At 72.4% G+C, this 55,663-nt stretch carries 54 protein-coding genes and 1 pseudogene (2 of these 55 cut by a window edge); 29 read left to right on the top strand and 26 right to left on the bottom strand.

What is annotated here, in order from left to right:
- Positions 1 to 1,185: the 5' portion of an FAD-binding dehydrogenase gene (locus IE318_RS04160; RefSeq protein WP_189896383.1), read on the bottom strand. The gene continues 489 nt to the left of window position 1, outside the view; only the first 1,185 of its 1,674 coding nucleotides appear in the window; it begins with the start codon at positions 1,183 to 1,185; the stop codon falls past the left edge of the window.
- Between the two features lie 151 nt (positions 1,186 to 1,336).
- Here IE318_RS04160 and IE318_RS04155 point away from each other — a divergent pair, with 151 nt between their 5' ends.
- The 3 genes from IE318_RS04155 (at position 1,337) to IE318_RS04145 (ending at position 4,249) form a co-directional block, all read left to right on the top strand.
- Complete coding sequence (locus IE318_RS04155) at positions 1,337 to 1,969, top strand: alpha-ketoglutarate-dependent dioxygenase AlkB (protein WP_189896380.1); 633 nt, start codon at positions 1,337 to 1,339, stop codon at positions 1,967 to 1,969.
- A 287-nt stretch (positions 1,970 to 2,256) separates the two neighbouring features.
- A complete protein-coding gene (locus IE318_RS04150) occupies positions 2,257 to 3,003 on the top strand; it encodes an MBL fold metallo-hydrolase (protein ID WP_189896376.1) in 747 nt (248 codons plus the stop codon).
- Positions 3,004 to 3,013: 10 nt separating this feature from the next.
- Complete coding sequence (locus tag IE318_RS04145; protein ID WP_189896374.1) at positions 3,014 to 4,249, top strand: DUF4032 domain-containing protein; 1,236 nt, start codon at positions 3,014 to 3,016, stop codon at positions 4,247 to 4,249.
- 4 nt (positions 4,250 to 4,253) lie between these two features.
- Here the strand turns inward: IE318_RS04145 and IE318_RS04140 are convergent, their stop codons facing one another.
- On the bottom strand, positions 4,254 to 5,126 hold the full coding sequence (locus tag IE318_RS04140) for a universal stress protein (protein ID WP_189896372.1): 873 nt from the start codon (positions 5,124 to 5,126) through the stop codon (positions 4,254 to 4,256).
- Between the two features lie 215 nt (positions 5,127 to 5,341).
- Here IE318_RS04140 and IE318_RS04135 point away from each other — a divergent pair, with 215 nt between their 5' ends.
- From IE318_RS04135 to IE318_RS04100, 8 genes are all read left to right on the top strand, one after another.
- Positions 5,342 to 7,018, top strand: a complete 1,677-nt coding sequence (locus IE318_RS04135; protein WP_189896370.1) for an NAD(P)/FAD-dependent oxidoreductase — start codon at positions 5,342 to 5,344, stop codon at positions 7,016 to 7,018.
- A complete protein-coding gene (locus IE318_RS04130) occupies positions 7,015 to 8,487 on the top strand; it encodes an ATP-binding protein (RefSeq protein WP_189896368.1) in 1,473 nt (490 codons plus the stop codon). The genes IE318_RS04135 and IE318_RS04130 overlap by 4 nt, the downstream gene beginning before the upstream one ends.
- On the top strand, positions 8,484 to 8,834 hold the full coding sequence (locus tag IE318_RS04125; RefSeq protein ID WP_030181192.1) for a UBP-type zinc finger domain-containing protein: 351 nt from the start codon (positions 8,484 to 8,486) through the stop codon (positions 8,832 to 8,834). The genes IE318_RS04130 and IE318_RS04125 overlap by 4 nt, the downstream gene beginning before the upstream one ends.
- Before the next feature lie 317 nt (positions 8,835 to 9,151).
- Positions 9,152 to 10,348 (top strand): serine hydrolase domain-containing protein, encoded by a 1,197-nt coding sequence (locus tag IE318_RS04120; RefSeq protein WP_189896461.1) that lies wholly within the window; start codon positions 9,152 to 9,154, stop codon positions 10,346 to 10,348.
- 38 nt (positions 10,349 to 10,386) lie between these two features.
- Positions 10,387 to 11,064, top strand: a complete 678-nt coding sequence (locus IE318_RS04115; RefSeq protein ID WP_030181186.1) for an AIM24 family protein — start codon at positions 10,387 to 10,389, stop codon at positions 11,062 to 11,064.
- 120 nt (positions 11,065 to 11,184) lie between these two features.
- A complete protein-coding gene (locus tag IE318_RS04110) occupies positions 11,185 to 12,144 on the top strand; it encodes a threonine/serine dehydratase family protein (RefSeq protein ID WP_189896366.1) in 960 nt (319 codons plus the stop codon).
- 126 nt (positions 12,145 to 12,270) lie between these two features.
- Positions 12,271 to 13,854: a serine/threonine protein kinase gene (locus IE318_RS04105; protein WP_189896364.1), complete on the top strand. Its 1,584-nt coding sequence runs from the start codon at positions 12,271 to 12,273 to the stop codon at positions 13,852 to 13,854.
- A 75-nt stretch (positions 13,855 to 13,929) separates the two neighbouring features.
- Positions 13,930 to 14,901, top strand: coding sequence for an LLM class F420-dependent oxidoreductase (locus tag IE318_RS04100; RefSeq protein WP_189896361.1), 972 nt, complete (start codon positions 13,930 to 13,932; stop codon positions 14,899 to 14,901).
- Between the two features lie 19 nt (positions 14,902 to 14,920).
- Here the strand turns inward: IE318_RS04100 and IE318_RS04095 are convergent, their stop codons facing one another.
- The 5 genes from IE318_RS04095 to IE318_RS04075 form a co-directional block, all read right to left on the bottom strand.
- Positions 14,921 to 15,346, bottom strand: a complete 426-nt coding sequence (locus IE318_RS04095; protein ID WP_229903326.1) for a DUF6328 family protein — start codon at positions 15,344 to 15,346, stop codon at positions 14,921 to 14,923.
- Positions 15,347 to 15,525: 179 nt separating this feature from the next.
- Complete coding sequence (locus IE318_RS04090; RefSeq protein WP_189896359.1) at positions 15,526 to 16,509, bottom strand: aldo/keto reductase; 984 nt, start codon at positions 16,507 to 16,509, stop codon at positions 15,526 to 15,528.
- A 169-nt stretch (positions 16,510 to 16,678) separates the two neighbouring features.
- Entirely contained in the window at positions 16,679 to 17,416 is a 738-nt protein-coding gene (locus tag IE318_RS04085; protein WP_189896357.1) for a ribonuclease H family protein, read from the bottom strand.
- 77 nt (positions 17,417 to 17,493) lie between these two features.
- Positions 17,494 to 18,291 (bottom strand): VOC family protein, encoded by a 798-nt coding sequence (locus tag IE318_RS04080; RefSeq protein ID WP_189896355.1) that lies wholly within the window; start codon positions 18,289 to 18,291, stop codon positions 17,494 to 17,496.
- 199 nt (positions 18,292 to 18,490) lie between these two features.
- On the bottom strand, positions 18,491 to 18,973 hold the full coding sequence (locus IE318_RS04075; protein ID WP_189896352.1) for a VOC family protein: 483 nt from the start codon (positions 18,971 to 18,973) through the stop codon (positions 18,491 to 18,493).
- Between the two features lie 143 nt (positions 18,974 to 19,116).
- Between IE318_RS04075 and IE318_RS04070 the strand changes: the two genes are divergently transcribed.
- The 4 genes from IE318_RS04070 (at position 19,117) to IE318_RS04055 (ending at position 23,065) form a co-directional block, all read left to right on the top strand.
- The gene (locus tag IE318_RS04070) at positions 19,117 to 20,325 is read left to right on the top strand and encodes an epoxide hydrolase family protein (protein WP_189896350.1); all 1,209 of its coding nucleotides are present in this window, start codon (positions 19,117 to 19,119) and stop codon (positions 20,323 to 20,325) included.
- A gap of 155 nt (positions 20,326 to 20,480) precedes the next feature.
- Entirely contained in the window at positions 20,481 to 21,122 is a 642-nt protein-coding gene (locus IE318_RS04065) for a ClpP family protease (RefSeq protein ID WP_030166240.1), read from the top strand.
- A 1-nt stretch (position 21,123) separates the two neighbouring features.
- On the top strand, positions 21,124 to 21,729 hold the full coding sequence (locus IE318_RS04060; RefSeq protein WP_189896348.1) for a ClpP family protease: 606 nt from the start codon (positions 21,124 to 21,126) through the stop codon (positions 21,727 to 21,729).
- A 154-nt stretch (positions 21,730 to 21,883) separates the two neighbouring features.
- A complete protein-coding gene (locus tag IE318_RS04055; RefSeq protein ID WP_189896345.1) occupies positions 21,884 to 23,065 on the top strand; it encodes a serine/threonine-protein kinase in 1,182 nt (393 codons plus the stop codon).
- Positions 23,066 to 23,152: 87 nt separating this feature from the next.
- Here IE318_RS04055 and IE318_RS04050 read toward each other — a convergent pair whose 3' ends face one another.
- Positions 23,153 to 23,548: a helix-turn-helix domain-containing protein gene (locus tag IE318_RS04050; RefSeq protein WP_189896343.1), complete on the bottom strand. Its 396-nt coding sequence runs from the start codon at positions 23,546 to 23,548 to the stop codon at positions 23,153 to 23,155.
- Positions 23,549 to 23,714: 166 nt separating this feature from the next.
- Here IE318_RS04050 and IE318_RS04045 point away from each other — a divergent pair, with 166 nt between their 5' ends.
- Complete coding sequence (locus IE318_RS04045) at positions 23,715 to 24,593, top strand: RNA polymerase sigma factor SigF (protein WP_189896341.1); 879 nt, start codon at positions 23,715 to 23,717, stop codon at positions 24,591 to 24,593.
- A 16-nt stretch (positions 24,594 to 24,609) separates the two neighbouring features.
- On the opposite strand, the gene IE318_RS04040 is transcribed toward IE318_RS04045, so the two are convergent.
- Positions 24,610 to 25,065 (bottom strand): ATP-binding protein, encoded by a 456-nt coding sequence (locus tag IE318_RS04040; RefSeq protein ID WP_189896339.1) that lies wholly within the window; start codon positions 25,063 to 25,065, stop codon positions 24,610 to 24,612.
- A gap of 165 nt (positions 25,066 to 25,230) precedes the next feature.
- Between IE318_RS04040 and IE318_RS04035 the strand changes: the two genes are divergently transcribed.
- Positions 25,231 to 26,613, top strand: coding sequence for a streptophobe family protein (locus tag IE318_RS04035; protein ID WP_373311054.1), 1,383 nt, complete (start codon positions 25,231 to 25,233; stop codon positions 26,611 to 26,613).
- Positions 26,614 to 26,625: 12 nt separating this feature from the next.
- On the opposite strand, the gene IE318_RS04030 is transcribed toward IE318_RS04035, so the two are convergent.
- Positions 26,626 to 27,036 (bottom strand): hypothetical protein, encoded by a 411-nt coding sequence (locus IE318_RS04030; RefSeq protein ID WP_030166221.1) that lies wholly within the window; start codon positions 27,034 to 27,036, stop codon positions 26,626 to 26,628.
- Positions 27,037 to 27,365: 329 nt separating this feature from the next.
- Here IE318_RS04030 and IE318_RS04025 point away from each other — a divergent pair, with 329 nt between their 5' ends.
- Positions 27,366 to 27,749 (top strand): nuclear transport factor 2 family protein, encoded by a 384-nt coding sequence (locus IE318_RS04025; protein WP_189896337.1) that lies wholly within the window; start codon positions 27,366 to 27,368, stop codon positions 27,747 to 27,749.
- A 106-nt stretch (positions 27,750 to 27,855) separates the two neighbouring features.
- Here IE318_RS04025 and mgrA read toward each other — a convergent pair whose 3' ends face one another.
- Complete coding sequence (gene mgrA / locus IE318_RS04020) at positions 27,856 to 28,848, bottom strand: L-glyceraldehyde 3-phosphate reductase (protein ID WP_030166218.1); 993 nt, start codon at positions 28,846 to 28,848, stop codon at positions 27,856 to 27,858.
- A 138-nt stretch (positions 28,849 to 28,986) separates the two neighbouring features.
- Between mgrA and IE318_RS04015 the strand changes: the two genes are divergently transcribed.
- Together IE318_RS04015 and IE318_RS04010 are read left to right on the top strand one after the other, a co-directional pair.
- Positions 28,987 to 29,913 (top strand): LysR family transcriptional regulator, encoded by a 927-nt coding sequence (locus IE318_RS04015; protein ID WP_189896334.1) that lies wholly within the window; start codon positions 28,987 to 28,989, stop codon positions 29,911 to 29,913.
- Positions 29,914 to 29,992: 79 nt separating this feature from the next.
- Positions 29,993 to 30,508, top strand: coding sequence for a mycothiol transferase (locus tag IE318_RS04010; RefSeq protein WP_030166212.1), 516 nt, complete (start codon positions 29,993 to 29,995; stop codon positions 30,506 to 30,508).
- Here the strand turns inward: IE318_RS04010 and IE318_RS04005 are convergent.
- The 4 genes from IE318_RS04005 to IE318_RS03990 all read right to left on the bottom strand — a co-directional run bounded on the left by IE318_RS04005 (position 30,490) and on the right by IE318_RS03990 (position 33,445).
- Positions 30,490 to 31,560 carry an adenosine deaminase gene (locus IE318_RS04005; RefSeq protein ID WP_189896331.1) on the bottom strand — a complete coding sequence of 357 codons (1,071 nt, stop codon included), beginning with the start codon at positions 31,558 to 31,560 and terminating at the stop codon, positions 30,490 to 30,492. The two genes, IE318_RS04010 and IE318_RS04005, sit on opposite strands and share 19 nt — an antisense overlap.
- A 46-nt stretch (positions 31,561 to 31,606) precedes the next feature.
- On the bottom strand, positions 31,607 to 31,999 hold the full coding sequence (locus IE318_RS04000; protein WP_189896329.1) for a VOC family protein: 393 nt from the start codon (positions 31,997 to 31,999) through the stop codon (positions 31,607 to 31,609).
- A gap of 148 nt (positions 32,000 to 32,147) precedes the next feature.
- Positions 32,148 to 33,077, bottom strand: a complete 930-nt coding sequence (locus IE318_RS03995) for a M48 family metalloprotease (protein ID WP_189896327.1) — start codon at positions 33,075 to 33,077, stop codon at positions 32,148 to 32,150.
- Positions 33,074 to 33,445 (bottom strand): BlaI/MecI/CopY family transcriptional regulator, encoded by a 372-nt coding sequence (locus IE318_RS03990; RefSeq protein ID WP_030166199.1) that lies wholly within the window; start codon positions 33,443 to 33,445, stop codon positions 33,074 to 33,076. Before IE318_RS03990 ends, IE318_RS03995 begins: the two co-directional genes overlap by 4 nt.
- A 232-nt stretch (positions 33,446 to 33,677) precedes the next feature.
- On the opposite strand from IE318_RS03990, the gene IE318_RS03985 reads away from it, so the two are divergent.
- Positions 33,678 to 34,385, top strand: a complete 708-nt coding sequence (locus tag IE318_RS03985; protein ID WP_229903314.1) for a dienelactone hydrolase family protein — start codon at positions 33,678 to 33,680, stop codon at positions 34,383 to 34,385.
- Between the two features lie 63 nt (positions 34,386 to 34,448).
- On the opposite strand, the gene IE318_RS03980 is transcribed toward IE318_RS03985, so the two are convergent.
- The 5 genes from IE318_RS03980 to IE318_RS03965 form a co-directional block, all read right to left on the bottom strand.
- Positions 34,449 to 34,808 (bottom strand): YciI family protein, encoded by a 360-nt coding sequence (locus IE318_RS03980; RefSeq protein ID WP_030166193.1) that lies wholly within the window; start codon positions 34,806 to 34,808, stop codon positions 34,449 to 34,451.
- Between the two features lie 102 nt (positions 34,809 to 34,910).
- Positions 34,911 to 35,465: an NADPH-dependent FMN reductase gene (ssuE, locus tag IE318_RS03975; protein WP_030166189.1), complete on the bottom strand. Its 555-nt coding sequence runs from the start codon at positions 35,463 to 35,465 to the stop codon at positions 34,911 to 34,913.
- A gap of 61 nt (positions 35,466 to 35,526) precedes the next feature.
- The gene (locus IE318_RS46475; protein ID WP_362040793.1) at positions 35,527 to 35,601 is read right to left on the bottom strand and encodes a putative leader peptide; all 75 of its coding nucleotides are present in this window, start codon (positions 35,599 to 35,601) and stop codon (positions 35,527 to 35,529) included.
- Between the two features lie 149 nt (positions 35,602 to 35,750).
- On the bottom strand, positions 35,751 to 36,539 hold the full coding sequence (locus IE318_RS03970; protein ID WP_189896322.1) for an ArsR/SmtB family transcription factor: 789 nt from the start codon (positions 36,537 to 36,539) through the stop codon (positions 35,751 to 35,753).
- A 148-nt stretch (positions 36,540 to 36,687) separates the two neighbouring features.
- The gene (locus IE318_RS03965; protein WP_189896319.1) at positions 36,688 to 38,142 is read right to left on the bottom strand and encodes a hydrolase; all 1,455 of its coding nucleotides are present in this window, start codon (positions 38,140 to 38,142) and stop codon (positions 36,688 to 36,690) included.
- Positions 38,143 to 38,387: 245 nt separating this feature from the next.
- Between IE318_RS03965 and IE318_RS03960 the strand changes: the two genes are divergently transcribed.
- Complete coding sequence (locus IE318_RS03960; RefSeq protein WP_189896317.1) at positions 38,388 to 38,654, top strand: GlsB/YeaQ/YmgE family stress response membrane protein; 267 nt, start codon at positions 38,388 to 38,390, stop codon at positions 38,652 to 38,654.
- Positions 38,655 to 38,700: 46 nt separating this feature from the next.
- Here IE318_RS03960 and IE318_RS03955 read toward each other — a convergent pair.
- Positions 38,701 to 39,481 (bottom strand): annotated as a pseudogene (locus IE318_RS03955) (NAD-dependent epimerase/dehydratase family protein).
- Between the two features lie 120 nt (positions 39,482 to 39,601).
- Positions 39,602 to 40,456, bottom strand: coding sequence for a GNAT family N-acetyltransferase (locus IE318_RS03950; protein WP_189896315.1), 855 nt, complete (start codon positions 40,454 to 40,456; stop codon positions 39,602 to 39,604).
- A 155-nt stretch (positions 40,457 to 40,611) separates the two neighbouring features.
- On the opposite strand from IE318_RS03950, the gene IE318_RS03945 reads away from it, so the two are divergent.
- The gene (locus IE318_RS03945) at positions 40,612 to 41,130 is read left to right on the top strand and encodes a GNAT family N-acetyltransferase (protein ID WP_030166174.1); all 519 of its coding nucleotides are present in this window, start codon (positions 40,612 to 40,614) and stop codon (positions 41,128 to 41,130) included.
- A 112-nt stretch (positions 41,131 to 41,242) separates the two neighbouring features.
- Here IE318_RS03945 and IE318_RS46290 read toward each other — a convergent pair whose 3' ends face one another.
- Positions 41,243 to 41,908, bottom strand: coding sequence for a chaplin (locus IE318_RS46290; RefSeq protein WP_189896312.1), 666 nt, complete (start codon positions 41,906 to 41,908; stop codon positions 41,243 to 41,245).
- Between the two features lie 270 nt (positions 41,909 to 42,178).
- Here IE318_RS46290 and IE318_RS03935 point away from each other — a divergent pair, with 270 nt between their 5' ends.
- Complete coding sequence (locus IE318_RS03935) at positions 42,179 to 43,840, top strand: alpha/beta hydrolase (protein ID WP_189896310.1); 1,662 nt, start codon at positions 42,179 to 42,181, stop codon at positions 43,838 to 43,840.
- Between the two features lie 88 nt (positions 43,841 to 43,928).
- Here the strand turns inward: IE318_RS03935 and asnB are convergent, their stop codons facing one another.
- A complete protein-coding gene (gene asnB, locus IE318_RS03930; protein WP_189896308.1) occupies positions 43,929 to 45,770 on the bottom strand; it encodes an asparagine synthase (glutamine-hydrolyzing) in 1,842 nt (613 codons plus the stop codon).
- A gap of 381 nt (positions 45,771 to 46,151) precedes the next feature.
- On the opposite strand from asnB, the gene IE318_RS03925 reads away from it, so the two are divergent.
- Both IE318_RS03925 and IE318_RS03920 read left to right on the top strand, forming a co-directional pair.
- Positions 46,152 to 47,252 carry a baeRF3 domain-containing protein gene (locus IE318_RS03925; protein ID WP_189896306.1) on the top strand — a complete coding sequence of 367 codons (1,101 nt, stop codon included), beginning with the start codon at positions 46,152 to 46,154 and terminating at the stop codon, positions 47,250 to 47,252.
- Positions 47,253 to 47,353: 101 nt separating this feature from the next.
- Positions 47,354 to 48,379 (top strand): Gfo/Idh/MocA family protein, encoded by a 1,026-nt coding sequence (locus IE318_RS03920; protein ID WP_189896304.1) that lies wholly within the window; start codon positions 47,354 to 47,356, stop codon positions 48,377 to 48,379.
- A gap of 83 nt (positions 48,380 to 48,462) precedes the next feature.
- On the opposite strand, the gene IE318_RS03915 is transcribed toward IE318_RS03920, so the two are convergent.
- Positions 48,463 to 48,876: an SsgA family sporulation/cell division regulator gene (locus tag IE318_RS03915; protein WP_189896302.1), complete on the bottom strand. Its 414-nt coding sequence runs from the start codon at positions 48,874 to 48,876 to the stop codon at positions 48,463 to 48,465.
- Between the two features lie 436 nt (positions 48,877 to 49,312).
- Between IE318_RS03915 and IE318_RS03910 the strand changes: the two genes are divergently transcribed.
- Positions 49,313 to 50,743: a PP2C family protein-serine/threonine phosphatase gene (locus IE318_RS03910; protein WP_189896299.1), complete on the top strand. Its 1,431-nt coding sequence runs from the start codon at positions 49,313 to 49,315 to the stop codon at positions 50,741 to 50,743.
- Between the two features lie 55 nt (positions 50,744 to 50,798).
- Here IE318_RS03910 and IE318_RS03905 read toward each other — a convergent pair whose 3' ends face one another.
- Positions 50,799 to 52,292 carry a DNA-binding protein NsdB gene (locus tag IE318_RS03905; RefSeq protein WP_189896296.1) on the bottom strand — a complete coding sequence of 498 codons (1,494 nt, stop codon included), beginning with the start codon at positions 52,290 to 52,292 and terminating at the stop codon, positions 50,799 to 50,801.
- A 246-nt stretch (positions 52,293 to 52,538) separates the two neighbouring features.
- Between IE318_RS03905 and IE318_RS03900 the strand changes: the two genes are divergently transcribed.
- Positions 52,539 to 53,678, top strand: coding sequence for an aminoglycoside phosphotransferase family protein (locus IE318_RS03900; protein WP_189896293.1), 1,140 nt, complete (start codon positions 52,539 to 52,541; stop codon positions 53,676 to 53,678).
- Positions 53,679 to 54,032: 354 nt separating this feature from the next.
- Positions 54,033 to 55,663, top strand: partial view of an N-acetylmuramoyl-L-alanine amidase gene (locus tag IE318_RS03895; protein ID WP_189896291.1) — the 5' portion only. Its footprint extends 370 nt past the window's final position; only the first 1,631 of its 2,001 coding nucleotides appear in the window; the start codon lies at positions 54,033 to 54,035; its stop codon lies off the right edge, out of view.

Raw genomic sequence — 55,663 nt, 5'->3', positions numbered from 1 at the left:
GTGCCGCAGGAAGTCCTGCACCGGCCCGGGCGCGCCCTTGCCGAGCAGCCGATCGCGCAGTACGGCTCTGCGGTCCTTGGCGGTGATGTCGGGGTTCTGCTCGGAGCCCGACAGGGCGAACTCCTTCTCGACGATCTTCCGGGTCAGCACGAACCAGGAGTGGTCGTGGCCGGCGATGTCCTCGGTGGTGCGCAGGTGCCTGAGGGTGCTCAGGGTGTCGTAGCCGGGCAGGCACGGGTCGGGCAGCCGGCGGCCGAGGGCGTCGAGCCAGATCGAGGACGGGCCGGGCAGGATGCGGATGCCGTGGCCGGGCCAGATCGGGTTCCAGTTCCGCACGCCCTCGGTGTAGTGCCACATGCGGTCGCGGTTGACCAGCCGGGCGCCGGCCGCCGAGCTGATGTCGAGCATCCGGCCGTCGACGTAGGCCGGGACGCCGGTGACCATGTCGGACGGTGGCGTGCCGAGCCGCTGCGGCCAGTAGCGGCGGACGATGTCGTGGTCGGCGCCGATGCCGCCGGACGTGACGATCACGGCCTGCGCGGTGAGTTCGAACGCGCCGACCGCGTCCCGGTTGGAGGCGACGCCTCTGGGCGAGTCGTCCTCGGCGAGCACCGTGCCGCGCACTCCGCGCGCCGCGCCGCCCTCGACGACGAGTTCGTCCACCCGGTGCCGGTGGTGGAAGGTGAGCAGGCCGTCGCGCGCGGCCTGCCGGGCGTGGTCGGCGAACGGCTCGACGACACCCGTGCCGGTGCCCCAGGCGATGTGGAAGCGGGGTACGGAGTTGCCGTGGCCGTCGGCCCTCAGGTCACCGCGCTCGGCCCAGCCCACCGTGGGCAGCAGGCTGATGCCGTGGCCGGCCAGCCAGGACCGCTTCTCCCCCGCCGCGAACTCGACGTAGGCGCGCGCCCAGCGCACCGCCCAGGAGTCCTCGTCGTCGAGCCGGTCGAACTGCGCGCTGCCCTGCCAGTCGTTCCAGGCGAGCTCGAAGGAGTCCTTGACGCCGAGGCGCCGCTGCTCGGGGGAGTCGACGAGGAACAGCCCGCCGAAGGACCAGTACGCCTGCCCGCCGAGGTTGGCGGCGTTCTCCTGGTCGACGAGGGCGACCCTGCGGCCCCGGCTGGTCAGCTCGTGCGCGGCGACCAGCCCCGCGAGGCCGGCTCCGACGACGATGACGTCCGCGTCCATGGCGTCCGATCCCTTTCTCCGGTCCAACGTGTCCGACCCGTTTTCGATACGCGAATGTATCCGATACAGCGCTGTATCAAACAGGGGTCGACCGCCCGCCTTCGGACCAGCCAATAGGAACAGATTTTCGATTACGTTGTACGCTGGAGCCATGACCGGGCACCACCTCCAGGGCTCCCTCTTCGACCAGGCCGACGATCTCCGGCTCGGCCCGCTCGACGGACTGCGCCGCACCGATCTCGGCCGCGGCGCCTGGATCGACCTGCTGCCCGGGTGGCTCGAAGGCGCCGACGACCTCTTCGAACAGCTCGCCGCCGAGGTGCCCTGGCGCGCGGAGCGCCGCACGATGTACGACAACGTCGTGGCCGTACCCCGTCTGCTCGCCTTCTACGGCGCGGACGATCCGCTCCCCCACCCGGTGCTCACCGAGGCCCGCGACGCCCTCTCCGGGCACTACGGCCACGAGCTGGGCGAGCCGTTCACCACGGCCGGGCTCTGCTACTACCGCGACGGCCGGGACAGCGTCGCCTGGCACGGCGACCGGATCGGGCGCGGCGCGCGCGAGGACACGATGGTCGCGATCCTCTCCGTCGGCGCGCCCCGGGACCTGCTGCTGCGTCCTGCGGGAGGCGGCGGCGCCACCGTCCGGCGCCCGCTCGGCCACGGCGACCTGATCGTCATGGGCGGCTCCTGCCAGCGCACCTGGGAGCACTGCGTGCCCAAGAGCACCCGGGCCACGGAACCCCGCATCAGCATCCAGTTCCGCCCGGCGGGGGTGCGCTGAGAGGTGCTGAGGCCGGCCCACGGCAGGACGACCAGCCCGTGTCAGATCCGGCCGCCGCGGCCGCGCGACCTTCCGACGAGGAACGTGGTCATGGACGCCGGCACCGTACGGCGTGGTGGGCACCCACCGAGAGCTCGTCACCGCCGACCCCTTGTACGCGGCACTGGCCGTCACCCAGTTCCTCGCCACCGCCGACTGAGGCTCGGCACTCCCCGCCGTGCCGAGTCCCCGTCCGGTCTGGTTTGCTGTCCCCGTCGGGCAGCCAACAGAGGATGTCGGGGAGATCGATGCGGGCGGACGTGCAGCAGGTCGCCGACGGCACCTATCTGGTGCACGGCAGCAACACCAACTGGGTGATCCTCACCGAGGGCGACGCGGTCACACTGATCGACACCGGCTACCCCGGCGACCGGGAGCAGCTCCTCGACTCGCTCGCCGCGGTGGGCAGTTCACCGCAGGCGGTGGCCGCCGTGCTGATCACGCACGCGCACAACGACCACCTGGGCTCCGCCGAGTTCCTGCGCGCCACCTACGGCACCCCCGTCCAGCTGCACGAGGCCGAAGTGCCGCACGCCCGGCGGGACTTCCTGCACCAGGTGACCGTCGGCACGGTGCTGCGCAACGGCTGGCGGCCGGGCGTGCTGCCGTGGGCGGTGCACTCGCTCCGCGTCGGCGGCACCGCGCATCTGCCGGTGGCCGCGCCGGAGCCGTTCCCGGCGGCGGGCGCGCTGGACCTGCCGGGGCGGCCCGTGCCCGTGCACACACCGGGCCACACCCGCGGCCACACCTCCTTCCACCTGCCGGACGCGGGCGTGCTGATCTCCGGCGACGCCCTGGTGAGCGGCCACCCCACCTCCCGGATCCGGGGCCCGCAGCTGCTGCCCGACATGTTCCACCACGAACGCGCCCGGGCACTGGCCTCGCTGGACATCCTCGAGGACCTCCCCGCGGACGTGCTGCTGCCCGGCCACGGGCCCGTGCACCGCGGACCGGTCGGGCAGGCCGCGCGGCGGGCACGGGAACACGCGCTCTAAGCTCTCCGCCATGGCCTTGCAGATCAGCGCCACCAACCCGGAGCATCCCGCGCTCCTGCTCGAACTGCCGTGGGACACACCACTCGAGGAGTGGCCCGAGGAGTACCTCGTGCCGCTGCCGCGCGGCATCTCCCGGCACGTGGTGCGCTACGCCCGGGCCGGCGACGAGGTGATCGCCGTCAAGGAGCTGGCCGAACGGCCCGCCCTGCGCGAGTACGAGCTGCTGCGCGACCTGGACCGGCTGTCCATCCCCGCGGTGGACCCGCTCGCCGTGGTCACCGGCCGCACCGACCGGGCGGGCGCCTCGCTGGAGCCGGTGCTGGTCACCCGGCACCTGGGCGGCTCGATGCCGTACCGGTCGATGTTCGAGACGACGCTGCGCCCGGCCACCATGCACCGGCTGATGGACGCCCTGGCCGTGCTGCTGGTGCGGCTGCACCTGGCCGGTTTCGCCTGGGGCGACTGCTCGCTGTCCAACACGCTCTTCCGGCGCGACGCGGGCGCGTACGCCGCCTATCTCGTCGACGCCGAGACCGGCGAGCTGCACCCGCGGCTGAGCACCGGGCAGCGGGAGTACGACGTGGATCTCGCCCGGGTGAACATCAGCGGCGAGCTGCTCGATCTGGAGGCCTCCGGCGCGCTGCACCCCTCGGTGGACCCGGTGGAGTTCGGCACGGAGATCTGCGACCGCTACCGCGGGCTGTGGGAGGAGCTGACCCGCACCTCGGTCTACCCGGCGGGCAAGTACCACTACATCGAGCGCCGGATACGACGGCTCAACGACCTCGGTTTCGACGTCGCCGAGATGCAGATCGAGCACGCCTCGAACGGCTCCACGGTCACCTTCGTGCCCAAGGTCGTCGACGCCGGCCACCACCAGCGGCAGCTGCTGCGCCTGACCGGCCTGGACACCGAGGAGAACCAGGCCCGGCGGCTGCTGACCGACCTGGAGAGCTGGATGGCCACCCAGGACGACTACGCCCCGGGCGACCCCCTGGCGGCCCGCCCGGAGGTGCTGGCGCACCGCTGGGTGCGGGAGGTGTTCCGGCCCACCGTGCGGGCGGTGCCGCGCGAGCTGCGCGCCACCATGGACCCGGCCGAGCTGTACCACCAGCTGCTGGAGCACCGCTGGTACCTGTCCGAGCGGGCCCAGCACGACATCGGCCTGGACACGGCCGTCGCCGACTACGTCAGGAACATCCTGCCGAAGGCGCGCGCGACGCTGGAGCCGGCGCCGCCGGAGTGAGGGCTCAGGCGGGCGGGACGACCGCGACCGGGCAGTCTGCGTGGTGCAGCACGCCGTGCGCGACGGAGCCGATCCGCGCGCCGACCGCGGTCCGGCGGGCGCGGCGGCCCACGACCACCAGCTGGGCGCGTCCGGCCACGGACAGCAGCACCTGCCCCGCGCTGCCCATCTCCACCTGCTCGACGACGGGGACGTCCGGGAAGCGCTCCCGCCACGGCCGCAGCGCGTCGGCCAGCCCCTTCGCCTCGTACGGTTCCAGGCCGCCGGCCTCGTCGAGCAGCTTCAGCGAGCCGGGGCTGTAGCCGAACACCGGCGGCAGGGTCCAGGCACGTACCGCGCGGACGGTGGCGCCCCGCGCGACGGCCGTCTCGAAGGCGAACCGCAGGGCCTCGGCGCTGTCCTCGGGGGTGCCGTGCTGGCCGACCACGACCTCCCGTCCGGCGGCCTCGGCGGCGGGTTCGTCCCCCGCGCGCACCAGGACGACGGGCCGTACGGCCTCGGCGATCACCTGCCGGCCCACGGATCCGAGGAGGAACCCGATCAGGGCGCCGCGTCCGCGCGAGCCGAGCACGAGCATCTCGGCGTCCGCCGCCGCGGCGGCCAGTGCCCGGGCGGCGCTGTCCTCCACGACGTCCGTGGTCACCTTGAGGTCCGGGTGGCGCTCGGTGAGGTCGCGGAGCGCCTCGGCCGCGGCGTCGCGCACCAACTGCTGCTGCGCGTCCCGGTCCCCCAGGTCGAAGGCGTCGTGCACCTCGAAACGCCAGGCGTGCACCACCCGCAGCGGCAGCCGGCGGCGCTCGGCCTCCCGGCCCGCCCACGCCAGCGCGGCGAGGCTCTCCTCCGAACCGTCCACCCCTGCCGTGATCGGCCGCGTCATGCCGCCCACCTTCCTGTGTCGGTGCCAGTCCGTGAGCCCCAGTCTTCCCCACTGCGCGCACACCATCCCGCGGCGGGCCGACGGCCGTCCCCCCGCCGTCTCCCTCATACCCGAGCGAAGCGGGACGATCGAACATACGATGGGCGGGAGTCGGCGCGGTGACGCACCCGGAGCCACACCGTGCCGCCGATCCGACCGCCCGGGGTGGGAGACACATGGCACAGGCCGCGGAGGCTGCGCGGACCGTCATCATGACCGTTGACGACGATCCGGGGGTCTCCCGTGCCGTCGCCCGTGACCTCAGGCGGCGCTACGGCGAGTCGTACCGGATCGTGCGCGCGGAGTCCGGCGAGTCCGCGCTCGACGCGCTGCGCGAACTGAAACTGCGCGGCGACCTCGTCGCGGTGATCCTCGCCGACTACCGCATGCCGCGGATGAACGGCATCGAGTTCCTGGAACAGGCCCTGGACGTGTACCCGGGGGCGCGCCGGGTGCTGCTGACCGCCTACGCCGACACCAACGCGGCGATCGACGCGATCAACGTGGTCGACCTGGACCACTACCTGCTCAAGCCGTGGGATCCGCCCGAGGAGAAGCTGTACCCGGTCCTGGACGACCTGCTCCGGGCGTGGCGCACCAGCGACCACCGGCCCGTGCCCAGCACGAAGGTGGTCGGGCACCGCTGGTCGGCGCGGTCGTCGGAGGTCAGGGAGTTCCTGGCGCGCAACCAGGTGCCCTACCGCTGGTACTCCTCCGACGAGCCCGAGGGGCAGCGGCTGCTGAGGGCGGCCGGGCAGGACGGACGGCGGCTGCCGCTGGTGGTCACCCCGGACGGCACGCCGCTGGTGGAGCCGGAGGCGCCCGAGCTCGCGGCCCGGGTGGGACTGGCCACGACACCGGCGGCCGACTTCTACGACCTCGTCGTGATCGGCGGCGGCCCGGCCGGGCTCGGCGCGGCGGTGTACGGGGCGTCGGAGGGGCTGCGCACGGTGCTGGTGGAGCGGTCGGCGACCGGCGGGCAGGCCGGGCAGAGCTCCCGGATCGAGAACTACCTGGGTTTCCCCGACGGTGTCTCCGGTGCCCAGCTCACCGGCCGGGCGCGGCGGCAGGCCGCCCGGTTCGGCGCCGAGATCCTGACCGCGCGAGAGGTGACCGGACTCGAGGTCAACGGCGCCGCCCGGATCGTCCGGTTCGCCGACGGGTCGGCGATCGCCGCGCACAGCGTGATCCTGGCGACCGGGGTGCAGTACCGGCAGCTGGACGCCCAGGGCTGCACGGATCTCACCGGCTGCGGCGTGTTCTACGGCTCGGCGCTGACGGAGGCGGCCTCCTGCCAGGGGCAGGACGTGTACATCGTCGGCGGCGCCAACTCGGCGGGGCAGGCCGCGATGTACCTGTCCCGGAGCGCGAAGTCGGTGACGCTGCTGGTGCGGGGTCCCGACCTGGCGGCGTCGATGTCGTACTACCTGATCCAGCAGATCGACGAGGCGCCGAACATCTCCGTGCGCAGCCACACGGTCGTGGACGCGGCCCATGGCTCGGAGCATCTGGAGCGGCTGACGCTGCGGCACACGGTGACCGGGGACACCCACCAGGTCGACGCCCAGTGGATGTTCGTGTTCATCGGCGCCGCCCCGCTGACCGACTGGCTCGGCGACGCCGTGCTGCGCGACGAGCGCGGTTTCATCCTGGCCGGGCCTGACCTGACCGCCGACGGGCGACCGCCGGCGGGCTGGGAGCTGGACCGGCCGCCGTACCACCTGGAGACCAACGTGCCCGGTGTGTTCGTGGCGGGCGACGCGCGGGCGGAGTCCGCCAAGCGTGTCGCGTCCGCCGTCGGGGAGGGAGCCATGGCCGTGATGCTGGTCCACCGCTACCTGGAGCAGTCATGAGCGGGCAGCCGGTGCCGTGCAGCCCCAGGGAGATCGGTTCGCTGTTCCTGTTCGAGAAGCTGTCGCCGGAGCAGCTCGGCCGGCTGTGCGCCGCGGGACGGGTGGAGCGGTTCGAGCCCGGCCCGGTCTACACCGAGGGCGAGCCGGCCACCTGCTTCTTCGTGATGATCGAGGGCACGGTGGTGCTCTCCCGCCGGATCGGCGGCGACGACGTGGAGGTCACCCGGACCTCGCAGCCCGGGGTGTACGCGGGCGCCACGCAGGCGTACGTCGGCGACCGGGTGCGCCAGGTGTACAAGAACTCGATGCGCGTCACGGAGCCGACGCGGTTCTTCGTGCTGCCCGCGGACACGTTCGCGAGCGTCATGCGGGAGTGGTTCCCGATGGCGGTGCATCTGCTGGAGGGGCTCTTCTTCGGGTACAAGAGCAGCCAGGCGGTGACCGAGCAGCACGAGCGGCTGCTGGCGCTCGGCTCGCTGTCCGCCGGTCTCACGCACGAGCTCAACAACCCCGCGGCGGCGGCCGTGCGGGCCACGGAGACGCTGCGGGAGCGGGTGGCCAAGATGCGGCGCAAGCTCGCCGTGATCAGCGAAGGCCCTTTCTCCCGCGAGCAGTTGGCGAATCTCATCGACATCCAGGAGCGCACCGCCGAGCGGGTCGCCAAGGCGCCGTCGCTCAGCCCCCTGGAGGCCTCCGACCGGGAGGACGCCCTCACCGACTGGCTGGAGGACCACGGCATCGGCCAGGCCTGGCAGCTCGCGCCCACCTTCGTGCAGGCCGGGCTCGACGTCGACTGGCTGGAGGAGGTCGCGGTGGCGGTCGACGAGGAGATCCTGCCGGGCGCCGTGGGGTGGCTCAACTACACGGTGGAGACCGAGCTGCTGATGGACGAGATCGCGGACTCCACCACCCGCATCTCCCACCTGGTGGACGCCGCCAAGCAGTACTCCCAGCTGGACCGCGCCCCCTACCAGGTCGCCGACGTGCACGAACTCCTCGACAGCACCCTGCTGATGCTGTCCGCGAAGATCGGCCCGCACATCGAGGTGGTCAAGGACTACGACCGTACGCTGCCGAGGATCCCCGCGTATCCGGCCGAGCTCAACCAGGTGTGGACCAACCTGATCGACAACGCGGTCTCCGCCGTCAAGGATGTGGGCGGTGAGGGCACGTTGACGGTGCGGACGGCGCGCGACGGCGACCGGCTCCTGGTCGAGTTCCGGGACACCGGGCCCGGTATCCCGCCGGAGATCCGCGGGCGCATCTTCGATCCGTTCTTCACCACGAAACCGGTCGGTGAGGGCACCGGGCTGGGGCTGGACATCTCCTGGCGGATCGTGGTCAACAAGCACCACGGCACCCTGCGGGTGGAGTCGGTGCCGGGCGACACGCGTTTCCAGGTGCTGTTGCCGCTGACCGCCGCCGACGACGACACATCATCGAGTCTGATCCCCGAGGAGCCGGCATGAGCAGCGACAGCGGAATCGACCCCGGCGTGGCGCCGAGCGGCAGCGGCTGCGCGGAGTGCGACGCGGCCGGCGGCTGGTGGTTCCATCTGCGGCGCTGCGCCGCCTGCGGCCACATCGGCTGCTGCGACGACTCGCCCGCCCGGCACGCCACCGCCCACTACCGGGCCACCGGTCATCCGGTGATCCGCAGCTACGAGCCGGGCGAGGGCTGGTTCTGGAACTACGCCACGCAGGAGCTGTACGACTCAGGACCCGAACTCGCTCCCCCGCAGGCCCATCCCGTCGACCAGCCGGTGCCGGGCCCGGCCGGACGCGTCCCGGCGAACTGGGCGGACACGCTCCGCTGAGCCGCACGGGGGGATGCCCCGCCGAGAAGCGGGGCCTCCCCTCGCAGGTCCGGCCCTCGCGCGACTGGTCGCGCCCCGGAGCGGAACATTTGTCGATCTGAATTTGTCATGGACACGCAAAGCGCGCACGAGTCGTTCCGCACAGTCCATGAGGGCCCTTTGCCCATCCGCCCCACTCGGTGATCGGCGGATGCCCAACTGTGTGTCGCCTGTGGAGATGTGACGCGGTGCGAGAAGGTTGCGCTGGCCAAATGTGATCGATCTCGTACGAACCAGGCATGGACACAGACGGAAGGACACGCATGGGCCCACGAACGATGTGCAGGGGCGCGGTGCTCGGATCGCTGGTGCTGGGCCTCCTCGCGGGCCCGGCGTACGCGGTGGACCGCGGGCGGCCGGACACCGGGCCGAACGCCCCCGCGCCCACCGCACCGGCGGCCCCCGACCTGGCGGCGCTCAGCGGCCTGCTGCGCACCGCGCTCTCGCACGGCGCGCCCGGCGCGATGGCGCGGATCGACGACCACCGCACGTCCTGGGACGACCACGCCACGGTCCACAAGGCCGTCGAGGGAGTCGCCGACCGGGGCTCCGGGGAGGCGATGGACACCGCCGACCGGTTCCGCATCGGCAGCGTCACCAAGACCTTCTCCGCGGTCGTGCTGCTGCAACTGGCGGCCGAGGGCAGGCTCGACCTGGACACGTCCGTCGACCACTACCTCCCGGGACTGCTGCCGGACGACCGGATCACGGTGCGGCACCTGCTCAGCCATCGCAGCGGGCTGTACGACTACACCAACGACCTTTTCGAGCGGACCGTCTCCGGCTTCGAGGCGGTGCGCACCAAGGTCTTCACCTACCGCGAACTGGTGGCCAAGTCGCTGGAACACCCGCTCACCCACGCGCCCGGAGCCGCCTACGACTACTCCAACACCAACTTCGTGGTCGCCGGCCTGCTCATCGAGAAGCTGACCGGCCACCCGGTGCGCACCGAGTACGAGAACCGGATCATCAAGCCCCTGAAGCTGGCCGACACCGTCTACGTCCACCCCGACACGAAGATCCCCGGCAGACACGCGCGCGGCTACCTCACCCCGGACGACGCGAAGGCCGCCCTGGTGGACGCCACCGACCAGACGATGTCCTGGGCCCAGAGCGCCGGCGCCCTCATCTCCTCCACCCGCGACCTGAACACCTTCTTCTCGGCGCTGCTGGGCGGAGCGCTGCTGCCCACCAGACAGTTGGACGAGATGGAGCGGTGGGTCCCCGCGGGCACCGGCCAGGCCTACGGGCTCGGACTGCGCCGCCGCGACCTGTCCTGCGGGGTCTCGGTGTACGGGCACACCGGCACCGTCCAGGGCTACTACTCCTACGCGTTCACCAGCAAGGACGGCCTGCGCAGCCTCACCGCGGTCGCCAACACCTCCAACAACGACGCGGTGTACGGGACGATGCTGGGCACGCTGGAGTCGGCCTTCTGCGGCAAGCTCGCGAAGACACCGGGCACGGCAGGGTGATCTTGGCGGAACGCTCCCTTCCGGGCCAGGATGCCCGCATGAAGGGTGATCTCTTTTCCAGCGAGCACATGGTGGGCCCCGCGATCGCGCCGGGCATGTCCGTCGAGAACGCCAAGTGCATCCGGTACACGGTGAACGGCGAGATGCTCGCCCGGCAGGGCGCGATGGTGGCCTACCGGGGCAGTCTGCAATTCGAACGCAAGGGGCAGGGCGTGGGCGGCATGCTCAAGCGCGCGGTCACCGGAGAGGGGCTGCCGCTGATGGCGGTGCGCGGACAGGGCGAGGCCTGGTTCGCGCACGAGGCCCAGAACTGCTTCATCGTCGAGGTCGACCCGGGTGACGAGTTCACCGTCAACGGCCGCAACGTGCTCTGCTTCGACGCCTCGCTGTCGTACCAGATCAAGACGGTGAAGGGGTCCGGCATCGCGGGCGGCGGGCTGTTCAACAGCGTCTTCACCGGGCAGGGCCGGCTGGGCCTGGTGTGCGAGGGCAATCCGCTCGTCATACCCGTCACGCCCGAGCAGCCGGTGTACGTCGACACGGACGCCGTCGTCGGCTGGACCGCCCGGCTCCAGACGTCCCTGCACCGCTCGCAGTCCATCGGCTCGATGCTGCGCGGCGGCTCCGGCGAGGCCGTACAGCTGATGCTCCAGGGCCAGGGACACGTCGTCGTCCGCCCGAGCGAGGCGACCCCGCAGAAACCCCAGCAGCACTGACCGACCCGGGCGGGACATGGCCCTCTAGCCGGCCCGGCGAACGTGTTGACCTGCGGTGCCTCGTGGGGTGAGGGTCGAGGCGGTGCGGACCCTCACCCCGCGCCGGAAGGGTGAACTGCCTTGATCGGCATCTCGCAGATCGAAACCGCGGCCGAGCGGATCGCCGGACACGTCGTGCGAACCCCCACCGTGCCGAGCCCCGGCCTGTCCGAGCTGCTCGGCGTCCCGGTGACCGCGAAGCTGGAGCTGCTGCAGCGCACCGGCTCGTTCAAGGCGCGCGGCGCGACGGCGAAGCTGCTGGCGCTCAGCGAGGCGGAACGGGCCGCGGGCGTGGTCGCGGTCAGCGGCGGCAACCACGGCATCGCGCTGGCGGTGATGGCCGCCGCCCTCGACGTGAAGGCCACCGTGGTCATGCCCAGGACGGCGCCGGCCCGGTCCGTCGAGATCGCGGAGGCGGCCGGGGCGTCGGTGCGGCTGACCGACGGCATGGCCGAGGCGTTCGCGACGGCGACACGCCTGCGCGACGAGGGACTCACCCTCGTCCACCCCTTCGACGACCCGGTGGTGGTCGCCGGGCAGGGCACCGTCGGCCTTGAGCTGGCCCAGGACGCCGACGACCTCACCGATGTGCTCGTCAGCGTCGGAGGCGGCGGACTGATCGCCGGCATCGCCGTCGCTCTGAGCGCGCTGCGCCCCGGAGTGCGGGTCTGGGGTGTGGAGACCGAGGGGGCCGAGGCCATGTCGGCGGCGCTGAAGGCCGGTGGTCCCGTGCCGGTGACGGTGTCCTCGATCAGCACCACGCTGAGCGCCCCGGCGGTGTCGCAGCTGACGTACGACCATGTCTCCGCCCTGGTGGAGGAGGTGCTCGTGGTCCCGGACCGGGATGCCGTCCAGGGGTGTCTCGACCTCGCCGAGCACGCCAAGGTGTGGACGGAGCCCGCCGCGGGCTGTCTGCTGCCGGCGGCCCGGCTGGTGCGCGAGCGGGTCGGCGACGGCGCCCGGCTCGGCCTGGTGGTCTGCGGTGGCAACGCGACCACGGCCGACATCGTCTCCTGGGCGGAGCGGTTCGGGCTGCGGTGAACTCCCGTCCGCGCGGGAGACTTTGACCGAAAGACAGGAATCGTGCGAGGCCGTGGTCCCTTTGAACGGACCCCGTCCCGGCCCCCGTACCACTGGGAAAGGTGAGAGCCGGGGGTACGACGAGGGATGACCATGGCCGAGGCACAGCCGTCCGCACACGAGTTGGTCGCCGGACGGTACCGGCTGCTTCAGGTCGTCCACCGCGGAACCAACCACGTCTGCTGGTACGGCGAGGACGTCACCGCGGAGCGCCCCCGGCTGCTGACGCGGATCGGGCTGCCGGAGGGCACCGACGCGGAGACCGCCCGCCGCATCACCGCCCGCGTGATGCGCACCTCCGAGAGGATGGTGCTGCTGCGGCCGGGCCGGGTCCCCGCGGTCGTCGACGCCGTCGCGCAGTCCGGCGCGCTGTGGACGGTCACCGAGTGGATCGACGGCACTCCCCTGGACGAACTCCTCGTGGAACAGGGCCCGTTCACCTACGTGCGGGCGGCCCGGATCGGCCTGGAGGTCCTCGACGTACTGGAGGCCGCCCACGCGGAGGGCTTCACCCACGGGGAACTCGGCCCCGGGCAGGTGTTCGTGCGGGACCGGGGCGGGGTCGTGGTGACGGGTTTCGGTCTCGCGGGCGCCACCCTGGCCCCGCGGATCACCGCACCGTCGTACGCCTCCCCGGAACAGGCCCGTGACGAGCGCATCGGGCCGGCCGCCGACCTGTGGGCGCTCGGCGCGCTGCTGTACAGCATGGTCGAGGGGCGCCCGCCGTACCGCGACCGGGGCCGGCCCGAGGCCACGCTGAGGGGCGTGGACCGGCTCCCGCTGCGCACCCCGCTGCGGGCCGGGCCGCTCACCCGGGCCGTGCAGGGGCTGCTGCGCAAGGACTCCCGGGAGCGGCTCACCCGTCCCGTGGTCCGCGAGGCGCTCACCCGGGTCCTGAACGAGGATCCCGACACCGTCGTGGCGGAGGTCCCCCGCCCCCGGCTGCGCGGCGCGTACACGGTGGCCTGGCGGGCGGGCCGGGCCTGGGGCAGCCGGGCCGTGGTCACCGGCACCGCCCTCGCCGTCGTCACCGTCGCCGTCGCCGTGCTGGCCGTCACCCACCACCTCCCCGGCGCCGGGGGCGGAGGCTCCACGGCCGCGTCCGGGACCTCCGGGCCGCCGCCCGCCACCGCGCCCGGCGGCCCGGCCGAGGGCTCCACCCCGCCACGCGCCACCGTGTCCCCGTCGGCCACGGCGGCCGTCCCGCCGTCCGGCTTCCGCGTCTACCACGCCCCCGAGGGCTTCTCGGTCGCCCTGCCCAGCGGGTGGCAGCGGCTGAGCACCACCCGCGCGCCCGACCGGGCGTACCGCGTGGTCTTCGGGGCGGCCGGCGACACCCGGACCCTCGCGGTCACGCACAGTGAGGACGTCGGCCCCGACCCGGTCACGGTGTGGCGGGACGACGTCGAGCCCGGCCTGGAGCGGCAGCAGGGCTACCGGCGGATCGGCGGCATCCGGTCGACGACCTACCAGGGGCGCCGGGCCGCCGACATGGAGTGGCTGTCCGGGACCCCGGACCGGCGCGTGCACACCTTCGGCCGCGGTGTCCTCCTGGGCGGCCGGCGCGGCTTCTCGCTGCGCTGGACGACGCCCGCCGACGCCTACGGCACGTCCGCGAACCGGCGGGCACTCGAGGTGCTCCTCAGCAGCTTCCGGCCCGCCACCGGCTGACGCCTCCGGCTGATTTCCCACCCAGCCCCAGCGGATCTCCCGTTTTCGCGCAGGTGAGCCGGGGACTCGGCCGTCATGGTGCAAATCGGATACACGATGATGACCGAGCAGGCCGGTCCGCGGGAGCTGGTCGAGCATGTGGTGCGCGCCGAGGAGGTGGGCTTCGACTTCTCGGTGATCTCGGACCACTACTTCCCGTGGCTGCGCGCGCAGGGTCACTCGCCGTACGCGTGGAGCGTCCTCGGGGCGGCCGCGCAGGCCACCTCGCGCATCCCGCTGATGACGTACGTGACGTGTCCGACCTTCCGCTACCACCCGGCGATCGTGGCGCAGAAGGCGGCGACGGTGCAGCTGCTGTCGCAGGGCAGGTTCCGGCTGGGCCTGGGCTCCGGCGAGAACCTCAACGAGCATGTGGTGGGCGGTGGCTGGCCGTCCGTCGACATACGTCACGAGCGGCTCGAGGAGGCCGTCGAGATCATCCGCGCGCTGTTCGCGGGCGGCCATGTCACCCGGCACGGCGCGCACTTCGACGTGGAGTCGGCCCGGCTGTGGGACGTGCCGGACACCCCGCCGCCCATCGGCGTCGCCGTCTCCGGCGAGCAGTCCTGCAGGATCGCCGGCCACCTCGCCGACCTGGTCATCGCCACCGAGCCGAAGGCCGGCCTGCTCCAGGCCTTCGACCGGCACGGCGGCGAGGGCAAGCCGCGGGTGGGCCAGCTTCCGGTGTGCTACGACACCGACCGGGACGCGGCGGTCAAGCGCGCGCACGCGCAGTTCCGCTGGTTCGGCGGCGGCTGGAAGGTCAACTCCGAGCTGCCGCACCCGGACTCGTTCGAGTCTGCCACCCAGTTCGTCACCCCGGACGACGTCGCCGAGTCGATCCCGTGCGGCGAGGACCCGGAGGCGTTCGTCGCGGCCGTACGCCCCTACGTCGACGCCGGGTTCACGGAGGTGGCGCTGGTGCAGATCGGCGGCGAGGAGCAGGAGCCGTTCCTGGACTGGTCGGCGAAGACCCTGCTGCCCGCGCTGCGCGACGCCTTCGGCTGAGCGCACCGCGGGCACCCCTTCATCGGGAGGTGTACCGGCGCCGGGCCCACAGCGGCAGCACGAACCAGCACAGCAGGTACCAGGCGACGACGAGAACGACCAGCCAGGACACGAGACCGCCGTGCGTCGCCACCCGGAGGATCAGCAGCAGCGCGGCGGTCATCGTGGCGAGCAGCAGGACCAGTCCGACGAACGTCATCCGGGACGCCCACCGCACCGCCTGGGGTTTCACCCGGCGTCCGGAGACGAGGCGGTGCAGGGAGACCGGCCCGATGAGCGCGCCGGTCGCGGAGGCACCGAGGAAGACCGTGACGATGTAGATGACCTGGTTGGTGTGGGTCAGCGAGTCGTACTTGGGCTGGAACACCACGGTGAGCAGGAAGCCGAAGAGGATCTGCACACCGGTCTGGGCCACCCGCACCTCCTGGATGAGCTCCCCCCACATGCGGTCGGCCCGCTCGTCCTCGGTCTCGTCACGCCCCCGGCGTTTCGCCGCGCCGCCTTCCGTCGCCGTCACGTCGCCTCCCGCCTCCCGCGGCCTTCTTCCCGGACGATCCCCGGACTTCCCTGTCCTCACGGGTGCCCCGGGAAGCGGGAATCCTGCCCCCTACGCGTGGGCGGGACTCACCAGCGACCCTCCACCTGGTCCTTGATCCGGCGCTCGTACAGGTCCCGGATCGCCGCCAGGGTCTCGTCGGTCAGCGCAGGCAGCTTGCCCGCGGCCGCGTTGGCGCGGGCCTGCTCCGGGGAGCGGGCGCCGGGGATGACGGTGGTGACGCCGGGCTGCTGGATGATCCAGCGCAGCGCCAGCTGGGCCGGGGTGTATCCCTCGGGGGCGAGGGCGGCGAACTCGGCGGCGGCCTGGACGCCCGTCGCGTAGTCCACGCCGGAGAAGGTCTCACCCTGGTCGAAGGCCTCGCCGTGCCGGTTGTAGGTGCGGTGGTCGTTGGCGGGGAACACCGTGTCCTTGGTGTACTTGCCCGACAGCAGCCCGGAGGCGAGCGGCACGCGGGCGATGATGCCGACGCCCGCCTCGCGCGCGGCCGGGAGCACCTCGCGCAGGGGCTTCATCCGGAACGGGTTGAGGATGATCTGCACGCTCGCCACGTTCGGCCGGGCGATCGCGGTCAGGGCCTCGGCGCAGGTCTCGACGCTGACGCCGTACGCGGCGATCCGCTCCTCCTCGACGAGGGTGTCCAGCGCGTCGAACACGGCGTCGGTGGAGTACACGGGGGTCGGCGGGCAGTGCAGCTGCACCAGGTCGATGCGGTCGACGCCGAGGTTGCGGCGCGAACGGTCGTTCCAGGCGCGGAAGTTGTCCAGGACGTAGTTCTCCGGGATCTGCTCGACGCGCCGGCCCATCTTGGTGGCGACCAGCACGTGCTGGTCCGGCCGGGAGCCGAGGAAGGTGGCGATGGTCGACTCGCTGCGCCCGTCGCCGTAGACGTCGGCCGTGTCGAAGAAGGTCACGCCCGACTCGGCGGCGGCCTCCAGCACGGCGAGCGCTTCCTTGTCGTCGACGTCGCCCCAGTCGGCGCCCAGTTGCCAGGTGCCGAGTCCGATGACCGAGGCGTGCTGCTGCGACCTGCCGAATTCACGTTCGTCCATGCGGTCAGTCTGGCACCCGTGGCGGGCACCCGCGGCACCGGCCACCCGGCCGCCCCTGTCCCCTCACCCGGGCAGGGGCTAGGGGGTGTCTCGTCGATCAGGGCGGATCAGGGTGCGGTGCCAGGCGCCGCGAGCCCGGCATGATCGGCGAGACACCCCCTGGGGGGTGTCAGGCCCCCTGCCCGGCGGCCGCCGTGCGGCACTCCGGGTGGCCCCAGCCCTGGTCGTTCTTGGCGATGGACTCGCCGGCCGCGTAGGACCTGCCGCACACGCACCGGCCGGGGAACTTCGCCTTGATCGTGCGGGAGGAGGAGCCCGCGGCACCGCCGCGCGCTCGCGTCGTCCCGGTTCCGTTCCTGGTCCCGTTCGTGCGGCGACGCGGCCCGGCGGACGCCGGGGCGGAAGGCGTGGCCGGCGGCTCGGGGGAGCCGAGCGCGCTGCCCGCGGGCTGCTGCGCGGTCGCGGCCTGGCTGGCGGCACGGTCGGCGAAGTCGTTCAGGGGGTCGCCGTCGACCTGGTGGGCGGGTACGTAACGGAAGTCGACGGCACGGCCGTCGAGCAGCTCGTCGATCCGCACGACCAGCTCCTGGTTGGCGACCGGCTTTCCGGCGGCGGTCTTCCAGCCGTTGCGCTTCCAGCCGGGCAGCCAGGTGGTGACGGCCTTCATCGCGTACTGCGAGTCCATCCGGACCTCGAGCGGCACGGCCGGGTCGGTCGCGGTGAGCAGCCGCTCCAGCGCGGTGAGCTCGGCGACGTTGTTGGTCGCGGTGCCGAGGGGGCCCGCCTCCCAGCGGGCCGCGGTCTCGGCGTCCTCGGAGACCACCCACGCCCAGCCCGCGGGTCCCGGATTCCCCTTCGAGGCCCCGTCGCACGCGGCCACCACTCGTTCACGCATGCCCCAGATCATGCCACGCCCACCCACAGCCCCCCGCAACGCCCGAGAGCCCCCCTGCGGCAGGAGCGGTCCGGGGCCGGGGCACGCCCCTACGGGATCTCCTTGGACCCGGGCTTCTCTCCCTGGGTCGTGGTGGCGTCGATCACGGTGAAGTGCGCGCCCTGGGGGTCGGTGAGGGACGCGAACCGGCCGAAGGGGCTGTCCATCGGTCCGAAGCGGAGGACGCCGCCGTGCTCGGTGGCGGCGGCCACCGCGGTGTCGCAGTCGGGGACCATGAAGTACACGTTGACGTACGACGGCACCTCGGGCGGGAAGTCGTCCGTCATCTTCATGCGGCCGAGCACCGCTTCGCCGCCGACGTGGAACTCGCGGAAGTCGATCGCGTCGTCCTGGAGCTGCTTCGCCGTGTACCCGAAGACCGAGGTGAGGAAGGGGTCCGTCCGCTCGGGCTCGCGGGTGACGAGTTCGGCCCAGCAGTAGGCGCCCGGCACCCCGGTCGCCTCGAAACCCTCGTGGGCGTCGGCCTGCCACACCCCGAACACGGCACCGCTGGGCTCGCGGGCCAGGCACATGGTGCCGAAGTCGCCGACCCGCATCGGCTCCATCAGGACCTCGCCGCCCTGCTCGCCGATCCTGCGAGCGGTGGCTGCCGCGTCGGGCGAGGCCAGGTACAGGCACCACTGCGACTGGCCCTCCTGCCCGGGCATCGGCGGCACCACCGCGGCCACCGCCTTGCCGTCCGCGTAGGCCTGTGTGTAGCGGCCGTACTCCGAGGACGACTCGCCGAAGGTCCAGCCGAGGACCTCGCCGTAGAAGATCTTGGCAGCCTCGAGGTCGGTGAACATCGCGTCGGCCCAGCAGGGGGTTCCCTCAGGTCGTACCGCCATGGCCGGGGTCCTCTCCCGTTCGCTGACTCGGTGGTTCCCCGTTTCTCACGCTAGCCACCCGCTGAGCGGGTCGCGCGCCGAGGCCGGCGCCACCACTGCCGTCGCGGGTGTCCGCCGTCACGGGCGTCCGGCCGGACGTCCGACGGCCGGGTGGCCGGCCCACTCCCCCGGTCGGGTGGGCCGGCCGCACGGCCGCCCGCTACTCGCCCGCGTGGGCCTTCTTCAGGGCGGCGATGTCGAGCTTGCCCATCGCGAGCATCGCCCGGGTGGCGCGGGCCGCCTTCTCCGAGTCGGGGTCCGAGACCATGTCGATCAGCCCGTCCGGGATGACCTGCCACGACACGCCGTACTTGTCCTTGACCCAGCCACACGGGCCGGGCTCTCCGCCGTTCTCCGTGAGCCGGGCCCAGTAGTGGTCGACCTCCTCCTGGTCCGCGCAGAAGATCTGGAAGGAGATCGCCTCGCTGAACCTGAACTCCGGGCCGCCGTTCAGCGCGACGAACCTCTGGCCGTTGGCCGTGAACTCGACGGTGATCACGGAGCCGGCCGGCCCCGGCCCCGCCTCGGTGTAGCGGGCGATCCGGTCGATGCTGGAGTTCTTGAAGACCGAGACGTAGTACTCGGCGGCCTCCTCGGCCCGGCCGTCGAACCAGAGACAGGTGGTGAATCCTTCGGTGGCCACGGGTTCCTCCTGGGTGTGGGGCACGGTCATCTGTATCGACCGGTCCCGGCGGCGGAACTCATCGCTCGCACGGAAATCGACGCCAAAGAAGTGGCGAAGAAATCCGGATGGCCCCCCGGCCTGCCCGAACTAACATCCCGGCCATGACGACGCCACCGCCGCCCACCGACGGCATCCGTCCCTTCCGGCTCGCGATCCCGCAGAGCGACCTCGACGACCTGCACGACCGCCTCGACCGCGCCCGCCTGCCGGAGCAGCCGCCCGGCACCGGATGGGACCACGGCGTGCCCGTCGACTACCTGCGCGACCTCGTGCGGCACTGGCGGCACGGCTACGACTGGCGGGCGGCCGAGGCGCGGCTGAACGAGTGGCCCCAGTTCACGACCACCATCGACGGCGCCAACGTCCACTTCGCGCACATCCGCTCCCCCGAGCCCGACGCCACCCCGCTGATCATCACCCATGGCTGGCCGGGGTCGATCGTGGAGTTCCGCGACGTCGTGGGACCGCTCACCGACCCGGCCGCGCACGGCGGCGATCCCGCCGACGCGTTCCACGTCGTGGTACCGAGCATCCCGGGCTTCGGACTTTCCGGACCGACCACCGACCGGGGCTGGGAGGCGGGCCGGGTCGCGGACGCGTGGGCCGAGCTGATGCGGCGGCTCGGCTACGAGCGGTTCGGCGCCCAGGGCGGCGACTGGGGCGCGGCGATCTCCCGGGAGCTGGGCCGCGCCCACCCGGACCGGGTGATCGGCGTCCACCTCAACCTGCTGCCGGGGGCACAGCAGACCGCCGAGCCGACCGACGCGGAGCTGGCCGCGCTCGGCCCCGAGGAACGGGCGCGCACGCTGACCTCGTGGCGCCGCTGGGAGGCGTGGCAGCGGGAGGGCGCGGGGTACGCGATCCTGAACTCGACCCGCCCGCAGACCCTGGCGTACGCGCTCACCGACTCGCCCGTCGGTCAACTCGCCTGGATCGTCGAGAAGTTCCGCGAGTGGACCGACTCCGAGGAGCTGCCCGAGGAGGCCGTCGACCGGGACCTGCTGCTCACCGACGTGATGCTGTACTGGCTGACCGGGACCGCCGGTTCCGCCGCCCGGATCTACTACGAGCGGGCCCACGCCGGTTCGGGACGGGCCGCCGCGCCGGCGGAGCCGTCGACCGCGCCGACCGCGCTCGCCGTCTTCCCGGCCGAGATCCAGGTGCCGCTACGGCACAAGGCGGAGCGCACGGAGAACCTGGTGCGGTGGACCGAGTTCGACCGGGGCGGGCACTTCGCGGCGATGGAGGAGCCCGACCTGCTGGTCGGGGACGTACGGGCGTTCTTCCGCCAGCTGCGCGCGAAGGGCTGAGTCCGCGGCCCGGGGCCGCCTCGGCGGGCTCCCCGGGGGCTCCTCCGGGGCGCTCTGCCCGTGGCGAATCTGCCACGGGCAGAGAAACGGCTTCGGCCGCCTCTCCGCGGCCGACAGTGGAGTCGACGGCATTCACGCCACGACGAGGAGACCCGATGACTCCACTGACCACCGCGTCGCAGCCACGTGCGGAGGAGGGCGACACACCGCCCAGCCGCTTCGACGACCATCTGGCGGCCCAACTGCTCACCCAGCGGATCGTGTTCCTGGGCACCCAGGTCGACGAGGTGTCGGCGAACCGGGTGTGCGCGCAGTTGCTGCTGCTGTCGGCCGAGGACCCGCGCACCGACATCAGCCTGTACATCAACAGCCCCGGCGGTTCCGTCACCGCGGGCCTGGCCATCTACGACACGATGCGGCTCATCCCGAACGACGTCTCGACGCTGGCGATGGGATTCGCGGCGAGCATGGGCCAGTTCCTGCTGACCGTGGGGACCCACGGCAAGCGGTTCGCGCTGCCGCACGCGCGGATCATGATGCACCAGCCGTCGGCCGGGATCGGCGGCACCACCGCGGACATCGAGATCCAGGCGGAGAACCTGGAGCACACCAAGCGGACCATCGAGCGGCTCACCGCCGAGCACACCGGTCAGAGCGAGGAGACGATCGCACGGGACGGCGACCGGGACCGCTGGTTCACCGCCGAGCAGGCCAGGGAGTACGGGATGGTGGACCGGGTGGTGGAGTCGCTGGCCGACGTCCGCCCGGCCACGTCGCGCCGACGGATGGGGTTGTGACATGGGGTCGTACACGGTTCCGTACGTGATCGAGCGGACCGCGCAGGGCGAGCGGTCGTACGACGTGTTCAGCCGGCTGCTGAACGAGCGAATCATCTTTCTCGGCACCGAGATCGACGACGGCGTCGCCAACGTCGTCATCGCGCAACTCCTCCATCTGGAGTCGGCGAACCCGGAGCACGAGATCTCGCTCTACCTCAACTCGCCGGGCGGCTCGTTCACTTCGCTCATGGCCATCTACGACGCGATGACGTTCGTGCAGTCGCCGATCTCCACGTTCTGCGTGGGGCAGGCGGCCTCCACGGCGGCGGTGCTGCTGGCCGGCGGGGACCCCGGGCGGCGGTTCGTGCTGGAGCACGCGCGGGTGCTGCTGGGGCAGCCGGCCAGCGGTGGCCGGCAGGGCACGGTCTCCGATCTCACGCTCCAGGCCAAGGAGATGGTCCGGATCCGCTCCCAGGTCGAGGAGGTGCTCTCCCGGCACACCGGACACGCCGCCGAGGCCCTGCGCGCCGACATGGACCGCGAGAAGGTCTTCACCGCCCACGAGGCGGTGGCCTACGGCCTGGCCGACGAGGTGCTGAGCCGACGCCTGACCCCGGTGCCCTGAGACACGCCCCCGCCGGCCCCACCCCACCCCGCCCTCGCTGAGCGACGGTCAGGAGCAGTTCGACGCCGATGACTCCTCCGTCGAGGACGGGGTCGGTGGCGGTGATCAGGGGCAGGCGGTGTGACCGGTGCGGTGGCACCGTCATACTTGGCGCATGCATCACATCGGGGGGTACGCCGTCGAGCGCAGGCTCGGCGAAGGCGGGATGGGCACGGTCTTCCTGGCGCGCACGCGCGGCGGACGCGCTGTCGCGCTGAAAGTCGCCAAGCCGGAACTGGCCGTGGACCCCGTCTTCCGTGAGCGCTTCCGCGCGGAGGTGGCAGCGGCACGCACGGTGGGCGGGTTCCACACGGCACCTGTGGTCGACGCCGACGTCGACGGCAACCCGCCGTGGCTGGCGACGGCTTACATCCCGGGCCCGACGCTCGCCGAGCAACTGGCCGCGAACGGGCCCATGAGCGAGCCGCACCTGCGCGCGCTCGCCGCGGCCCTCGCCGAGGCGCTGGCCTCGATCCATGCCTGCGGGCTCGTCCACCGCGATCTCAAGCCGGGCAACATCATCATGGCCGCCGACGGCCCTCGCGTGCTCGACTTCGGCATCGCCCGAGCGCTGGAGTCGTCACGGCTGACCGCGACCGGCACGGCCTTCGGCACCCCGGGCTACCTCTCCCCCGAGCAGGCCCTGGGCCAGGACGTGACCGGGGCCAGCGACGTGTTCGCGCTCGGCGCCGTGCTGGTCGCCGCCGCCGGGGGCAGCGCGTGGGGAGAGGGCACGTCCATGGCCCTGATGTACCGCTCGGTCCATGAACCCCCGGACCTGTCCGAGGTTCCCGCCGGTCTGCGCGAGGCGGTGGCGGCCTGCCTGCACAAGGATCCGAGCGCCCGTCCGACACCCGGTGCGCTGCTGGACCTGGTGACAGGACCCCCGCACAGCACACCCGCGGCCTACACACCGACGCTCGCGGTCCCACCACCCGCGTTCCCCCCGCCGGCCTCGGCACCGACGCAGCCGGCGACCCCACCACGCTTCCCGCCCGCGGCCATGGCCCCGCCCCCGGAGCATCAGCAGCCCCTCGTCATCGGGGACCGGTCGGCGAGCATCACCGCGGACACCACCGGGGTCACCCTGCAAGTGGACACGGTCGAGGCGGACTTCGACTGGCCGGAGATCTCCGCGGTCATCTGCACGCCCGGCCGACGAGGACGCTTCACCGTCACCGTCCGGCTGCACGACGGCATGTCCTACCCGTGCGAACTCGACGCCCGGCGCGCGGACCAGCGCGACGCATGGATCGGTCGACTCCGCGACCTGGTCGGCCGGCACCTCGGACGCTGACATCCGCGGGGCCGTGCCTCGGCCAGGGGCATGCCCGTCGACGACAGGCCCGTCGGCCGTCGGCCGGCGGGCACCGTCACCGGGTCGTCAGGCGGCCAGGCACAGGCCGTCGATGCGGGAGGTCGACGTTCGACGGCTGGGCGCCGCGGTGCGGCTGGTGAGGCGGAGCAGTTCGCCCTGGGCCAGTGACAGCAGGTCGGCCAGGCCGAGGCCGAGGGCCTGGGCCGCGGCCGCGAGGACCTCCGAGCTGGCCTCCTTGCGGCCGCGCTCGATCTCCGAGAGATACGGCATGGAGATGCGGGCCGCGTCGGCGACGTGCTTGAGCGTGCGCTCCTGGGCGAGCCGCTCACGGCGCAGCACGTCGCCGACGAGGTCGCGCCACAGGGGTTCGCGAGGAGCCGCCGGCCGGCGGGTGTTCGCCGGGCGCACGGCCGGAGGACGCAGCGGGATGACGCGGGCTGGGTTCGGCGCTTGGTTGCTCACCACCTCAGACTATGAGTCAGGGACGTCCGTGGAAGGGGGCGGCATTCCGCCCTGGGTGAATCACCGGCACGGAAGGCACGCAAAGGGGCGAAAGGGCGGGGCGCATGGGTTGCGCTGCCCTGGGTACCCGCCCTTCACCGAACCGTGACTTTTCGTGGGAGGGGCAATGGACACCGCCGTGATCCGGTCCGAGGCAGCGGTCGAGGAGACCCCGGAGAACCGGACGGGCGGCACACCGCTCCCGGCGGTCGCGGATCCCCGGTCCGTCGCACCCCGCGACGCACGCGAGCTGTCCCGCCTCTTCTTCCGTCGCCTGGCCGAGCTCGAAGAGGGCACGCACGAACACCAGTACGCGCGTAACGCCCTCATCGAGATGAACATGTCGCTGGTGCGTTTCGCGGCCGGCCGGTTCCGGGGCCGCGGCGACGAGATGGAGGACGTCGTCCAGACCGGGATGATCGGCCTGATCAAGGCCATCGACCGGTTCGAGCTGTCGCGCGAGGTGGAGTTCACGTCGTTCGCGCTGCCCTACATCGTCGGCGAGATCAAGCGGTTCTTCCGGGACACGACCTGGTCGGTGCATGTGCCGCGGCGACTTCAGGAGCTGCGCGTGGAGCTGGCCAAGGCACGCGAGGAGCTCTGCAGCCGTCTGGACCGCGAGCCGACCGTCGCAGAGCTCGCGACGCTGATGAACCTCACCGAGAAACAAGTGATCGAGGGCCAGATCGCGTCCAACGGCTACCACTCCGCCTCGCTGGACGCGGCGCTCACCGGTGACGGTTCCGAGGACGGCGAAGCGGTGCTCGCCGACTTCCTCGGCGTGGAGGAGGACGGGATCAGGCTCGTCGAGGACTTCCACTCGCTGGCCCCGCTGGTGGCCGAACTCGGCGAGAGAGACCGGCAGATCATCCACCTGCGGTTCGTGGAGGAGGCCACCCAGGCGGAGATCGGCGAACGGCTCGGCTGCTCGCAGATGCACGTCTCCCGGCTGATCAAGCGGATCCTCACGCAACTGCGGGAGGGCATGCTGGGCGAGCCCTGCTGAACTCTCCGGCGCGGGCTCAGTCGGGTCCGAGGTGGACCAGGGCCCGGACCCGCTTGCCCACCGGGACGCGTTCCGCGGTCACCTCGGCCGCCAGCGCGTGCACGATCTCCAGGCCGTGCCGGCCGATGCGCCGGGGGTCGCGGGGGAAGCGCAGCGGCAGGGCGGCGCTGCTGTCGTAGACGCACACGCTCACGGCGGCGTCCGTCCCCTCCAACTCCAGGATGTACGGCCCGTCGCTGTGCCGGTCGGCGTTGGTGACCAGCTCGCTCACCACCAGGAGCAGGGCCTCTCCGGAGCGGCGGCCGATCACGGCGCACCACTCGGTCCTGAGCTGGTCGATGAAGTGCGCGGCGAAGGAACGCGCGTCGGCGATGCAACCGGGTTCACCGGTGTAGTGCGTGGCCCGCCGAAGCGGTTCCACGGGTACGTCGTATCCAGCGGGTATCACTGCCCCGTCCGACTGCTCGATCATGCGTTTCTCTCTTGAGGCCGGTCCGACCGGACGCTGCTGCACCTGTCCTGATACCCACGGCGCCGCCCGCCAGTCCCCGCCGGGCGGCGCCGTGCGGGGCGGGCAGGCGGTCGCGGACGGACCTCCCGACGGGCGTACCGCCCTCGTACTGCTTAGCGTGACAGCGTGAGCCCACCGAGCCCCTCCGCTCCACCGGCCGCCCGTCACGGCCGGTCCCGCCACGGCTGGGCGCAGGCCCTCGCCACGGTGCTGGCCGGGCTGCTCGCCATGTGTGTGGTCGCCGCTCTGGGCCTGTGGGCGGCCGGGGCGGCGGACCTGCCCGACAACGCCTTCCCACGGGTCGTCGCGGCGACCGTGGTGACGTCGGTCGGGGGCAGCATGGAACTCTCGGGCAACGCGGGCACGCTGGCCGAGACGCACGCCGGGGTCACGGTGATGCCGCTGTCGGTCACCCTCGTCGGCGCGCTGGTCGTCGGCGCCGGCTTCCTCCGCCCGCTGCGGCAGCCACGGACGACGGGGGCACGGGAGACGAGCGGGGAACGGGACACGGCAGGCTCGCGGGGCCCGGTGCGGGCGAGGGAGGTGGGCTGGTGGGCCGCCAGGATCACCGTTCTGTGGCTGGCGGCACTGGTCGGCCTCGCGTTCGCCGCCCGCCAGACCTTCGCCATCGACCTCGGCAACGGAGTGCTCGGCGCCATCGGCGAACTCTTCGGTGCGGAGCCCGAGGTCGGCTTCACCACCCACGTGCCGCTGACCGTCGGATTCGGGCTGCTGTGGCTGCTGGGCGTGTTGGCGCTCGCGCTGCTCGTGGCCCGCGAAGTCCCGCTGCCGGCGCGGGCGGCGCGGCTTCGCGCGTCGGCCCGTCCGGTGGCGTACGCCATGGTCGCCCTGCTGCTCGCGTGCGTGGCCGTGGGGCTGGTCGTCGCGCTGGTGACGGCGGGGACGCGCGGGCACCCGGCGCAGACGTTCGCGCTGATCCTGCTCGGGCTGCCGAACCTGACCTGGCTCGCCTTCACGATCGGCCTGGGTGCCGCCTGGAACGGCCGGGTGGACGGCCCCTTCGGACTGCCGGTACCGCATCTGCTCGACGAGGTGCTGCGCACCCCGGACGTGTCCACGCTCGACCTGGGTTCGCTGGCCGAACACGACGGCCGGGTGTGGTGGCTGGTGGTCGTCGACGCGGTGCTGGTGCTCGGCGCCGCCCGTCTCGCGGCGGCCCGTACCCCCGTCCCGGTGCGTCCGTGGCAGCACGCGCTGCGGATGGCGGCCGGTCTGGTGCTGACGGTGCTGACGGTCTGCCTCGCGGGCCGGATCTCCGCCCACTACGGGCTGTCGCTGCTCGGCGTCGGGGACGTGGGCGGCGGCCTGAGCGGGGAGCTGCTGCTGCGGCCCCGGCTGTGGGGCGCCCTCGGCCTCGCCGCGCTGTGGGGGCTGGTCACCGGCTTCCTGGGCGCCCTCCCGACCCGCCCCGTCGCCCACCCAGCCGAGGGCCTGCCCGCCCCACCGCCGCCGGGCCCCGCCGACCACAGCGGCGCACCGCACGTCTAGGGCCTGCCCTGGTCAGGCCATCGGCAGGACCAGCGCCGGGATGGTTCGCTGCATGCGGAGGGCGTCCACGGACTCCGCGAGGAGTTCGTACTCGGTGGTGTCGTCGCCCGCCGCGATCCGCACCAGCCGTCCGCCGGCCAGCTCGTCGGCCACCAGTTCCTGACGGACCGGGTCGGCGCACCAGGCCCGGAGGACGCCGGGCACGTCGGGCACGTCCTCCGGCACCGGGACGAGCGCGCCCGAGGGCACGTACGGGGTCTCGGGGCCGGGGTCGAGCCGGTCGGCGATCCAGGAGGCGCGGTCGCGCAGCCACCACAGGGCCAGGGCCAGGGTGGGTGCCCGGTAGGTGCCGAGCGGTACACCGATACGACGGCCGTCGCACACGCCGTACGCGGTGACATGGCACAGGAATTCGTCGTGCACAGCTCCTCCCCCGTGGCGGCGTCCGCCTGCTGGTCGTGCCTCTTTCCCCGATGCGGCTCCTGTGCGGTGATGCGTCCCTGGCCTTCGAGTATGTTCACTCCTGAAACAGAGTCACCACGACATTCCGGCCAGTCTCCTGGCATATTCAGCGCGCGCTGTGGCCGAAACAGCGCGGAACGTCACCGCGGCGGTACGCGGACCATTACCCCGGCGGTAATCGCGCCCTCCCCCGCGCCCCGGGCATGGTTGTCGCATCGGGTCGCCGACCACGGAGATCCGGGTTCCGACCAGTACCCCGTACCGACGCCCTCGATGGAGGCTGATTCCCCATGTCCGCACAGACCGACCGTTACGAGAGCGCCGCCGCCCGCTACCTGGGGGCCTGGAACGCCAAGGGCGCGGAGGCCCTCGGCAAGGCGGTGGCGGCCGCCTGGGCCCCCGACGGCAGCTACACCGACCCGCTCGCCGACGTCAGCGGCCACGAGCAGATCACGGGCCTGATCACCGCGGCGCAGCAGCAGTTCCCCGGGTTCGTCTTCCGGCTCACCGGCACCGTGGACGGTCACCACGACACCGCCCGCTTCGCCTGGGAGCTGGTGAGCGAGGTGGACGGTTCGGCCCCGGTCGCCGGTTTCGACGTGATCACCCTGGACGGCGAGGACCGTATCCGTACCGTGCTCGGCTTCCTGGACCGGGTGCCGGCCGGCGCCTGAGGACGTGCCGCCCGCACGAGGGGACGGGCGAAACGGCGAGGCGGCCGCCCACCGGTGCACCGGTGGGCGGCCGCCTCACGGACGCGACGCCTACGACCTCACGAGCTCACGGCCTGACGACCGCGTCGATGCGGGCCAGTTCCTCCGCGTCGAAGTCCAGGTTGCGGATCGCGGCGACGCTGTCCTCCAGCTGCTGCGGGCTGCTCGCGCCGACGAGGGCGGAGGTCACCCGGCCGCCGCGCAGCACCCAGGCCAGGGCCAGCTGCGCCAGCGACTGGCCCCGGGACTTGGCGATCTCGTCCAGGGTGCGCAGCCTGCCCACGAGCTCCCCGGTCACCGCGTCGGAGCTGAGGAAGGGGCTGTCGCTCGCCGCCCGGGAGTCCTCGGGGATGCCGTCGAGGTAGCGGGCGGTGAGCAGGCCCTGCTCCAGCGGGGAGTAGGCGATGGACCCGACCTGGAGCTCGTCGAGCGCGTCGAGGAGACCCTCCTCCTCGGGGCGGCGGTCGAGCATCGAGTAGCGCGGCTGGTGGATCAGCAGCGGGGTGCCCAGCTCGCCGAGGATCCGTGCGGCCTCACGGGTCTGCTCGGCGGAGTAGTTGGAGACGCCGACGTACAGGGCCTTGCCCTGCTGCACCGCCGAGTGCAGCGCGCCCATCGTCTCCTCCAGCGGAGTCTCCGGGTCGGGGCGGTGCGAGTAGAAGATGTCGACGTACTCCAGGCCCATGCGCTTCAGGCTCTGGTCCAGCGACGACATCAGGTACTTGCGCGAGCCCCATTCGCCGTACGGACCGGGCCACATGAGGTAGCCGGCCTTGGTGGAGATCACCAGCTCGTCGCGGTACGGCGCGAAGTCCGCCCGCAGCGCCTCGCCGAGGGCGGACTCGGCGGCGCCGGGCGGCGGGCCGTAGTTGTTGGCCAGGTCGAAGTGGGTGACGCCGAGGTCGAAGGCGCGGCGCAGGATGGCCCGCTGGGTCTCCACCGGGCGGTCCGGGCCGAAGTTGTGCCACAGGCCGAGCGACAGCGCGGGCAGCTTGAGGCCGCTGCGTCCGGTGCGCCGGTAGGGCATGTCGGCGTAGCGGTCGGGGTGGGCGGTGTACAACGCGACTCCATGAAGGGTTGGTACGGCGAGGCTTCCGGTGTCCTGCTCGGGTCTCTTCGGTGTCCTACTCTCGCGCCGCCCGCGGGCAGCGGTCCAACAGGAGAATCCGATGGGATTGAGCGACTAGTCTTCTCAATCATGGAACTGCGCCATCTCCAGCACTTCGTCGCCGTCGCCGAGGACCAGCACTTCACCCGGGCGGCGGAGCGGCTGATGGTGTCGCAGTCGGGTCTGTCGGCGTCGATCCGGGCGCTGGAGCGGGAGTTGCGGGCCCCGCTGTTCGTGCGCACCACGCGCCGGGTGACGCTCACCGAGGCCGGGCGTGCGCTGCTCGGCGAGGCGGAGCGGATCCTGGCGCAGGTCCGGGCGGCGCACGAGGCGGTGGCCGCGGTGCAGGGTGTGCTGCGCGGCACACTGACACTGGGCACCGAGCAGTGCATCGCGGGGGTGGACGTGGCGGGACTGCTCGCCGCGTTCCGGCGGCGCCATCCGGAAGTGGAGATCCGGCTGCGGCAGGCGGGCTCGGGAGCGCTCGCGGAGGGGGTCGCGGCGGGCCGGCTCGACCTGGCGTTCACCTACCGGACCCAGGCGGACACCGACCAGCTGCGTTCGGTGGCTCTGGCCGGCGAGCCGATGACGGTGCTGTGTCATCCCGGCCACCGGTTCGCGGCGGCGGGCGCACCGCTCACCCCGGAGGAGGTGAGCGGTGAGGTCTTCGTCGACTTCCACCCGGACTGGGGTCCGCGCCGCGTCACCGACGCGGCCTTCTCGGCGGCGGGCGTGGACCGCACGGTGCCACTGGAGGTCAACGACGTGCACGGTCTGCTCGATCTGGTCGACGAGAACCTGGGCATCGCGGTCGTACCCCGGCATTTCCGGCACAAGCGTCCGTCGCTCACCGCGCTGCCGTTCAAGGGCACGGGTGAACGGCCGTACGAGACCGTCGTCCTGCTGCCGCCCGAGCAGGCAACCAGCCCGGCGGCCCGCGCCCTGGTCACACTCCTGGAATCGCGAGTCGACAGGGCCGGGGCCGACAGGGCGGACGCCGACAGGGCCGGATCCTGACGGATCGAGAGGCGCGGCACCCGAGGCGACCGGCTGGATTCCGGGCGCGTCAAGGCGTGCGATGCGCGATGGTGGACGCATGCATGCGAAGGACATCCTCATCGACGGCTACGGCCGTATCCAGGAAGAAGTCCATGCCGTTCTCGACGGCCTCGGACCGGACGAGCTGCACGCCCGTCCGGCTCCCGACGCCAACTCCCCCGCCTGGCTCGTCTGGCATCTCACCCGGGTCCAGGACGACCATGTCGCCGACGCCTTCGGCCTCGACCAGGTATGGCTGTCCCAGGGCTGGGAGAAGCGTTTCGGCCTGGACCTGCCGCGCCACGACACCGGTTACGGGCACACGGCCGCGAAGGTCGCGAAGGTGCGCGTCGAGTCCGCCGACCTGCTGACCGGGTACTACGACGCCGTCCACGAGCAGACTCTCCAGGCCCTGCGCGGCCTGACCGCCAAGGACCTCGAACGCGTCGTGGACGAGGGCTGGGATCCCCCGGTCACCCTCGGCGTGCGTCTGGTCAGCGTCCTGTCCGACGATCTTCAGCACGTCGGACAGGCCGCCTATGTGCGCGGGCTGCTTCAGAGCGCGGCCGCGTAGCCGGGCAGGACGACCTCCTCGATGAGGGCCCTGCGCTCGTCGAACGGGATGAACGCGCTCTTGACCGCGTTGACCGTGACGGTGCGCAGGTCCTCGACCGTCCAGCCCGCCTCCTCGACCAGCAGCGACATCTCGCGGGTCATGGTGGTGCCGGAGACCAGACGGTTGTCGGTGTTGAGGGTGACGCGGAAGCCGAGGTCCTTCAGGGCCGTGATCGGATGCTCCGCGATCGAGGTGGCGCACCCGGTCTGGAGATTGGACGTCGGGCACATCTCCAGGGCGACGCGGCGGTCGCGCACCCAGCCCGCGAGGCGGCCGAGCTTGCCGTCCACGATGTCCTCGGTGATGCGCACACCGTGGCCGATGCGCTGGGCACCGCACACCTGGAGCGCCTGATGGATGCTGGGCAGGCCGTACGCCTCGCCGGCGTGGATGGTGAACGGCACGCTCTCGCGGCGCAGGTGCTCGAAGGCGGCCAGGTGGTCGGCGGGCGGGAAGCCGTCCTCGGCGCCGGCGATGTCGAAGCCGACGACGCCCGCGTCACGGTAGGCGACGGCGAGGTCGGCGGCCTCGCGGACCCGGTCGAACATGCGCATGCCGCACAGCAGCGTGCCCATGCGCACGGGGGTCCCGGCCGCGGCCGCCTTGGCCATGCCGGCGGCGAGACCCTCCTGCACGGTCTCCACGACCTCGCGCATCGTCAGGCCGCCGGCCGTGTTCAGCTCGGGGGCGTAGCGCACCTCGGCGTAGACGACACCGTCGGCGGCGAGGTCGAGGACGTACTCCTCCGCCGTGCGCAGCAGGCCTTCGCGGGACTGCATGACGGCCAGGGTGTGCTCGAAGGTCGCTATGTAGCGGACCAGGTCACCGGAGTTGGCGGCCTCGTAGTACCAGGCGGCGAGCTCGTCGGGGTCGGTGGTGGGCAGGGTGTGGCCGACCGCGTCCGCGAGTTCGACGACGGTGGCGGGGCGCAGCCCGCCGTCGAGGTGGTCGTGCAGCACGGCCTTGGGGAGGCGGCGGATCACTTCGGTGTCTACGCGCGTAGCAGTCATGGCGGGTCTTTCCTTGGGCAGGTGGTTCGAGGAAGCGGCAGAAGGGTCAGCCGGCGGGCTGGAGCAGGTCCCAGCGGTTGCCGTACAGGTCCTGGAAGACGGCGACGGTCCCGTACGGCTCGTGCCGCGGCTCCTCCAGGAAGGTCACGCCGGCGGCGGTCATCCGGGCGTGGTCGCGGGCGAAGTCGTCGGTGTGCAGGAAGAACCCGACGCGTCCGCCGGTCTGGTCGCCGACGCGGCCCTGCTGGGCCTCGCCCTTGGCACGGGCCAGCACCAGACCGGTGCCGGCGGCTTCACTCCCGGGCTCCACGACGACCCAGCGGGAGCCGTCCGGCCGCGGGGTGTCCTCCACGAGGTGGAAGCCGAGGGCCTCGGTGTAGAAGCGGACCGCCTCGTCGTAGTCGTCGACAACGAGGGTGACCAGGGCGATGCGTCTCATCGGGGCCTTTCGGGGACGTGCGATTGACGGGTGAGGTTATACGTAAAACCCCGCGCGCGCCAGTCAGCTCCGCGGCGGGCGGCGGCGGGGGTGCGCGGGACGGGGTCCGACGGTTCGGACCTCCGTCGGTCCTGGGCCTGAAGCCTTTTCAGCGGGACTCTTCGCCCTGCGCGATCTCCACCCTGTGGTGGACGTCGAGCATGCCGGTCGCCGAGGCGGCGAAGGAGGCCGTGGTGCAGGCCAGCAGCAGCGCGGCGATCCAGGCCGCGGCCCGGCGCGCGGCACGCGGGGCCGCGAGAAGGGCCTTCACGCGGTGCGGCACCGGACCGGAGGCGACGGCGGGGGCGAACTCCGGGCGCGCCGAGCGGGTGGCCTGGCCGGCCAGGGCGGCGCGGGCGATGGCACGGGCGGTCAGCCGGCGGTCGCCGACGGCCGCGGCGGCGGCCTCGTCGGCCGCGCGTTCGACCGCGAGGCGGATGGTGGCGCGCACCGGGCGCAGCGCGGGATGGCAGTGCGCGGCGAGTTCGGCGGCGGCCAGGAAGTAGTGGTGGCCGCCCCGGTTGTGGGCGCGCTCGTGGGCGAACAGCGCTTCGCGTTCGGCGGCGTCGAGGCTGCGCAGCATCGCCGTGGTGACCACGATGCGGTGCGGGCGGCCGGGCAGGGCGTAGGCGTCCGGGTGCGGGGAGTCGACGACGCACAGATCGCCCGCGGCGGGCCTGCGGCCGGCCTCGGTGCGGGCGCTGCGGAAGGCCCGTATCTCCCGGAGCGTGGCGCGCCCGAACGTGCCCGCGAACCCGGCGAGCGCCGCCACCGATACCACGGCTGCCGGCAGGACCACCAGGTCGGGAGCGGTGGGCAGCGGGTGCACCAGTTCGCCCAGGGTGGCGAAGACGGGCAGCTTGAGCAGGCCGGTGAGGACGAAGACGCCCAGCGCGGCCAGCGAGCAGCCGGCGAGCACCAGCGCGCAGACGGTGATCACCCACAGTGCCGCCACGGGCGCCAGCCGGTCGAGCGTGCGCCGGGCCAGCACGGGCGCGGCGAGGGGCAGCAGCAGCGGCAGAAGCAGCAGGGCGGTCATCGCTCACCGGATTCGAGCAGGTCGCGCAGGACGCGCTCGTCGTCGGGGCTGAGCTGGGCGACGAAGCGGGCGAGGACGGTCTCGCGGTCGGTGTCGCGGTCGAGTTCGGAGTGCATGCGGCGGGCGGTCAGTCCGTGTGCGTCCTGGACGGGGTAGTAGGCGTAGCCGCGGCCCTGGCGGCGGCGTTCGACCACGCCCTTGTCGTGCAGCCGGGTCAGGATCGTGGTCACCGTGGTGCGAGCCAGGTCGCTCCCGAGGCTCAGCTGGACCTGCCCCGGGGTCAGGGGGGCGTCGCCCGCCCACAGGACGGCCATGACACTCGATTCGAGCTCACCGGCCGGCCTGCGTTCGTCCTTCGCGTCGGTCATGGGACGTTCCTCACCCCGTCTTCGTCGCGCAGTCCGGTGGGCCGTCTACACCATTGTAGTCAGCTGTGGTCGGCACGGTGCCGGTCACCTGCTCGCGGCTGCGCCGGATGCCCATTATGAGGGGACTCGGTGACGCGGTAGAGATCCGGAAGGAAGGCGTCCGGCCTTCCGTCACATGACGCCGTGCCGACCCGGCCCGGCGCCCGAAGCGAACGCACAGGAGTTGAGCACCGTGCCCGAGCAGCCCGAGCCCGCCGAGGTCCCCGCCCGCCAGAACGTCAGTTTCCCCAGCGCGGGAGCCACCGCCCACGGCTATCTCGCACTGCCCCCGTCCGGGCGGGGGCCGGGGGTCCTCGTCATCCAGGAGTGGTGGGGGCTGACCGACCACATCGCCGAGGTCACCGACCGGTTCGCCGCCGAGGGCTTCGTCGCCCTCGCCCCCGACCTGTACGGCGGGAGCGTGGCCCACGACTCCGGGGAGGCGCAGCGCCTGATGAAGGCCCTGCCGGTCTCCCGCGGCGTCGAACTGCTCTCCGGCGCGGTCGGCCATCTGCTGTCGCTGCCCGAGGTCACCTCGGACACGGTCGGCGCGGTCGGCTTCTGCATGGGCGGCGGCTTCGTGCTGTACCTGGCGGCCGTCGAACCGCGGGTGAGCGCGGCGGTGCCGTTCTACGGCGTGATCCGGGGCGAGCTGCCCGACTTCTCCGGGCTGCGAGCCCGCATCCTCGGCCACTACGGGGAACGGGACCGGAGCATCCCGCCGGAGCAGGTCGAGGAGCTGCGCGAGACTCTGCGGCGGCAGACCGGCACCACTCCGGACCTGCGCCTGTACCCGGCGGGCCACGCCTTCCTCAACGACCGCCGTCCCAGCCACGACCCCGACGCGGCCGACCGCGCCTGGCGGAGCACGGTCGCCTTCCTGCACGAGCAGCTGGGCTGAGCGCGGACGACCACGGCGGCGACCCGGTTCCGGTCGCCGCCGCGCGGTTCGTTCGACGGGGCGTCATCGCTCGTCGGCCGGGTGCAGGAAGGGGCGCACCTCGATCGGCAGGGTGGTGGCCCGGCTCGCCTTCCGTCCCCAGTCCAGGGCGGCGTCCAGGTCGGGCGCCTTGATCACGCACACGCCGCCCAGGTACTCCTTGCCCTCGGTGAAGGGCCCGTCGGTGGCCAGCACCTCGTCGCCCTTCGGACGCAGCACGGTGGCGGACTCCGGGCCGTGCAGCCCACCCGCGAACACCCAGGCTCCGGCCTCGCGCAGCTCCTGGTGGAAGAGTTCCAGACTGCCCACGATGTCCGCCAGCGCCTCGGCGGAGGGCGGCGCGCCCTCGCTCGGCTGGATCACGCTGAGCAGGTAGTACTTCATGACGTCCTCCTTGGCGTCGTGCCGTTGTCCCCCCTCCTACACGAACGGCACACGCCCGGATCGGCACCTCGCCCGAGGACGCCCGAAGAACCTCTTCCCGGCTCAGCTCGCCGCGGCCAGCAGCGGCGTGCCGCCCAGGACCGCCGAGAACCGGTCGACGACCTCGCCCAGCGCCTCGTCGGCGGCGTGCGCGACCGACAGCGAGCCGTCCTCGTGCACGGTGATGTCCTTGTCGAGGGTGAACCAGCCCTGCACGATGTGCGCCGCGCCCATGGAGTTGAGCACGGGACGCAGGGCGTAGTCGATGGCGAGGACGTGGGCGGTGGAGCCGCCGGTGGCGAGCGGCAGCACCGTCTTGCCGGTGAGCGCGTACTGCGGCAGCAGGTCGAGCAGCGCCTTGAGGACACCGGAGTACGACGCCTTGTAGACGGGGGTGCCGACGACGACCCCGTCTGCGCGGGCGAAGAGCTCGGTGGCCTCGACGATCGCCGGATGCCGGAAGTCCGCGCCGAGCAGGGCCTCGGCGGGGATCGTACGGACGTCGAGCGGTATCACCTCGTGGCCCTGCGCGAGAAGGCGCCGGTCGAGGTGGCGCAGCAGGCGGTTGGTGCGCGACGAGACGGACGGGCTGCCGGAGACGGACAGGACGATGGCCATGCGGGACTCCTGTTGCAAACTGCGGGACGGGCAGAAGAAGGCGGCTGATCGGGAGGAGGGATCAGGCCGCGCAACAGGAGGCGCTGGAGACACGGGCGAGGTCGACATGGCGTCGCCGCGTGAGGTCCAGTCGCATCGTCATGCCGTCGATCGTGTCAGCCGCCGAGGACGGCCGTCAAGGAACGGCCGGCCGTTCTCGTATCGCGGACCGGTGCGGTGCGCGCAGCATGAGCGGCACGGGAAGGACACGAAAACTTCGGCGGAAGACGGGTCGCAGGGCCGGTGTCAGTCACGGTCCTGGCGGGACATCAGCCAGGGTTCCTGCGGGAGCGGAGTGCCGGTCTCCATCAGGGACTTGAGGTTGGACAGGACCGCCGGCCAGCCGCCGGACACGTCGGCGAGCTCCTGTTCGTCCCTGAGGTTCTCGTGGGTGACGGTGAGCCGGACGATGTCGTCGTGGGGCCGGATGTCGAAGGTGACCCGGGAGTGGCTCTCCTCCCGGTCCGCGTTCTCGGGTGCGGCCCAGGTGGTCACCAGGCGGGTCGGGCGGTCGGCCTCCACGACGGTGCCGACCACGTCGGCGATGCCGGAGCCGTCGGTGCGGACGTGCTCCCAGCGGGAGCCCGGCTTCCAGTCGGAGACGTTGCTGTGGCCCCAGTAGGCGGCGGTCAGATCGGCGTCCGTGAGGGCGTCCCACACCGCCTCGGGCGTGCTCTCGATGTAGGTGACGTAGACGTAGGTCGGCTTGTCGGTCATGGTTTCCTCAACTGCTTCCTCGGCTCGTCGTTTCACGGCGCCGAGCGCGCTCAGGCGCGGGTGCTCGAACCTTCCGATCCACCGCTCCTGCATGTCGTTCAGCGGCACCGGGTTCAGGTAGTGCAGCTTCTCCCGCCCCCGGCGCACCGTGCTCACCAGGTTGGCGGCCTCCAGGACGGCCAGGTGCTGGGTCACCGACTGGCGCGTCATCTCGATGCGCGCGCACAGCTCGGCCAGCGTCTGCCCGTTGTCCTCGCGCAGCCGGTCCAGCAGCCGTCTGCGGGTCTCGTCGGCGAGTGCCTTGAAGACCCTGTCCATCCCCGAGTCGCCGCCTCCTTGCATACACACAGTTATGCAGGCGATTGCCTGCATGTCAAGCCGAGGTGTCTCCGGTACGTCGGCGGGTGGGTGGTCGGAGCGTGGTGCGTGGGGTGGTGGGCACGGTCCCGGCCCACCACCCCGGCCGTCAGGAGACGTCGAGCGACGTGTCGTCGATGACGAAGGACGTCTGGAGGGTGGAGCCCTCGGTGCCGGTGAACTTGATCGTCACCGTCTGGCCCGCGTAGCCGGCCAGGCTGAAGCTGCGCCGGGTGTAGCCGCTCTGGGCGTTGAGGTTGGAGTACGTGGCGAGGGTCGACAGCACGGTGCCACCGCTGTCGAGCACCTGCGCCTTGAGCGTGTCGTAGGCCGTGGTGGTGGTCGTCTCGGCCGTGTCCACATGGAGGTAGAAGCCCAGCGCGGCGGTCGTGCACCCGGAGGGGATGGTGACGGTCTGCGCGAGGGTGTCGGTGTGGGCGGACCCGTAACCGTTCAGCCAGGCCTTGTACGAGCCGGTGTGCGCCGCCTCACCGGAGTCGCTGGTGATGACGCCGCTGCTCGCGCTCCAGACGGTGTTGCCGGACTCGAAGCCGCTGTTGCCGAGCAGCTGGGCGGCGGTGCAGGAGCCGGTCCCACCGCCGCCAGTGGTGCCCGAACCGGCCAGCCAGGCGGTGGCGTTGAGGGCGAGGGCGGCGTTGGTGGCGCTGGAGTCGTTCCAGCCGTCGTAGAGGGTGTTGCCGGACTGGCCGGTGCCGTCGTCGATCGGCGAGCTGTCGCCCCAGTACGCGACGCGGCCGCTGCCGAAGGTGCTGGTGACGAAGAAGGCGCCGGTGTTGCCGGAGTAACCGGTGCGGTAGAGCAGGCCCTTGACGGAGGAGTTGTCGGACGGCTTGAGGGTGGCGGTGGTGCCGTTGGCGATCAGGCTCTTGGTGACGGTGCCGAAGGGGCCGTGCAGCACCGGGTCGGTGGAGTCGCTGATCGCGGCCGGGTTGCCGGAGGTGATGTTGAGCGAGTCGATGGAGAAGCCGAACGGGTCGGTGGAGTCGACGCTGTTGTTGCTCATCAGGTCGTTCAGGATCTGCACCGAGTCCTTGCCGTCGTTGTTGCGGTCGGAGCCGGTGTGGTCGGAGATCATGAACAGGCCGCCGCCGTTCTTGACGAAGTTCATGATCGCCGTCTTCTCGGCGCTGGTGAACAGCGTGTTCGGCTCGGGCAGCACCAGCGTGTCGAAGTTGGACAGGTCGGTCGACGACGAGCCGCCGTAGGAGAGGCTCGAACCGGACGGGAGCGTCTTGAGGCTGTAGCCGCCGGTCTTCTGCAGGGCCACCCCCCAGGAGGACAGGGCACCGGTCCAGTCCGTCTCGGCGGACGGGGAGGAGTCCTGGCCGAGCGGGTCGGGCTGGCTGGTGGAGATGATCCAGTCGGCGTTGCCGGCCGTCTCGGCGTGGGCGTTGTCGAACAGGACGCGGTGGGTGGTGGCCGCGTGGGCGGGAGTGGCGCTGGCGGAGAGCTGCAGGGCCGCCGAGGCGACGAGCAGCCCGAGGCCGGCCGCGCCGGTGGCGAGCCTGCGGCGGAGTCTGCGGAATCTTCTGGATCCGGACATCCGGCGAACCTCCGAGTGGGGTGAAGGGGCGGTGCGGGCGCCGAGTCTGCGCGCGTAGAGCGCATCCGAGCGTTCTACACGCGTCACTACGCTTGAAAGGTACATGGCATGACCGGACGGTGAACAGAAGGTCGGGGGCGACAACCGTAAGGCGTGCATCCGGTTACAGGGGGCATTCGATGGGCGCGAGGACAACGACGGGGGCGGCAACGGGGCCGACAGGGGAACGAGACAGAGGGGCGAAGATGGAGATCAGCGGCATCATCAGTGCCATCGTCATCGGCATCGTCATCGGTGTCCTGGGACGGCTCGTCGTCCCCGGCCGTCAGCGCATCGGGATTCTCTGGACGATCCTCATCGGCATCGTGGCCGCACTGGTCGGTGCCGCAATCGCGGGCGCGCTCGGGGTGGCCGACACCAAGGGCGTCGACTGGATCGAGTGGCTCATCCAGATCGCACTCGCCGCGGTGGGCGTCGCCGCGCTGGACCGGGCGAAGACCACGCACCGCTGACGCGGCCGCCGACCCGCGCGGCCACGCCCACCGCTCACCGGCACCGTCAGCGGTTCGCGAGCCCGCGGCCGTACCGGGCCAGGGCGGCGTCGATCGTGCCGGTGAGCGGGGCCTGGGCCGCGCCGAAGGCCCGCTCGAACGCGGAGGAGTCCATGATCTGGGGCTCCGTGTGCTGGTGGAACAATCTCGGCGTACTGGCCCATGAATCGCGCGTCGAACGGACCGAAGGGGCGGGCCCCGGGCAGGACCACGACGTTCAGCGGCCGCCCGACCCGCCTCTCGATCAACACGTGGATCTCGCGCGTGGTCACGGCGGGCGCGGTCGGCAGGTGCCACACGCGTCCGTCGCCGTCCGGGCGTTCGCGAGCGTGGCGAGGCCGGCGGCCACATCGCCGACGGCCGTGTAGCGGTGCGGCAGGTCGATGTCCCCCGGACCGAGCACCTCTCCGCCGGTCGGCGCGCCCGGGAGGACGGCGTCAGCGAGCGTGGAGTTGAGCACGCCCGGCCCGACGAAGTCGGCGGAGCGGCCGAGGACCACTCGTGCCCGGCCCTCACGGTGTGCGGCGAGGTACGCCTCGTTCAGCTCGGCCCGCATCCGCCCCTTCCGGCTGGTCGCCTTCCAAGGGGTGTCCTCGGTCATCACCGCTCCCCCGGTCTCGCCGTACGGGTACAGCGTGTCGAGCACGACCAGGCGCGCCCCCGACGCGGCGACGGCGCCGAGCACGGCCCGCTGGATCCGGGGCATCATCTCGACCTGGAGGTGATAGCCGAGACCTGGAGGTACAGCCGACGTTGACGCAGTGGTAGACGACCGCGCAGATCGACATGCCGGCGGACGCGTTCGCCCTGAGCGCGGCGACGGGTCGCGACTGAGCACGAGCGCACCCGAGCCGGGGCGGGCGGGTACTCGCCCGGGCCCAGAGGCACCTGGGCGGAGGGCCGTGCGATCAGCCCAGTTCCAGGGTGGTGACCCCGTAGACCCGCGCGCGTGCGTACGGCCGTACCGGTCCCGTGTACATGCGGGCGGTCTCGAAGGACGGCGCGAGACCGGCCTCCTCGGCCAGGGCGATGCCCGCCGTGTTCGTCTCGGGCACGTCCACGGCCACCTCGCGGCCCTCGGCTTCGGCGGTCAGCGCGGCGAACAGGGCCCGTGCGTCCTCGGGGGTGTCGGCGAACAGCGGGCCGATGCGCAGGCCGTCGTGGGCCGGGCGGAGCACGCCGTAGCCGGTGACGCGGTCGCCTGCGCGGCGGACCAGGGCGCGGTGTCCCGGCGTCGTCAGCCAGTGGGCGACGAATCGCGGGCGCTCCGCCGGATGGCAGGCGGCGTCATAGGCGGTGACGTCCGCCAGATCGGCGGGGCCGACCGGCCGGACGTCGGCCGGAGGCCGGGCGGCGGGTGCCGGGCCGGTGAAGCGGATGGTGCGGTGAGCGGCCTCGAAGCCCGACTGCCGGTAGTTGTCCTGCTGGGCGACGACGCCGTCCAGGCCGATCGTACGGTCCTCCGCGTGGGCGAGGGCGGTCTTCCAGGTGGTCAGGCCGTGACCGCGGCCGCGCAGGTCGGGGCAGACCAGATAGCAGCCCAGGAAGGCGTAGTCGGGGCCGTGGTTCACCACCGAGATCGCGGAGACGGGCTCGCCGTCGATCCGGCCCAGGAAGAAGCCGTCCGGGTCCTGGGCGAAGAAGGCCGGCCCGTCGGACAGCCCCGGGTTCCAGCCCTCGTCCGCCGCCCACCCTCTGATCACCGGCCAGTCCTCGAGGGTGGCCCGGGTGACGACGAGGTCCTCGTGGGCGGCAAAGGCCATGGATGTGCTCCCGTGTGTCCGTGAGTGCTTCCGTGCGGTGTGCGCGCAGCATCCTTCCGGATCACGGGTGGGCGCGCCACGGCGGGATCAAGCCGTACGGTGACGGCCGATCGGCCGCTTCCGCATGCCGGTGTAGCCCTTTAGGGTGGCCGGTCATGAACTCGGCCGACATCAGCCTCCGCCCGGTGGACGAGGCGGACCTGCCCGTCCTGGAACGCTTTCTCCACGATCCCGAGGCCGCGTCGCCCTTCCAGTGGTACGGCTGGCGGGATCCGGGCCGCTGGCGCCGGCAGTGGGCGGAGAACGGTCTGCTCGCCGAGGACACAGGGCACCTGATGGTGGTGCGCGGACCGGAGCGGCTGGGCTTCGTCGCCTGGCGCAGGATCGTCCCGGCGCCGGCCTCGTACTACTGGAACATGGGCATCGTGCTGCTGCCGGAGGCCCGCGGGAAGGGCGCCGGGACCGAGGCGCAGCGGCAGTTGGTGCGGTACCTCTTCGCGCACAGCACCGTGATGCGGATCGAGGCGGACACCGAGGCCGAGAACCTCGCGGAGCAGCGCGCCCTGGAGAAGGCGGGGTTCACCAGGGAGGGCGTCCTGCGCAGCGTCTCCTTCCGGGACGGCCGCTGGCGCGACGGAGTGCGGTACAGCATCCTGCGCGGCGACGTGGGCTGAGAGCCGCGCACGGCGACCTGGACCGAGGCCCCGCCGCTCGGGGAGGGAGGACCCCACCGGTGCGTTCTGCGCGGGTGGGGTCCTTCCGTGTCGTAGGGCGGGCGGGGATGCCTCAGCGGTGCGTCCGGGGGCGGTGGCGCCGGTAGAGGATCGTTCCGCCGAGCAGCAGCGCCGCGCTCGCGGCGACGGCGGGCAGGGTCTGGTCGGTGCCGGTGTGGGCGAGCGACGCCTGCGTCAGGGGGGCGGTCACGGGGTGCGGCAGCGGCTTCGGCGCCGGGTGCGGCGTGGAGCGCGCGGGCGGTGTGACCGGCCGGGGTGCGGGCTTGTCGGGGCGGTCTCCGTTGGTGGACGTGTTGCCGACCGACGGATTGCCGACGCCGGCCACGTTCACGCTGTTGCCGCTGACGTTGACCGGGACGTGCACGGGAAGCTGGACGCTGTTGCCGGAGATCACGCCCGGCGAATCCTTTCCGCCGGCCCGTGCCTTGGCTCCGCCGCCGGATGGCGTCCGATCCCTCCCGGCGGACGCGTTGGCGCAGCGGTTGCCCGCCGCGGGGTTGAGGAGTCCCACCACGCTCACCGTGTTGCCGCACACGTTCACCGGGATGTGCACCGGGAGCTGAATGGTGTTGCCGGAGATCAACCCGGGCGAGCCGACCGCGGCGCCGTCCGCCGTGGCACCGCCGTCCGCGGCGAACGCGGCGGACACCGGCACTGTCATCGCCATCGCGCCGGAGGCGGCGACGGCGATCACACCGTTTCGGGTAACCCGTTTCATAGGTCCTGTGCCTTCCAGACATGTATCGCGGGCACTCGCCCGCACGGGGTAAAACGCCGGTGACCGATCCGAGTTATGGCTTATCGGCCTTTCACCCCTTCGAGCGGCCCGCTTATCGAACGGCACCCGGAGCCTCGCACAGGCGCCCGCGGCAGCCCGGGGACCGTTCCGGATCACCCACCACGCGCCGGGAGGCGAGGCCCAGGGGGGCCGCTTATGGTGTTCGAGGGGGTTGTCCCGGTCCGCGGCGGAGCGCCCCTGGAGGCATCGATGCTGGCCAAGCTGTCGACGCGGTCCGCGGCCCGGCGCTGTGCGGGCGTCGGGGCCGTGACGCTCGCCCTGCTCGGCGCGGGGCTGCCGGCGGCGGTCGCGGGCGACGCACCGCCCGGTCTGAGCCGGTTCTACCGCCAGAAGGTGACGTGGGCGGCGTGCGAGACGGGCGCCCCCAAGGACATGCAGTGCGGCAAGGTCACCGTCCCCATCGACTACGCCCGCCCGGGCGGGGGCACCCTCGACCTGGCGCTGTCCCGCTACCGGGCCACCGGCCCGTCGCGGGGCTCGGTGGTGCTCAACTTCGGCGGCCCCGGCGGCCCGGGCGTCCCGGCGCTCGCCGCGGACGACGGCAAGGAGTTCATGGACCTGACCAACGGCTACGACGTGGTCACCTTCGACCCCCGGGGCGTCGGCAGGTCCTCCCCGGTCAGCTGCGGGATCGGCATCGACACGGACTCCTCGGACGCGGGCGGCGACTCGGTCGGCGCGAACCCGGACCTCGGCAACGCGACGGCGGCACGCAAGGCGCTGGAGGAGTGGAAGAAGGTCGCGGCCGAGTGCGCCCAGCACTCCAGCGCGGTCCTGCCGCACATAGGGACCGTCGACGCGGCCCGGGACCTCGACGTGATCCGTCAGGCCCTCGGCGACCGCAAGCTCAACTACCTGGGCTTCTCCTACGGCACCCGGCTGGGCGCGGTGTACGCGGCCGAGTTCCCGCACAAGGTGGGGCGGATGGCCCTCGACGGGGTGGACACGCTGACCGAGCCCCTGTCGGAGCAGGGCCGGGTGGCCGCCGAGGGTCAGCAGACGGCCCTGGAGGACTTCCTCGACTGGTGTGTGCAGGACATCGCCTGCCCGTTCGGGCAGGACCGGCGCGCGGCCGGCGACCAGGTGCAGCAGCTCATCGGCTCGCTGGACGAGAACCCGGTGCCGAACGGTTACGGCGGCAGGCTCTCCGGCCAGGACCTGGTGGGCGCGATCGGGCAGGCGCTGTACAGCAAGGCCATGTGGCCCTCCCTGGAGCGTGCGATCGCCTCTCTGGTCCAGGACGGCGACACCCGCGGGGTCGAGGCGTTCGCGACCGGCGGTATGGCCCCGCCCCCGGGCGACCGGCAGGCCCGGCGGGACGCGCCCGAGCGGGCCGGTGCCGCGAAGCCGCCGGGCAGCGGCGGCGGACTGGTGGGCACGGCGGACGTGCCGCCGGACAACGCGCCGGCCGCGATGATGGCGATCAACTGCGCGGACGACCCGGACCGGCCCAGCGCCGCGCAGCTCACCAAGGACCTCGGCCGGCTCAGCGCCGACTACGAGGCGGCCTCACCGGTCTTCGGCCGGTACCGGCTCACCGAGCTGCTGATGTGCTACGGCCGCCCCAAGGGCAGCGACTTCATCCGTGAGAAGGTCAAGAACGTCGACAGCGCCAGGATGCTGCTGGTGGGCACCCGCGGTGACCCGGCGACCCCGTACCGCTGGACCGTGGAGACCGCGCGGCGGCTGGGCAAGTCGGCCGTGGTGCTCGACAACCGGGGTGAGGGGCACACGGGGTACGCCTCCTCCCGGTGCGTGCACCGGAAGGTGAACGACTTCCTGCTCTACGGCTCCCTGCCGCCGAGCGGCAGCTCCTGCGCGCCGGACACGCGGCCCGACATCAGCGGTTGAGAAGCCGGCGGGTCAACGGTCAGCGGGTGAGGTCAGCTTGGTGAGGGGTCGTGGGTGAGGGGTCGGCGGGTGACAGATCCGGTCCGGCTCAGCCGGTGACGATCTCCGGCTGGTAGAGGTCCAGCCACAGGGCCAGGTCCAATGTCTTCTCCAGCCCGCGCCGGGCCGCCTGTGTGATGACGGGCGTGTCGCGGTGCGCGGCCTCGCGCACCCGCTCGCGGTCGACGAGGTCGAACACCGGGTGGTCGGGCCGGGCGAGCAGGTCCTTGGTGTGGTCCTGGAGGGCGAGCGCGTACTTGGGGTCCTGGGTGGACGGGTAGGGGCTCTTGACCCTGTCGTACACGGACCTGGGCAGCAGGTCGGCGGTGGCCTCCCTGAGCAGGCTCTTCTCCCGCCCGTCGAAGGACTTCAGGGACCAGGGCGTGTTGTAGACGTACTCCACGAGCCGGTGGTCGCAGAAGGGCACCCGGACCTCCAGTCCGACGGCCATGCTCATCCGGTCCTTCCGGTCGAGCAGGACGCGCACGAAGCGGGTCAGGTGCAGATGGCAGATCTGCCGCATCCGGTACTCGAAGTCGCTCTCGCCGTCGAGGCGGTGGATGCCGGAGACGGCGGTGCGGTAGCTCTCGGCGACGTACGACGGCAGGTCCAGTGTCCGGGCGAGGTCGGACCGCATGACGTCGCCGTCGTCGCCGAAGTCGCGGGCGAAGCGCACCAGCCAGGGGAAGGTGTCGGCGCGGCGGGCCTCCTCGTCGAAGAACTGCTGGTAGCCGCCGAAGACCTCGTCGGCGGACTCCCCGGACAGGGCGACGGTGGAGTGGTCGCGGATGCTGCGGAAGAGCAGGTACAGCGAGGCGTCCATGTCGCCGAAGCCCATGGGCAGGTCGCGGGCCCTGAGCACCTTCGCCCGCACGTCGGGGTCGGCCAGGGTGTGGGCGTCGAGCACGATGTCCTGGTGGTCGGTGTCCGCGGCGCGGGCCAGGTCGTGCACGAACGGCGTGTCGGGGGTGGCGCGCAGGTCGTCGGCGACGAAGTTGTCGGTCTGGCCGACGAAGTCGACGGCGAAGCTGCGTACCCTCTCGCCGTGCTCGGCGAGTTGACGGGCGGCCAGCGCCGTCATCGCGGAGGAGTCCAGGCCGCCGGAGAGCAGGGTGCAGCGGGGGACGTCGGCGACGAGCTGGCGGCGCACGATGTCGTCCAGGAGGGTGCGGACGGTGGCGATGGTGGTGTCGCGGTCGTCCAGATGGGGCCGGGTGTCCAGCCGCCAGTAGACGCGGGTGTGCGGGCCGGTGCGGTCGACGGTGACGACGGTGCCGGGTTCGACCTCGCGCATGCCGTCCCACACGGCGTGTCCCGGGGTCTTGACGAAGGTGAACAGCTCGCGCAGTCCGTCGAGGGTGACGCGGCGGCGGATGAGGGGGTTGGCGAGGATCGCCTTGGGCTCGGAGCCGAAGAGGACGCCGTCGGGGGTGGGGTGGTAGTAGAACGGCTTGATGCCCATGCGGTCGCGGATCATGACGAGCTTGTCGTGGCGGCCGTCCCACACGGCGAAGGCGTACATGCCGTTGAGCCGCTCCGCCACGGTGTCGCCCCACTCGAGATAGCCGCGCAGGACGACCTCGGTGTCGGAGTCGGTGGTGAAGCGGTGGCCGCGCGCGACGAGGTCGGCGCGCAGCTCGGTGAAGTTGTACGCCTCGCCCGAGTAGACCAGTGCGACCGTGCCGTCCGGGGTGTCGGCTGTCATGGGCTGGCGGCCGCCGGGCAGGTCGATGATCGCGAGCCGGCGGTGGCCGAGGGCGGCGGGCCCGTCCGTCCACGTGCCGCGGGCGTCGGGGCCGCGGCAGGCCATCGTCTCCGTCATCGCGTCCAGGGTCGCGGCCTCGGCACGCAGGTCGCGGTCGTAGGAGACCCAGCCGGTGATGCCGCACATGTCGTACCTCCTGGCGCACCAGTTGTATCGAGCACCTATATGACGAGCCTGTGCCACCCGCCCGGGCCGGTCAACGCGGCCGTAACCCGAACGACCGTGCCACCCTCGCACTTTCGGCCGCACTTTGCTTACGCGACACCTACGACCCAGCCCTCCACCAGGAGCGACCCTCCGGGATTCGGCCACGGGCAAAGACTTACCCAACATGGGCAAACACATCCCGCGCCGCATTCCATCCCGGCTCCGGCGAGGGGTCCGGCGGAAGCCGGACGGAATCCCGGCGGGAGCCGGCGGCGGCCGGCGCCGCGGGGGCGGCCACCGCGCACCAGGGCCCCGATTACTCCAAATGCCCGGTATGGGAAATCGCCCTATGGTGCTGTCATGGAGCACGATCTGAGTCCCGCGACCCTTGCCGAGCTGCGGCGCCCCCGCAGCTACCCCGCGGTGTCCGTGCTGACGCCGACGCACCGCCGTGAACCCGACAACTTCCAGGATCCGGTCCGGCTGCGCAATGCCGTGGCCGAGGCCAAGAAGCAGCTGGACGCCGACCCGGCGGTCACCCGGGAGCGGCGCGCCGACGTCGTGCGGCAACTGGACCAGGCCCTTTCCGAGGTGGACCTGACGCATGCCGAGGACGGGCTGCTGATCCTCGCGGCGCCCGGCGAGCACCAGGTCTGGTCGCTCGGCCGTGCGGTGCCGGAGCGCGTGGTCCTCTCGGACACGTTCCTCACCCGCAACCTTGTCTCCGCGCACGCCGCCGAGCGCCCCTTCTGGGTCCTGTCGGTCTCCGCGGACCGGATCACCCTGTGGAACGGCGGGGGCGGGCGGGTCATCGAAGAACGCACCGGCGGTTTCCCGCTGGCCCGCGACCTCGGGGAGAACTTCGACGCCGAGCGCCAGGAGCAGATCGGTGACGCGCCGAGCATGTTCCGCGACGAGCGCACCCGCCACTTCCTGCGCGAGGCCGACACCGCGATGAGCGCGGTCCTGCGCGATCACCCGCGTCCGCTGTACGTCACGGGCGTGCCGGCCGCGCTGTCCGTCCTCGACGAGTTCGGCTCCGTCGCCAAGTGCGCCGTCCAGGTGCCGCACGGCGGGCTGGCGCACGGCACCGCCGATGCCGTGTGGCGTGCGATACGGCCGGTGCAGGAGGCCCAGGCGCGCGAGGAGACCGAGGCCGTCGTCCGCGAGCTCACGGCGGCCCGCGGGCGCAAGGAGTTCGCGGCCGGCGTCGACGAGCTGTGGCGCACCGCCCGGGAGGGCCGGGTGCGGCTGCTGGCCGTCGAGGAGAACTACCGGGTGACGGTGCGCGACGCCTTCGGCGACCATCTGATCCCCGCCGCGAGCGGCGACCTCGACGCCCGCGAGGACATCGTGGACGAGATCGTCGAGCTGTGCCTGGAGACCGGGGCCGAGGTCCGCTTCGTCCCGGACGGCACCCTGGGCGAGGAGCAGGGCATGGCCGGGGTCCTGCGGTACTGAGAGCGCACCGATCGGATCGAGAGCGCTCCCGACCCCTCACGCTCCCTCCTGACCGGCGTCTACGCTACGGCGGGACTCGTCGGCCAGGAGGGAGCGCGTACGTGGGTGAGCTGCTGGGCGTGGCGGTGCTGGGTGCCGGACACATGGGGGCCGATCACATACGACGGCTCGACCAGGTGGTGAGCGGAGCCAGGGTGGCCGCGGTGGCCGACCCGGACACGGCACGGGCGAAGGAGGCGGTGGGCGGGATCGCGGGTGTCTCGGTGCACGAGGACGCGGTGGCCGCGCTCGACGCCCCCGGGGTCGAGGCCGTCCTGATCGCCTCGCCCGGGCCGGCGCACGAGGAGGCGCTGCTCGCGGCCTTCGCGCGGGGACTGCCGGTGCTGTGCGAGAAGCCGATGGTCCCGGACTCGGACGGGGCGCTGCGGGTGGTGGAGGCGGAGGCGCGGCTCGGGCGGCGGCTGGCACAGATCGGCTTCATGCGGCGCTACGACGCCGAGTACCGGCGGCTGAAGTCGCTGCTGGACGGCGGGGCCCTGGGACGGCCGCTGATGCTGCACTGCACCCACCGCAACGTCTCCTCGCCGCCGCACTTCACCAGCGCCATGCTGATCAACAGCTCGGTGTCGCACGAGATCGACGCGGCCCGCTGGCTGCTCGGCCAGGAGCTGACCGCGGTGACCGTGCTGCGTCCGGCGCCGTCCTCGGGGGCGCCGCAGGGCCTGCTGGACCCGCAGTTCGTGCTCTTCGAGACGGAACGGGGGGCGCTGGTGGACGTGGAGGTGTTCGTCAACTGCGGCTTCGGCTACCAGGTGCGCTGCGAGGCCGTGGGCGAGACGGGCAGCGCCCGCATCGGCGAGGAGCACGGGATGGCCGTCACCTCCGGGGGCGGCGCCCGCCAGGAGGTGCCCCAGGACTACCTCGTGCGTTTCGCCGACGCCTACGACCGTGAGGTCCAGGCCTGGGTGGACGCCACCCGGCGCGGACGCGTCACCGGCCCCGACACATGGGACGGCTACGCCGCCTCCGCCGTCGCCGAGGCCGGGGTCCGCTCGCTCGAGGAGGGCGGGCGCGTGCAGATCACCCTCGCCCCGCGCCCGGACCTGTACGCGCGAACCGACCGCTGAACCGCACGCGCGTGACGGCGTTGCCGGTCTGCGCGGCCGGTCCGCCGCGGCCCGGGAGCGGCCGCGCGTGGCGGCCGTTGTGCTCAGACCGTGCCGAACAGGGCGTTCAGGCCTCGGTCGACGGCCGCGGACACGTCCTCCTGGCCGGCCGCGACGACGGCGTAGGTCCGCAGCAGGAAGCGGCGCAGGGCGGGGGTGTCGAGCTGGAGGAGCGCCATGCCGGACCGCGAGTGCAGCTCGAGCGCCGTGCGGGTCTCGCCGCAGGGCCACAGGTGCACGTCCCCCGCTCCGGCGGGCTGTCCGAGGCCCTCCTCCAGCAGGGAGCGGGAGAAGGTCCAGGAGACCTCCTTGCCGTCGAGGGAGGCCTCGGGCGGGAAGTCCATGTGCACGGCCAGCGGGTCCCCGGAGGCGTAGCGGAATGTGGCGGGCACGGCGAGTTCCTGCTCGTCCGCGGTGATCAGGCGGGCGCGGACGGGCTGCTCGAGGGTGATGTCCATGGATCGGTCTCTCCTGCGGGTCGGAGGTCGGCCGGTGCCGTGTCGGTCTGCCGTGTGTTGTTAGGAGTCCGCAGGGTCCGTTTGCATTACGCCCGGCCGACCCCCAATTCATGTGACCTACGTCACTATCACGTCGGGGGTGGCGCCCCAGGCCCGGAGGAATAGAACAGGCACTCGTCGAACGTCTTCTTGAATGACGACCCGGACTCGTGACGATCCACCAAGTCACGTAGTCCACCTACGACTTGCCCGTCCGATCGCGTACGCCGCGGCAGCGGTCGAGTCGCTCGGGGAAGACTGTGGCATATGCCAGCTGCACCACCGTATCGTGTGTTGCCGAATCCCTTACGGGCCGTCGCCCGCTGTGCAACAGTCGTAGCGGTCCCCCACACCGCCCTGGCCGCACCGCTCGTCCCCCCCCCTTCCGGAGTGCGTCATGCCGTCCCCTCTCTCCGCGGACCGCTCGGCCGCCCAGCCGCCGGGACGCGGCGCCGTCGACGCCCTGATATCGCAGGCACGCAGGCTTCGGGGCGAGGTGGACGCCGTACGGCAGGAGACGCGGGACGACACCGCGGACCCGCGGGACCGGTGGGAGCGCGCGCTGTGCGACCTGGCCCTGCACCAACTCCGTGATCTGGGCGAGCACCTGATACAGCTGCGGGACGGCCCGCCTCCGGTCCCGGCCGTACCCGGCACGGCGGCCGCCGCATCCGCCGAACCGGCCGGCGCGCGCCGGGGCTCCCTGCTCAGCCGGGTCGGCAGCGCGGAGTGGAACCTGCTGACGGACGAGGCCGGCTGGTCCGCCGAGTTCTACCAGATCCTCGGCCGCGACCCCGCCGACCCCGCCCTCACCCTCGACGAACTGCCCTCCCTGGCGCTCGACGAGGACCGGCCCCGGCTCACCGCGATGATCACCGACTGCCTGGTCGACGCCCGGCTCATCGACGGGGAGTTCCGCATCGTGCGACCGGACGGCACGGTCCGTACCGTCCACATGATGGGCGAGCCCGTGGTGGACACCGACGGCGGCACCTCCTCGATGTGGGCCGTGCTGCGCGACGTCAGCGAGCTGCGCCGCAGCCAGTCGGCGGTGCGCGAGACCCGTGACGTCCTCCAGCACCACCGGCACCTGGCGCAGACCGAGCGCCGGCTCGCGGCCGAACTGAAGGAGGCCGTGCTGCCGTCGTGGCAGGGCACCCTGCGACTGCCGCGCCGGGGCCGCCCCGCCCTCGACCTGGCCGCCTCCCACCTACCCGCCTCCGCCGGCGCGCCCGTGGGAGGCGACTGGTACGACGCGCAGGAGCTGTCCGACGGCGAGTTGCTGCTCGGTGTCGGCGGCCTCGCCGGCCACGGGCCCGGCGCGGCCTCCGGCATGGCGATGCTGCTGGGCGCCCTGCGCGGCCTGGCGATGGCGGGCACCGCGCCGGGACGGCTGTTGACGGGACTGAACCGGTTACTGGACGCCGCCGCCGAGCCGGCCCTGGGCAGCGCCGTGTGCTGCCAATACCGGCCCGCCACCCGCGCCCTGGTGTGGGCACGGGCGGGCCACCCCGCCCCGCTGCTGTTCCGCGACGGGACGGGGCGGGCCCTGGACGCGCCGGAGGGCGTCCCGCTCGGCGCCACCCCCGGCGCCGCCTACGGGCAGGCCGAGGAGACCCTCGACGTGGGCGACCTGCTGGTGCTGCACACCGGCACACTGGTGCCCGGGCACAGCGAAACGGCCGCCGTGGACCGCCTGCTCGCCCTCGCCCCGCGGTTCGGCGCGGCGCACAGCGCGCGGGACTGCGTGCGGACGCTCGTGGAGGAGTTCACCACGAGCGGGCGCACGGACGACGCCTGTGTGCTCGTCGCCAGAGTGACGACGTAGCCATAGTGACGACGAAGAGGTGGTGACGACGTAGTCGCAGGGTACCGACCGACCCCTACGCGAGTGCGCTGCCCGGGCTCTTGCCCTTGCCCTTGGGCATGACCAGCCGGATCTCCTCCCGCAGCTCGTGGATCTTCGGATAGCTCGCGAACTGGGCGGTCAGCCGGTACATCTGGCGCAGCCGGTCCCAGGTGCGGCGGGAGGAGTTCGACCCCATCGCCATCAGGGCCAGCCGGGCGTACCGCGCCGCCTGTTCGGGATCGTCCGCGATGAAGCAGGCGGAGGCCATGGAGAGATGGTCGAAGATCTTCGACCGCTCGCGCCCGTCGACGCGCAGGGTCAGGGCCTTCTCCGCGTAGTGCTGGGCGTGCACGGCCGCGCCCGGGTCGAACTCGGCCAGCGTGCGGTACGCCAGCGCGTGCATGCCGTACAGATCCTCGTCCTTGAAGGTCTGCATCCAGTCGAGCGGCTCCGCGTCGCCCTTCTCGGAGACGAACAGGTCCTCCGCCTGCCCGAGGGTGCGGCGCATCGCCTGGCCCTTGCCCATCGACGCCTGCGCCCAGGCCTCGATGGTGTGGAACATCGCCTTGGTGCGCGGCTGCAGACGCTCGCCCGAGCCGGACTGGGCGAGCTTCATCAGGTCCAGCGCCTCGTCGGGCCGGCCCAGATGCACCATCTGGCGTGCCGCGCGAGAGAGCGCCTCGCCCGCGCGGGGGCGGTCGCCGCCCTCGCGTGCGGCGTGCGCGGCGATGACGAAGTACTTCTGCGCGGTCGGCTCCAGACCGACGTCGTGCGACATCCAGCCCGCCAGGACGGCGAGGTTGGCGGCGACGCCCCACAGGCGCCGCTGGAGGTGGGGTGGGTGGCGGTAGGCGAGCATGCCGCCCACCTCGTTGAGCTGGCCGACCACCGCCTTGCGCTGAAGCCCGCCACCGCGGGCCGCGTCCCAGGCCCGGAACACCTCCACCGAGCGTTCCAGTTCCTCGACTTCCTGCGACCCGACGGGAGCGGCGTCGTAACGGTCGTACCCGGCGGGGTCGGCGTGCAGGGGCTGGTCGAGTCGGGGGCCGTCGGCCTTGAGCGTGGGGTCGGTGTGCAGCCAGTCGTGCATGGCGCCGCTGAGTGCGGATCCCGCGGTGAGCGCGGCACCCGCGCCCACCAAGCCGCGTCGGTTGAGCATGAGGTCCATTCCCGTGAATTCGGTGAGGACCGCGGCGGTCTGCTCGGGCGCCCACGGCACTCCGTCGGGAAGGTCCACACTCCCGTCGCCCTGCCGTTTCCCCGTGCGCCCGTGCCGTACCAGACCGAGGTCCTCGATGGTCACGACACGGCCGAGACGCTCGGTGAACAGGGCCGCCAGCACCCGCGGTACGGGATCGCGCGGGATCTCTCCCGTGTCGATCCACCGCCGCACCCGGGAGGTGTCGGTCGCCAACTGGGGGTGGCCCATGGCCGCCGCCTGCCGGTTGACCAGCCTCGCGAGTTCCCCTTTGGACCAGCCGGCCAGGCCGAACAGGTCCGCGAGACGGGTGTTGGGTTGTCCTGTCACGTCAAGCCCCCAGGTACTCGGCTGAGTTGACAGTAGACCCGCCGAGACTTGCCGGGCGACTATTCGCCAGGGTTCGCCAGGGTGCGCCAGATGGTGTGCCACGGGACAACGGGTGTCAGGTAGGAACGCGCCACCCCGACCCGGTGGCCCGTCGATATGACAGGCGCATTCCCCAGGGTGCGTCAGGGCCACCGGGCCGGGCAGCGCGCATCAAGCAGCAGGCACACGAAGGGATCTGTCTCGGTCATGTACGCAGCATCGTCCTCCGTGTCCGCCCCGCCCCGGTCGCTGCGCCCCCGTCCGGGCGTCGGCGGCCCCTACCTCGACCCCGCGCGTCCGGCGGCCCCCGTGCTCGGTGCGGGCCGACCGCGGCGCGCCGCGGGGATCGGCACACAACCGCTCAGCGGGAGAATCGACTTGTCCGGCCCCCAGGGCGCCCAGCTGCGCACGGCGCTGGCCTCGGTGCACCGGATCTGTCCGGAGTTCGCTCCGGTGCAGGTGCTGCGCCGCAGCGGCCGCTCCGTGCTCCTGGTCGGCACGACCGGGCGCAGCACGGCCGTCGCCAAGTGCTTATTGGACCACTCGCCCGCGTGGGCCGAGCGGTACCGGCACGAGATAGCCGCATACCGCTCGTTCGTCCGGCACCGGCCACCGGTCCGTGTGCCCCGGCTGATCGCGGCGGACCCGGACAACTGCACACTGGTGATCGAGCGCATGCCGGGCCGGGTGGCCGCGCTCCAGCGGCACCCGGTGGAGACCCCGCCGCGGGCGGACATCAGGGCGGCCCTCGGAGCGATCTGCCGGCTGAACTCCTGGCGCCCGCCGGCGGGCACGTTCGACGCCCCGCTGGACTACGCCGCCCGCATCTCCCGCTACCACGAGCTGGGGCTGCTCACCGACCGCGACATGGGCGACCTGCAGAAGCTGCTGCACGGCATCGCGCACGCCGCGGGCCGGCAGGGCATGGGCCAGTTCTGCCACGGCGACGCGCTGCTCGCGAACATCCTGCTCTCACCGGCCGGTCCAGTGCTGGTGGACTGGGAGCACGCGGGCTGGTACCTGCCGGGCTACGACCTGGCGACGCTGTGGTCGGTGCTCGGGGACGCACCCGTGGCGCGGCGGCAGATCAGCCAGCTCGCCCAGGCGGCGGGCCCGGCGGCGCGGGACGCCTTCCTGGTGAACCTGATGCTGGTGCTGACCCGGGAGATCCGTACGTACGAGACGGCCGTGCAGCGCTCGATGCACGACGCGGCCCCGGCCGCACCGGGCCCGGCCCATCCGGGTGCCGTGCCGTCCGGCGAGGAACAGCGGCTGCTGCTGCGGCGGCTGCACGACGACTGCCAACTGGCCCGCCGGGCCGTGCGGGCGGCGGTCGGCACTCGCTGACACGGGGACAAAGGTCCGTGGCGCGTCCGCCGCACGGCGGCGCCCCGCGGACCTTTGTCGTGTGACATTTCGTGTGCCACTCCGCTTCCCCTGCGTGTCTCACTTTCGGAGTACCCGTGGCGAGGCCATTGGTGTACGCCACTGACGCCCCGCAGGCCCCGGTCCCGCCGTCACGAAACTCGCCGGAACCCCGATTGACGTGGGAAATCACGGTGGCGTGCGCATGATTGACGGATCGTCGGGCAGCCGGTACGACTGATCACGCCTGAACCCGCGGGAGCTGTCGCAGCCCCTGGGTCTCAGTGGTACCAGCCCCGCACGCCCCGCCACGCTCGAGCGCCCCAGGAGGCTGCATTGCGAGGACCCGCCACCCACCCCAGACCTGCACCGGCCCGCGGACGCGCGCCGAGAGCGGGGGGAGGCGCGCGCACGGCGGCCGGCGCGGTCGCCGCCGCCGCGCTGCTGCTGCCGCTGCTGGGCGCCGCCCCCTCCGCGGGCGCCGCCGCGGACGACACCGGCCGGCTGCAGCACGCGTTCACCTCCGCCTCCGCCGAGTACCACGTGCCGCTCAGCGTCCTGCTGGGCGTGTCCTATCTGCAGTCCCGCTGGGACGGGCACGGCGGCGCGCCGAGTGTGACCGGCGGCTACGGCCCGATGCACCTCACCGACGCACGCACCGCGCTCGCCCGTGCCCCGCACCACAGCGAGGGCACCGAGGACGCACGCGGCGACAGCGCCCGCCCGGCCCTGCACCCGGACGCGAAGGTGCCGACGGACTCCGAACTGCCCGACCGGCTGAAGACCCTGACCAAGGCGGCCGGGCTGACCGGTATCCCCGCCGAGCGGCTGCGCAGCGACGCGGCGGCGAACGTCGAGGGCGGTGCGGCGCTGCTGGCCGCCGCCCAGAAGAAGCTCGGCGAGCCGCTGAGCGAGAACCCGGCCGACTGGTACGGGGCGGTGGCCGAGTTCTCCGGGGCGGACGACAGCGCCACGGCGGCGGCGTACGCCAACGACGTCTACGACGTGATCCGCTCCGGCGAGCGGCGCACCACCGACGCCGGGCAGCAGGTCGTCCTGGCCGCCCGGCCGCAGCTCGCGCCGGACCTGACGCAGCTGGCGCTGACCGGGCTGCGGAACGTCTCGGCGGCCGGCACCGAGTGCCCGGCCTCGGTGTCCTGCGAGTGGATCCCGGCGCCGTACGAGCAGTTCGGCACCGACGACTACGGCAACCACGACGTGTCCGACCGGCCGGCCTCGCAGCGCATCCGCTACATCGTCATCCACGACACCGAGGGCAGCTGGGACGGGGTCCTCAATCTGATCAAGGACCCCACCTATGTGTCGTGGAACTACACGCTGCGCTCCACCGACGGGCACATCGCCCAGCATGTGAAGGCCAAGGACGTGGCCTGGCACGCGGGGAACTGGTACGTCAACGCGGCCTCGATCGGCCTGGAGCACGAGGGGTTCCTCGCCGATCCGGACGCCTGGTACACGGAGGCGATGTACCGTTCCTCGGCGCGGCTGGTGAAGTACCTCGCCGGGAAGTACGGCATCCCGCTGGACCGGCAGCACATCCTCGGCCACGACACGGTGCCGGGCCCCACCACCGGGACCATCCCCGGCATGCACACCGACCCGGGGCCGTACTGGGACTGGCAGCACTACTTCCAGCTGCTCGGCCGGCCGTTCGAGGCCACCGCCGGCAAGAACGGCGGGCTGGTGACCATCCGCCCCGACTACACCGCCAACCAGCCGGAGTACACGGGCTGCGAGACGTCCGGCGAGCTGTGCGCCGCACACGGCTCCAGCGAGGTGCGGCTGTACTCGCAGCCGGACACCTCCTCGCCGCTGATCAAGGACATCGGGCTGAGGCCGGACGGCAGTGACTCGACGATCGACGTCAACGACGTGGCCTCGCGGGTGGAGACCGGTCAGCAGTACGCGGTCGCCGACCGGCAGGGCGACTGGACGGCGATCTGGTA

It is taken from the genome of Streptomyces spiralis (genome assembly GCF_014654675.1).
In the GTDB taxonomy this organism is placed as follows: domain Bacteria; phylum Actinomycetota; class Actinomycetes; order Streptomycetales; family Streptomycetaceae; genus Streptomyces; species Streptomyces spiralis.
This window is presented reverse-complemented; position numbering and strand designations above follow the sequence as displayed.

Coding starts and splice junctions, on each gene's coding strand:
- IE318_RS04155 (WP_189896380.1), top strand. CDS start 1,337: ATGACCGGGCACCACCTCCAGGGCTCCCTCTTCGACCAGGCCGACGAT.
- IE318_RS04150 (WP_189896376.1), top strand. CDS start 2,257: ATGCGGGCGGACGTGCAGCAGGTCGCCGACGGCACCTATCTGGTGCAC.
- IE318_RS04145 (WP_189896374.1), top strand. CDS start 3,014: ATGGCCTTGCAGATCAGCGCCACCAACCCGGAGCATCCCGCGCTCCTG.
- IE318_RS04140 (WP_189896372.1), bottom strand. CDS start 5,126: ATGACGCGGCCGATCACGGCAGGGGTGGACGGTTCGGAGGAGAGCCTC.
- IE318_RS04135 (WP_189896370.1), top strand. CDS start 5,342: ATGGCACAGGCCGCGGAGGCTGCGCGGACCGTCATCATGACCGTTGAC.
- IE318_RS04130 (WP_189896368.1), top strand. CDS start 7,015: ATGAGCGGGCAGCCGGTGCCGTGCAGCCCCAGGGAGATCGGTTCGCTG.
- IE318_RS04125 (WP_030181192.1), top strand. CDS start 8,484: ATGAGCAGCGACAGCGGAATCGACCCCGGCGTGGCGCCGAGCGGCAGC.
- IE318_RS04120 (WP_189896461.1), top strand. CDS start 9,152: ATGTGCAGGGGCGCGGTGCTCGGATCGCTGGTGCTGGGCCTCCTCGCG.
- IE318_RS04115 (WP_030181186.1), top strand. CDS start 10,387: ATGAAGGGTGATCTCTTTTCCAGCGAGCACATGGTGGGCCCCGCGATC.
- IE318_RS04105 (WP_189896364.1), top strand. CDS start 12,271: ATGACCATGGCCGAGGCACAGCCGTCCGCACACGAGTTGGTCGCCGGA.
- IE318_RS04100 (WP_189896361.1), top strand. CDS start 13,930: ATGGTGCAAATCGGATACACGATGATGACCGAGCAGGCCGGTCCGCGG.
- IE318_RS04095 (WP_229903326.1), bottom strand. CDS start 15,346: ATGTGGGGGGAGCTCATCCAGGAGGTGCGGGTGGCCCAGACCGGTGTG.
- IE318_RS04090 (WP_189896359.1), bottom strand. CDS start 16,509: ATGGACGAACGTGAATTCGGCAGGTCGCAGCAGCACGCCTCGGTCATC.
- IE318_RS04085 (WP_189896357.1), bottom strand. CDS start 17,416: ATGATCTGGGGCATGCGTGAACGAGTGGTGGCCGCGTGCGACGGGGCC.
- IE318_RS04080 (WP_189896355.1), bottom strand. CDS start 18,291: ATGGCGGTACGACCTGAGGGAACCCCCTGCTGGGCCGACGCGATGTTC.
- IE318_RS04070 (WP_189896350.1), top strand. CDS start 19,117: ATGACGACGCCACCGCCGCCCACCGACGGCATCCGTCCCTTCCGGCTC.
- IE318_RS04065 (WP_030166240.1), top strand. CDS start 20,481: ATGACTCCACTGACCACCGCGTCGCAGCCACGTGCGGAGGAGGGCGAC.
- IE318_RS04060 (WP_189896348.1), top strand. CDS start 21,124: ATGGGGTCGTACACGGTTCCGTACGTGATCGAGCGGACCGCGCAGGGC.
- IE318_RS04055 (WP_189896345.1), top strand. CDS start 21,884: ATGCATCACATCGGGGGGTACGCCGTCGAGCGCAGGCTCGGCGAAGGC.
- IE318_RS04045 (WP_189896341.1), top strand. CDS start 23,715: ATGGACACCGCCGTGATCCGGTCCGAGGCAGCGGTCGAGGAGACCCCG.
- IE318_RS04040 (WP_189896339.1), bottom strand. CDS start 25,065: ATGATCGAGCAGTCGGACGGGGCAGTGATACCCGCTGGATACGACGTA.
- IE318_RS04025 (WP_189896337.1), top strand. CDS start 27,366: ATGTCCGCACAGACCGACCGTTACGAGAGCGCCGCCGCCCGCTACCTG.
- IE318_RS04015 (WP_189896334.1), top strand. CDS start 28,987: ATGGAACTGCGCCATCTCCAGCACTTCGTCGCCGTCGCCGAGGACCAG.
- IE318_RS04010 (WP_030166212.1), top strand. CDS start 29,993: ATGCATGCGAAGGACATCCTCATCGACGGCTACGGCCGTATCCAGGAA.
- IE318_RS04005 (WP_189896331.1), bottom strand. CDS start 31,560: ATGACTGCTACGCGCGTAGACACCGAAGTGATCCGCCGCCTCCCCAAG.
- IE318_RS04000 (WP_189896329.1), bottom strand. CDS start 31,999: ATGAGACGCATCGCCCTGGTCACCCTCGTTGTCGACGACTACGACGAG.
- IE318_RS03995 (WP_189896327.1), bottom strand. CDS start 33,077: ATGACCGCCCTGCTGCTTCTGCCGCTGCTGCTGCCCCTCGCCGCGCCC.
- IE318_RS03990 (WP_030166199.1), bottom strand. CDS start 33,445: ATGACCGACGCGAAGGACGAACGCAGGCCGGCCGGTGAGCTCGAATCG.
- IE318_RS03980 (WP_030166193.1), bottom strand. CDS start 34,808: ATGAAGTACTACCTGCTCAGCGTGATCCAGCCGAGCGAGGGCGCGCCG.
- ssuE (WP_030166189.1), bottom strand. CDS start 35,465: ATGGCCATCGTCCTGTCCGTCTCCGGCAGCCCGTCCGTCTCGTCGCGC.
- IE318_RS03970 (WP_189896322.1), bottom strand. CDS start 36,539: ATGGACAGGGTCTTCAAGGCACTCGCCGACGAGACCCGCAGACGGCTG.
- IE318_RS03965 (WP_189896319.1), bottom strand. CDS start 38,142: ATGTCCGGATCCAGAAGATTCCGCAGACTCCGCCGCAGGCTCGCCACC.
- IE318_RS03960 (WP_189896317.1), top strand. CDS start 38,388: ATGGAGATCAGCGGCATCATCAGTGCCATCGTCATCGGCATCGTCATC.
- IE318_RS03950 (WP_189896315.1), bottom strand. CDS start 40,456: ATGGCCTTTGCCGCCCACGAGGACCTCGTCGTCACCCGGGCCACCCTC.
- IE318_RS03945 (WP_030166174.1), top strand. CDS start 40,612: ATGAACTCGGCCGACATCAGCCTCCGCCCGGTGGACGAGGCGGACCTG.
- IE318_RS46290 (WP_189896312.1), bottom strand. CDS start 41,908: ATGAAACGGGTTACCCGAAACGGTGTGATCGCCGTCGCCGCCTCCGGC.
- IE318_RS03935 (WP_189896310.1), top strand. CDS start 42,179: ATGCTGGCCAAGCTGTCGACGCGGTCCGCGGCCCGGCGCTGTGCGGGC.
- asnB (WP_189896308.1), bottom strand. CDS start 45,770: ATGTGCGGCATCACCGGCTGGGTCTCCTACGACCGCGACCTGCGTGCC.
- IE318_RS03925 (WP_189896306.1), top strand. CDS start 46,152: ATGGAGCACGATCTGAGTCCCGCGACCCTTGCCGAGCTGCGGCGCCCC.
- IE318_RS03915 (WP_189896302.1), bottom strand. CDS start 48,876: ATGGACATCACCCTCGAGCAGCCCGTCCGCGCCCGCCTGATCACCGCG.
- IE318_RS03910 (WP_189896299.1), top strand. CDS start 49,313: ATGCCGTCCCCTCTCTCCGCGGACCGCTCGGCCGCCCAGCCGCCGGGA.
- IE318_RS03900 (WP_189896293.1), top strand. CDS start 52,539: ATGTACGCAGCATCGTCCTCCGTGTCCGCCCCGCCCCGGTCGCTGCGC.